This is a genomic window from Bradyrhizobium sp. BR 1432 (assembly GCF_051547705.1).
Classification (GTDB): Bacteria; Pseudomonadota; Alphaproteobacteria; order Rhizobiales; family Xanthobacteraceae; genus Bradyrhizobium; species Bradyrhizobium zhanjiangense.
Window position 1 is genome coordinate 3,562,971 of sequence record NZ_JBPUGF010000003.1, and the last position, 57,209, is coordinate 3,620,179.

Consider the following 57,209-nt stretch of genomic DNA (forward strand, 5'->3'; position numbering starts at 1 on the left):
GCCCGACAGAATACGCGGAAGAAATTTCTTCTTCTGGGCCTCATTACCGAACGTGTAGATGACAGGCCCAACCATTGTGACGCTGAATGCCAAGGGCGGCAGCGTGCCGGCGCGGCTGGTCTCCTGTTCGAAGATGAAGCGGCGCGTAATCGACCAGCCGGGCCCGCCGTACTCCTTGGGCCAGAGCGGCGCGATCCAGCCCTTCTTGTGCAGAATACGATGCCAAAGCAGCGATTGCTCCTTGGTCAGATCCGTCTCCGCATTCGGGACGCGCATTTCCGCAGGGTAGTTTTCCGCGATGAAGGCGCGCACTTCGTCGCGAAATGCAGCATCCTCCGGAGAAAGCGCCAGCTCCATACTATTTGCTCCTCACCACTTCTCGCCGAAGGGACGAATCTCCAGCTCGAACGTCCACGCGCTTTTCGGCTGCTGATAGAGTTGCCAATATGATGCAGCAACAGAGGAAGGCGGCATCAACGCATCCGGATCATCCAGCGCGTTTGGCCCGAGAGCCTCCAGCCGCCTCTGCCGAACCCATTCGGTGTCCACGCCGGAATCGATGATCAGATGCGCGACGTGGATATTCTTCGGGCCAAGCTCGCGGGCCATTGCTTGAGCGACCGCGCGAAGGCCGAATTTGGCGCTCGCAAAGGCGGCATAACCGCTGCCGCCGCGGAGCGAGGCGGTCGCCCCCGTAAAGAAGATGTTGCCGCCCCCGCGCGGCACCATCAGTCGGGCCGCCTCACGGCCGGCCAGAAAGCCGGAATAGCAGGCCATTTCCCAGACCTTGCGGAAAACCCGCTCAGTTGTTTCCAGAATCGGGAAGTTGACGTTCGCGCCGATGTTGAAGATGCAGACTTCCAGCGGCGCGTGCTTGTCTGCATCGTTCAGGAAGGAGACGATCTCGTCTTCCTTGCGTGCGTCGAGCGAACGGGCGTGGATCTCTCCGCCGGCTGCCTCGATGTCCTTGACGAGTGGAGCCAGCTTTTCGCCGTTACGACGGCCGGCGAAGACCGTGAAGCCTTCTGCGGCAAACTTCTTGGCGATCTCGCCGCCGATGAAATCGCCGGCGCCGATGACGGCCGCAGTTGCGTTTCTTTCTGCACGGGCGTGCTCCCTGTGAGGTTATACGTCGCTTGCGAACGATTTTACCGTGAACCCGCCGGACCACGTCCGTCGACGCACTCACGGCATCACGGAAAGTACATAGGTTCTTTTTTAGAACTCGTCAATTGATATTTGACGTTGGCGCTTCGAGCTCGGAAGGCGCATCACGCTCCAACCTCAAGCTGAACAGGATTTCGAGCCTGCCAGCCGGGCACGGCAGAAGCTGCGCCACCCCGAGCCAAAGACAGCTCATTCGAGGTCAGCTCGCTCAAGGCACAAGATTGAAGGACATCAGCGCTGTCCTGGGCCGCGATTGAGATCCAAAGGTATTGCGGGCGAGCGCCTTTGAAAGCCTCGCCCGCTAGATGCGAAACGATCATCGCCCAGCGAGCTGGGCCAACGACCAATCTCATTTCATGATCGCCGAACGTCCATGCAGATATCACCTGGCCTTGGACGCAGCCCCACCGGATTGTTCGACGATGGATTCCTCCACGTCCCGCAGTTGGTCCTTGCCGAAGAACATTTCCTTGCCCACGAAGAAAGTGGGCGAGCCGAACGCGCCCCGGTTCACAGCGTCGGTGGTCAGCTCGATGAGCCTCTTCTTCACGTCGTCTTCCTGCGCACGCTTCGCAATGCGATCGATATCGATGCTTGAAGAGACGAACGCGCTGCGGAACACCTCAGGATCGTCCATCTTCTTCGGCTCTTCCCACATGTGATGATAGGCCGCCCTGAAGTAGGGCTCGAACATTCCCTCGAACTGCGCCGCGACCGCGCAGCGCATCAACATGAGGGTGTTGACAGGGAAGAAGGGATTGGTGCGGAATTTCGTCACCTTATGGCGTCGAATGAACCGCTGCGTCTCGAGCGCCTGGTATTCTGGCTTGTTCTTGATTCCCCGCAGGGAATCGAAGGGCGACATGTTTCCGGTGGCCTTGTAGATGCCGCCAAGAAGGACCGGGACGTACTCGAATTTGACCCCGGTGCGTTGCTCGATGCCGGGGATCGCGACCTCGGCCAAATAAGCGTTCGGACTACCGAAATCGAACTGGAACTCTACTTTCGGGGTCATATCGGCGTCCTCCGGATAAATTCGATGATTGTGGTCTTGGTTTACAGTTCTATTTTTGAACTGTCAAACCGATACTCCGTCAATTTGGTCGATTTTTCCGCGGGGTATTGTTTGAGGATCAGTACCTATCTAGAATGGTATGACTTGTCGCTTCTCCGCAAATTCGTGGAAGAATGATTGGGGTTATTGGAGACCGCGGATGAAATGGAAAGAACTTGAGGAAGAGCCATGTTCGATGGCCAGGACCATCGCGGTCATCGGCGACCGATGGACGCTGCTTATCCTGCGCGAATGCTTTCTGCGCACTCGCCGCTTCGAGGGCTTCCAGTCCGCCTTGGGTATAACACGCCATCTCCTTGCCGAGCGTTTGAAGAAGCTTGTCCGGCAAGGCATTCTCCGCCGGGTCCCCTATCAAGAATCGCCCAAGCGCCACGAGTACATCCTGACGCAGAAGGGGCTCGACCTCTATCCGATCATGATGGCGATCGTGCATTGGGGCGACTCTCACATGGTCGACGAACGCGGTCGGCCGCTCCTGCATCAGCACCGCAATTGCGGTAAGGACTTCGACCCCGTCATGGTTTGCTCCGAGTGCGGAGAGCCGGTCTTGGCCAAAGAGGTCCATACGCATCCGGGCCCAGGTGCGCGGCCCCGCCTTGTGACAAGCGACGTGGAAGCGCCGGCCCCAAAACCCAAGGTGCGGCGCAAAGTTGCCTGATCATCCCAGCCCTGGGAAGCCAGCCAAACCGCTACGCGTGCAGTGACTGAGCAGCCGACCGTTTCATCGCGATCAGCCTCCATGTCGTCTACCACCTGGCGTTCGATGCGCAGAGTTCAAACTCGGATGACGCCCGGGGTCGGGGCGGAGCAGTAGAGGGATTCGACCTGGTCCGAACGGCACTTCAAGACGGCGCGTTGGTTGACATATGCCTTGTCGGTGATTTCTCCAGCGGCGATCGACGGCGGCTCCTTGAGCAGCACGAACGAATGAACATTTTCGCTGCTGCCAACGGTCCGGTTGTATTCTTGGAGCCGGTCCTTGAGGAACTGCACGACGACGGGATCGCTGGCCAGATCGGAAGACGGCTGCGAAGAGATCCGCGCCGCCTCCGTCGGGTTCAGCCAGCAAAGCAGACTGCAGTACTCTCGGTTCTCGCCCGCAATCACCACATCCGATAGCACGCCGCGGGTGGCTGCCAGGATTGCGGCGCGCATGTTCCCGATCGACACCCAGGTCCCGTTGGCGAGCTTGAAATTTTCAGAAATCCTACCCGTAAAGCGAAGTCCAGAATTCAGGCTTCTCGGGGTCCATGAAAGAGACGGTGTCGCCGATGCGATAGAAGCCTTCTTCATCGAAGGCTTGCGCGGTCAAATCCGGCCGACCGAGATAACCCGGCGTGACGTTCGAGACCTTGACCCGCACCTCGTATGTATCGGAAACAGGAAGCAGCTTAAGTTGCAAACCGGGCGCGGGAAGCCCGATTTCGCCCGGTCGATCGGTCGCCCAATGGGTCGTACTGATCGTAGGAGCGGTTTCCGTCGTGCCGTAGCCGGACATGACAGGAATACGCCGGTCGGTGATCGATGACGTCAACTTATAAAGACGCTCGAGCGTGTTCTGGGAGATGGCTGCGCCAGCATAACTGATCCTGTCCAGCCGCTTCAGTACGCGCGCGCCAAGCTCGGTATCCTTCTCGATGGCGTCGCAAAGGAAATTGTAACCGGCCGGCACGTTGAACATGGCGGTCGGCGAAACCTCCTGGAGATTGAGGAGCGTTTTGTGGAAGAGCTGCGGCAATGGCCGGCCATCGTCGATGTAGAGCGTCCCTCCATTCTTGAGTATGCCGTGCAGAATGACGTTGCTTCCCATGGTGTGGTGCCATGGCATCCACTCGACCTGAACAGGCGCTTCGGATGGAGCCACCAGCAAGCTACCCATTTGTAGAGAGCTCGCCATCATGCGGTGAGTATTCAGGACGCCCTTGGGAAGGCCCGTCGAGCCCGACGTGAAGAGGACTTTTGCGACGGAATCGCGAAGATCCGGAGCGGGACGCGCGTTCGAAGCCTTCATAGCCGCTCCTCTTCTTCGTCAGGTCGGAATAGCGCACCGTTTCGGGAGCACCGTCCACGCTAATCCAGCTTGCCGCCTTCAGTTCCGGAATGGAGCGGGCAGCGGAGAAATCGCGCCCACTTTGCACGAATACGAACCTCGGACGCAGCACCTCTGCGATATCCTTCAGTCGTGCCAAGCCGCCGGGCATCAACGTGTAATTCGGCGAGATCGGCGCAAAAACCACGCCGATGGACATTGCGGCGAAAGAAATCACCGCGTTCTCGATGGAATTCCCGGAGAGGATGGCGAGGCTATCCGAAGGCTTCGCATCCATTTCGATCAAGCTTTGACCAACCGCCTGAACCAAGGACCAGGCCTGGCTATACGTGATCTCGTCCCATCCGCCGTTTGAATTGCGTTGAGCCAGGAAAATGCGATCGGGAGCGGCTTTCGCCCATCTCGGCAGGAAGTCCGTGATCCGCCAGTCGCACTCGCCCAGTTCGATCGGCGAGTTCAAGATAAGCGTACCGTCGCTGCGACGCTGCAGGGAGACCTCTTTGGGCGCGAATACAGGTGCGTTCGTTGACATTGAAGATGATCCCATGACTGACGGACTCGCGCGGACGGCTTACTTCAGAAGGTCAACGGCGCGTTCGGTCGCGCGTCGTTTTCCAGTTTTCCACGGAGTTGACTACTCGGATTTCGCGTCAAGCACGTCGCCGAACAACTGGTAGGTCGTTCCGGTCCAGCGCTGCAGCCGCATTTGAGTCCACATCATGTTCGAGTTTTCGCTGGTGTTGACCTCGATTCCCGGCAGCGCAACGGGGACGATGACGTTCTTGAGGTTCTTTGCTTGCGCCAGGATATTCTTGCGAGAGAGGTCGTTGCCGCATTGCTTCAGGATCTGCTCGAGCAGAATCCCCTGCTGATATCCGACCGCATAACTTCCGTTGGTGATGTCGGCGCCGGACAGATACTTCTCGAAGAAGCTCTTATAGGCTTGCATGCCGGGATCGTTCTTCCACGTCTCGTCTGCGACGTCTTTGGTGATCGTGCCGCCGATCACGCCGACCGATTTGTCGAGACCGGCCGGCGCGAGCGTGCCACCGACAGATACAGACGGGAAGTTGATGATGACGGTCGCCTTCCATCCAATCACCGAGGCCTGCCTGATCGCCTGCGCTGCAAACTTCGGTGTCCCGGCAATCACGAGAGCCTCGGCGCCCGAACTCCTGAGATTCGTGATCTGTGAATCGATGGTCGGCTCGGTAACCTCGTAAGAGGCGGTCACGACCTTTCGATCGAAATCGCCGCCCAGATACGCCTTGAAAGCATTGACGTAGTCCTTACCAAGGTCGTCGTTCTGGTAGAGAATCGCGTATTTCGCGTTGGGAAGCGCCCTAGTCAGGTACTTGGCGTAGATCTTCCCTTCGGTATCGTAACTGACGAGACCGGTCGTCGTCAGCGGATAATTCGCGACGTCCGTGAACTTGGATGAGCCGCTGACGATTGCGATGCTGGGCACCCCTTTCGCCCTGAGGTACTTGGCCGTCGCCGAGATACCGGGCGTACCGAGCTGGCCGAACATGAAGGACACTTCGTCGCTCTCGACCAGCTTGCGCACGTGCTCCACCGCCTTGGGCGGACTGTATGAGTCATCGTAGGCGATGTAGTTGATCTTGCGGCCGTTTACGCCGCCTCGGTCGTTCAGCGATTGGATGTAGGCGATAAGACCCTTGCCCACGAGCCCAATCGATGACGCCGGTCCACTGAAGGGGAAGACCCCTCCAATCTTGATCTCAGTTTCGGAAATACCCGGCTCTTCTGCCGCGGACGCGGGACCGCTCAGAATCACAGCGAAAGCTATCGCGACTTTCCAATTCGCTATCATGGACCGTCCTCCCCACGCGCGCCTGTCAGGACACGCCAGTATGTTGGTTGACCTTCTGCTTTGCGCGCTCGCCCGCCGGTCGTCGGTTCGGCGCCGACCGGAGTGACAGGCTAGAGGTCTATCGGGACCATAGCGTTCTTTTTTAGAACTCGTCAAGCACCACCATGACTTAACAGTTGCGACACGATCACCTGAGATCGGTCCGTTCAGCCAATCTGATCGTGACAACCTCCACGCACCTGTTCGACCTGTTACTTCCGTAATGGAACTAACCTCATTGTGGCGCCGAGCGACCGCCTCACGAGGACTGGACGGCCGACACTCGAGCGCACGTCATCAGGTACTGCCAATGAAAAGCTCGATCAGCGCAATCACGGTATCGGGCGCGTCTTCCTGGCTAAAGTGTCCCGCGTTTGGAAGTTTTATAATCGGCCTACCCGGCCAAATCGCGCTGAAATCGGCGATCTGCGTGTCGGGCGCGATGGCGCGATCCTTCATGCCGACGGCGAGCATCGCCGGCTTGGACTTCAGATTGTCAATGAGCGGAAAGCCTTCCGCGAGGTAGGGCAAGATTTTGCCGAGCAGTGCATCGAGCGGAAACTCGATCGCTCCGAGACACTCTTCTTTCGTCGTAAAAGGCGCCCCGTAGGCTGCGAGCCAATCGGCGTTGACGACGGAAAGGTCCTCCAGGCCTTGAGTTTTCATGACGCTGAGGATGTTGACGTCCAGGTGCCCGAGCACTTCAGGGAGCGTTCCAGCCCTGTGATGATTTAGGACGAACTGGAACCACGGCGTCAGCCCCGGAGGAGCATTGCCGTAGCCAGTAAGTGTGTTGAGCAAAAACAGCCGCTTGATGCGGTCGGGATAGCGTAGCGCGAACGCCGAACCGATCAATCCGCCCCAGTCCTGGATAACGAGCGTTATGTTCGTGAGGTCGAGCGCTTCGACCAATTTGCTGAAGTTCTCGACGTGGTTTTTGAGCGAATATTCCCGATCTGGAGGCGTCTCGCTCTTGCCGAAACCCATATGGTCGGGAACGATCACCCGATGTGAAGCCGCGAGCGGCGGGATGAAGCGGCGATAAAGATAGCCCCACGTCGGCTCACCGTGCAGGCAGACGATAGGATCGCCGCTCCCCTCGTCGACGTAATGCATCCGGAAACCGTTTCCTTCGAAGAAGTGAGGCAGGAAGGACCAGGTTCCGCCGAAAGTCTCGCGAGCATCGATCATCGGTGCGGTGCAACTTGTTCTGAACGGCAGGTTTCGATATTTTCAAGCGTTGTGCCGCTCGGCCTATTTCCCGCGGAAGACGGCCGAACGACGTTCGACGAAGGATTGAATGCCCTCCTTCATGTCTTCGCTGCCGAGAACGCGATCCTTGATCTTGGGGATGTAGTCGATCGCGTCTCGTTCGGCCGCTTCGATAAACTTCAGCGCAGCTTGCTTTGTGACCTGTATTCCGAGCGGTGCATTCTTGACGATTGTCTGCGCCAGCTCCATCGCCCGATCGATCTGGCTTCCGGGCTTCACCACTTCCTGCACGAGGCCGATCGCGTGAGCTCGTTCGGCATTGAACTCGTCGCAAAGGAAAAGGTGATACATCGCGTCACCCCACCCTGCGCGCGTCAGGAACCGGAAGTGAGCGCCGCCAAGGGGGGCGATTCCCCGCTTTGCCTCCATCTGGCAGAACCTGCTATCCGAAGCTGCGACAACGATATCTCCGGCAAGCATCATTTCGATTCCGATCGTATAAACGATGCCCTGCACTGCCGTCACGATCGGCTTGCGGCATCGTCCCTTGAGCGCAAATGCATCGATGTTGCTCGGAGACGTCTCGATCTTCTCGGCCTTCGGGCCGAAGAATTTGGGCATGTCGAGACCTGACGTGAAGTCCGCTCCTTCGGCGCAAAGAACGCCTGCCCAATAATCGTCGTTGCGGTCCAGCAGCGTCATGGCATTCGACATCTCCACCATCATGGCGGGTGTGAACGAGTTCTTCTTCGCTGGATTGTCGATGATGATCTTGAGGATACGGCCGTGAACTTCTGTGCGGATCCGGCCAGCCGGGGCCTTCTGATCGCTCATTTGCATCCTCCAGACGCGTCAAAGAACATCGCGTCGCCAAAGCTCACGTTCCTAGGGACGAGTTGACAATGAGCCTCGGAAGCCGGCTACAACAATTTTGTGCCGACCCTATTCAAAGGTGAATGCCACCGCCGAGGCGGGCGCCAGCAACACTGAGAAGCGTCGGGAGCGCCGAGGCACCTGCATTGCAATTTGATCGTTGCATCATATGATGACTGTCAGCCAACATTGAACAGCGAGGAGCCCCGTCATGGCCGAAGCCGCCGATCCCGTCGTCATCGTCTCCGCCGCCCGTACCCCGCTCGGCCGCTTCATGGGCGAATTGTCGCCGCTTGCCGCGCACAAGCTCGGCTCGCACGTGATCGGCGCGGCGCTGGAACGCGCAAAGCTCGCGCCCGAGAAGGTCGACGAGGTCTTCATGGGCTGCGTGCTGCCGGCCGGCCAGGGCCAGGCACCCGCGCGGCAGGCAGCACGTAGCGCCGGCCTGCCCGATGCAATCGGCGCCACCACGGTCAACAAGGTCTGCGGCTCCGGCATGAAGGCGACCATGCTGGCGCACGACATCATCCGCGCCGGCTCGGCCGACATCGTCGTCTCCGGCGGCATGGAGAGCATGAGCAACGCGCCCTATCTGCTTGCCAAGGCCCGCGGCGGCTATCGCGCCGGCCACGATCGCATCATCGACCACATGATGATGGACGGCCTCGAAGACGCCTACGAGACCGGCCGTTCGATGGGCGATTTCGGCGAGGCCACGGCCGAAGCGTACCAGTTCACCCGCAAGGATCAGGACGCCTACGCGATGGAGACGCTGAGCCGCGCGCGCAAAGCGGTCGAGGGCGGCGCGTTCAAGGCCGAGATCGCGCCGATCACGCTGACCGAGAAGGCGGGTCCCCGCATCATCGCCAATGACGAGCACCCGCTGAAGGTCGATCCCGCCAAGATTCCCGGATTGAAGCCGGCGTTCCGCGCCAACGGCACCATCACGCCCGCTGCCTCCTCCGCCAACGCCGATGGTGCCGCCGCGCTGGTGGTGACCAGGCGCTCGCTCGCCGATCGGAACGGTTTGCCAGTCCTCGCCGAGATCAAGGGCCACGCCACCCACAGTCAGGAGCCGCAATGGTTCACCACGGCGCCGATCCCGGCGATCCGCAAGCTGCTCGACAAGGTCGGCTGGGCTGCCTCCGACGTCGATCTGTTCGAGATCAATGAAGCCTTCGCTGTGGTGGCGATGGCGGCGCAGCACGATCTCGGCATTCCCCGCGAGAAGCTTAACATCAATGGCGGTGCCTGCGCGCTTGGCCACCCCATCGGCGCGACTGGCGCACGGTTGATCGTGACGCTGCTGCATGCACTCGAGGCCAACAATCTCAAGCGTGGGATTGCGTCGCTCTGCATCGGCGGCGGCGAAGCCACCGCCATTGCCGTCGAGCGCCGTAGCAATTGACGCCTATACGTCAGTAGCCTGCCGGGAGCGCACGGTATTGATCACGCAGCGGCACTCCCCGCAGCCAATTCATCGAAGCGACGGCCCGCCAAGTGGCCGTCGTGGACCGAGATTTCTGGCAATCACCTTATCAAGCGAAATTGACGCTCTTGTTGAAAGGCAATTCGCGTACCCGCTTTCCGGTGAGAGCAAAGATCGCATTGGCGAGAGCCGGCGCCGCCGGCGGGACCGGAGGTTCACCAATTCCCCGCACTTCGCCACCAAGCTCCAATCCCTTGACGATGATTTCGGGTGCCTGATGGAATCTCATGGCCTCGAACAGATGAAAATTGGTCTGGACCGGCGCAAAGTTTTCGTAGGTCACCTCGCAGTTCATGGCATGGCCCAATGCCCAGATGATGCCACCGCGCACCTGCGCTTCGAAGTTGACCGGGTCCAGAATGCGCCCACATCGCAAACGGCGTACACCTTGTCGATCTTGATGCCCTGAGGCGTGTAGCTCACCTCGACGACTTGAGCCATTGGCACGCCGAAGGACAAAGTCAGCGCCACGCCGCGGGCTCGGCGATCGTCGATGCGCGAGCCTTTCCAGGCGGAAATATCACGCAAAGTATGCAGCACCTTCTTGGAGGGCTCATGATTGCAGAGACGAATGAGCTCTGCCATCGGATCCGCGCCCGCGGCATGGATCAGTTCGTCCAGGAAGGAAGCATGGTGGAAGCCATTGGCGGACGCTCCAACCGATCGCCACGGGCTGACTGGCACCATTTCCTTCGCCTTATAACCCGTCACACGAAAGTTCGGTATTGCGAAAGGTTGGTCCCAAATACCGTTGACGCTTGAAACATCGGGGCCGGGAGGGACGGGCGCCTGCAACCGAGTGAACCAGGAGGCGCCCATCGATTGTCCGGCCACATCGATGCTCATGCTCTCGACCATGCCATCGCGAACGGTTCCCTTGGCGCGCGAGAGCTGAATTGGGCGCGGATAGTCGTGCCCCATGTTTTCTTCACGGCTCCAGGTCATCTTGACCGGAACGCCTTCCATGGCCATCGCGAGTTCGATCGCCTGCAACGCATAGGTGTCGTCGAGTCGTGCCCCGAAGCTGCCGCCCATTGGCTGAGCGTGCACGTAGATCTTCTCTTCCGGCAGTTTCGTCAGCTTTGCCGCATGCCCACGGAGGAAGACCGGGATCTGCGTTCCCGTCCAGATGTCGAGCCGTTCCTTCGTGTAGAGTACGACTGCATTCATGGGCTCAAGCGGCGCGTGGGCCAGATACGGGGTCCGATACTCCGCCTCGATCGGCTTGGACGAGCCGGCCAACGCCTTTTCGACGTCTCCGTCATTGCGAAGCCGGCTGTCCTGCTGGTCTTTGGAGAATGAACTCTCCAGCACCTTCCACATTCCGGCCGAGTCGGCCGGATAGGGAGGATCGTTCCATTCGATCTTGATGGCGGCTGCGGCCTGAAAGGCTCTCCAGGTGTTATCGGCGATCACGCCAACACCGTCCTTGATCGGGACGATCTTTTTGACGCCTCTCATCTTCTCCGCGTTGGAGGCATCGTATCGTTTGATCGTGCCTCCCATGCCGGGGTTGGCGCGGACGGTCGCGTACACGACCCGGTCCGGACGAATATCAATCCCGTATTGTTGCGTACCGGTAGACTTGGCGACGATATCGATCCGGCGCATCTTCTTGCCGATGTAGCGCCATTCCTGTTCCGGCCGGAGGCTGACATCGGTCACCGGCGCAAGCTGCGCTGCCTCAGCGGCCAGCTCCGCGTAGGTGACGGACTTGCCATCGGGCAAGATGACCTGACCGTCCTTCGTCTTTAATTGCGATCGAGACACCCCCGATCTTCTCGCCGCCGCCTCCTTCAAAGTCTCGCGCGCGACGGCCCCCGCCATGCGAAGCTTTTGATAGCCGTCGGGTACGGTGGAGGAGCCTCCCGTGATCTGCATGCCGAGAACGCGGCTCAATACCTCGCCACCTGCTCGCGCCCCTCGGGCCATAAGCCCCTCGTCGATCGTCGCGAAAGGCAGGCTGTCGTCCATCACCCGGCTGTTGAAGTAGGCCGTATCTGGTGGACCAGGATCGATGCGAACCTTGTGCGGATCCACGTCAAGCTCTTCCGCAATCAGATGTGCCTGGATGGAATACGCGCCTTGGCCCTTGTCGGCGCGCGGAGTGATGAGCGTAACGCCCTCGGCGTCGACGCGGACGTAAGGCGTGATCGCGGCTTCCCCCGCCTTGAGGTCCTTGAGCAGCGGATTGGGAGGATCCTGGCGCAATCGGTAATAGCCGAAGGCGACGCCGCCGGCGATCGCAGCGGAGCCGATTAGGAACGTGCGTCTTGCAATTGTCTTGAGCCGAGCCACGCTATTTCCCCTTCATCATCTGGGCTGCAGTTTTGACGGCGCTGTGGATGCGCGTGTAAGTCCCGCATCGACAGAGATTGCCGTCCATCGCCTCGGCGATTTCGGCGTCCGAGGGATCGGGCGTTTTAGATAGCAGGGCCGCTGCAGTCATCATTTGGCCGGACTGACAATAACCGCACTGCGCAACTTGGTGCTCGATCCAAGCCTGCTGAACGACGTGCAGATTCGCGGGAGTCCCCAGGCCCTCGATTGTCGTGATGCCGCCGCGGACCTCGCCAGCGTTGATCGAGCAGGAGCGAACCGCCGTACCGTCGATATGAACGGTGCATGCACCGCAAAGCCCAGCCCCGCAACCGTACTTCGGTCCCAAGATGCCAAGCTCGTCTCGAAGCACCCAAAGGAGCGGCATTTCCGGTTCGACATCCAGATCGTAGCGCTTACTGTTGACGGTCAACTGCATTGCGAATGCTCCTGTAGTTGCGAACAACGACACCTGCCCGCCTCTCTAAGCGCCGCGGCCAGCCGGATCTGATGTGCCGAGCCAGGCATGTATTCTTGACGATTAGGTCGGTACAGGGGCCTCGGCCAATTCAGAATCGAATAACTTTGGTTTACCGCTGAATTGCTGCGAAGCGCGCATCAGAGCTACCTGCGTTTCCGCCGCCCCGGTCGCCCGGAAGCAGTGGCACGGGTCTGCTCCGATCCAATTTCGGGCAGCGGCGCATCGATGACACGCGTCATGAGTTCGCGGAGATGGCCGGCCTCGCGCGCCCCGAACGCCGATTCGAATCCGGCTCTCGCCTTTTGCCAGGCCGGATGCGCGGCGAACAGCATCTCCTGTCCGCGATCAGTGATGGCGACCTCCCGCACCCGCCGATCCTCATCGCTCACCCTGATCTTAAGGAAGCCATCCCGCTCCAGCGGCCGGAGATTGTGGCCCACCGTCGCTCGATCCATCGTCATGATGTTCGCCAGGCTGGCCATCGTCATCGGACCTTCCGCGGCGAGGAAGCCCAGCAGGCTGTACTGGGTCGACTTGAGCCCGGTACCGGCAAGATAGAGATCGTAATAGCGAGACACGCGCCGCGCCGCCCGCCTGAGCTGGCTGCAAGTGCAGTTCTGAGGAAAATCACTCGTCGGAAACGAACGTCGTGCCAAGTTCAGGGTTTCCTTGCCGGTCTGGATCGGTGCTCCAGACCCTTAGCATCAAATCGCCGGACGAACCTCAATGAAATCGCAGTTTGCCGGCCTGCCTAACGGATGATAGTCTCATATGCCCGTAATTGTGTCCGGCGCACTGTGCGCGGGCGCACGCGGCCTTCAGATGCAGCCTTCAGATCAAGGAGACCAGCATGGCCGGACTTAAGGACCACCCGATCGCCGAACGCATACGGCTCAACCCTCCGGCGCCGCCTGCCTCCCTAAGCCTCGACGCTTTGAAGGCGTTGGTCATGGAATGCGGTGCAGATGATTGCGGTATCGTCAGCCTCGACGACCCTCTCGTCAAAGACGAGGCCGTTCACGCGCGACGGGCATTCCCGGGGGCGCGATTGGCGGTGAGCATCGTGAGCAGGATGAATCGCGCTCCGATCCGTTCACCCGCGCGTTCGGCGTCCAATAACGAGTTCCACAAGATTTCTCACGACGTCGACGACATCGCGCGCGAGCTGGTTCGGCGGCTGGAAGATATGGGAATATCGGCGATGAATCCTCCGATGGCATTCCCCATGGAGTTCGACAAGTACCCGGAACGGGGATGGGTCGTCTCGCATAAGCTCATTGCCGAAGCTGCCGGCGTTGGGAAGCGCGGTATCCATCGCAGCGTCATCCATCCCAAATTCGGCAGCTTTATCCTTCTGGGCACCGTGCTGGTCGATCTCGACATAGAGGCCACGTCGAAGCCACTCGACTACAATCCCTGCTTCGAGTGCAGGCTCTGCGTCGTCGCTTGTCCGGTCGGCGCGATCAAGCCGGATGGATATTTCGACTTTTCTTCCTGCCTCAACCACAACTACCAGCAGTTCATGGGCGGATTCGCACAATGGATCGAGGACATCGCAGACGCGAAGTCCGCCAAGGACTACCGTGAACGCCAACCGCTGGCAGAAACAGTCAAACGCTGGCAGAGCCTCTCGTACGGCCCCAACTACAATGCTGCCTATTGCGTCGCGGTTTGTCCTGCCGGCGAAGACATCATGGCCGGCTACTTGTCAGACCGCAAAGCGCACGTGGACAAGATCGTCAAACCGTTGCAGGACAAAGTCGAGCCGCTCTATGTCGTCCGGGATTCCGATGCAGCAAGTCACGCCGCGAAGATGTTTCCACACAAGACGCTTCGTTTCGTGCGCTCGAGTGCGCGGGCCTCGAGTATCGGCGCATTTCTCTTCGGAATGGGGCTTACCTTCCAGCGCAACAGGGCCAAAGGCCTGAATGCCACCTACCACTTCGTCTTCACGGGCCAAGAGCCGAAGGAGGCCACGGTGGTTATCAAAAATCAGAAGCTGGCCGTCACCGACGGCCTCATTGGTACCCCGGACTTGCGCATTCAGGCGGACTCAGCAGCTTGGCTGAAGACTTTGAACGGTCAGCTCTCGGTCGTCCTGGCGCTCGCGCAGAGAAAGATACGATTGAAGGGTCCTCTTAAACTCCTGAAGGCCTTCGGCGCCTGCTTCCCGAAATGACAAAACACCGCCGCAAGCCGAGTGCTAAATGTCCGCGTCGGGCTCGGCTGCCTATTAGTTGGAAGCGACAGACGTTCGTTCCGTTTTCGAATTGACTAACTTGTCGTCTCGATGTCTTATCCCCGCACCTCCCGGTCCGATCCAGGAGACGGAGACATCTGGGCTCGGACTACTCAACCGGCCGCGAGAGCGGCCGGTCTTTTCAGCGCGTTATTCGGTGGGATGAAGGAGCCAGGCTCGTCTCGCAATCTGGAGCATCTCCGTTTCACGGAGCTTAAGCCGGTAAAGTCTCGCTTTCGACCTTGGATAATGCTGCGCCGGCGAGGCTCTCAAAATCGCCGGAAGGGCGCTGAAGCCGAGCATCATGCCATTAGGTGCGATTTCGGTCGGATCGAGACGGAAGGCCGGGGGCGAAGCAAGGCCGTCTCCCTCGTGATCACGGCTCCAGCCAAGGCGATCAAGCGCCGCGGCAGGCGAGTGTTCGCCGGACCTCCATTTCAACATTTCGATCGCGGATCGAAAAGCACGCGTCACGCAATCGACGTCGTCGACAGATCGGTCGCCGACCATCTGCGCGTGATGCATAACAGCCTGCAATACCTCTTCACGCGCGTGATCATGGCTGAGCGCGATAGCAGCCAAGCCAAAGAGGGCATCAAAAATCTGGAACGCGTGGCGCGCGGTGGCCAGCACCTGTAGATAACATTCGAAGACAGTCGGTCCGAACGCGGCCGCCGACTTCGCTCCTGCCGCCGCCAGCCATACCGTACGCGCTCTCGTGAACGCCAAGCTAGGCGTCCACCCGTTTAATGTCGATGATCTGGCCGCGTCGATCAGGGAATGTTCAGGAGCGTCGCTGCTCATCAGGGCGAAATGAGCCATGATGTGCGTCATTGCGCAGTAATTGCATTCATCAGCACGGAACGTGGTATTGGCTTCAGCCCTCACCCGCTCACGCAAGTCCTCCAGGGCGGCCAGATGACGAGTTGCCAGGGCATATGCGAGCCCTTCGATGAGAGGCGCCCACCTGAATACGGACTGGAACTCTGTTCTGGACGGAAAGCGGCCAGAAACCGTCATTGGGGCGAGCAAATCGAGAGCGACATCTCTGCTTCTCGCTCTCAGAGCATGCATCCGGCTCCCTGCGGATGTCACCAGCTCGTTGATCTCTTCACCCACCGGGACGCCGTGCTGACGAAACGGACGCAACCTCCCGGATGGGTCAATCTCAATCCCGGCAGGGACGTTCGGTATCTTCAGGACCACCGGCTGCGCAGACTCACCGGACGTCCGGATGCTTTGCCATGTTGTTGGCTCCATCTCTATGGCGAGGCCGATCGCTAATGTATCGGCCAGTCTCATCAGGTCGTTGGATCCATATGCAGCGACGATCGGACCGAAGTTATGAGACTTCTCGCTGGCCTCCTGGCTCTCTCGCTCCGGAGGCAAAGGTCGCTGCTCCAACTTCCACCTCTTTGGCTTTTCCTGGAAGCGTGAAGCCGATCGTCGCGCATGACGAACCGAGCGATTTCCCAGGATGAACTAGGCTGGGAAAGTAGGAGTGTTTCCTGCAACCCGGTCGAGCCGCGTATTTCGAGCACCTCCTAATCAGAAATGAATAAGCGGTCATTCACGACGTACAGTCGATTCTCCCTACGAACTGCCCCGCTCGCCGAAGTGCACTTGCATCACTCAATAAGTTCTTTTATGGAACTTGCGGAAAAGCTTCCGAAGAGAGCTGTGGAGAGATCGATGAGCACAGTCGTCAGCCTGAAATCGCACGACGCCGTAGGCATCGTCACCATCGATAGTCCTCCGGTCAATGCGCTCAGCGCAGCCGTACGCGGGGGCATCCTGGCGTGCGTCCAGCAAGCCATTGCCGACCCTTCCATTCAGGCCATCGTGTTGACCTGCGCAGGACGGACCTTCATTGCCGGAGCCGACATCACGGAGTTTGGCAAGCCTCCGAAGAAGCCGGCCCTCGATGAGGTCCTGACCGCGATTGAGAGCAGCCCGAAGCCCGTCATTGCGGCCATCCACGGGACCGCTCTTGGTGGGGGGCTCGAGGTCGCCCTGGCGTGTCATTTCCGGGTGGCGGATAAGAGCTCGAAGCTCGGCCTGCCCGAGGTCAAGCTCGGTCTGTTACCAGGCGCCGGCGGCACCCAGCGCCTTCCCCGCGCAGTGGGTCCGGAACTTGCCGCTAGAATGATCATCGGCGGCGACCCAATCGGCGCCAACGAAGCGCTTCAGAACGGATTGATCGAGGAGGTGGTCGAGGAAGCATCATCCGGCGGCGAAGCCTTCGCTCGAAAACTTCTTGCTGAAAGGCGTCCGCTTCGCAGGTTGCGCGACGATGACACCAAGCTCGCCGCGGCTCGATCGGACCGCTCGATCTTCACCGGTGCTGTGGCAGCGATGACGAAGAAAGTCAGGGGGTTGGAGGCGCCGTTCGTTGCGGCCGACGCAATCGGCCACGCGCTCGATCTCCCCTTTGATCAGGGACTGAAGAAAGAACGAGAGTTGTTCCTCCGGCTGATGAGCAGCGATCAATCGAAGGCTCTACGATACGCGTTCTTCGCCGAGCGAGAGGCAGCGAAGATCGCGGGTGTGGCGGCTGGGACCAAGCCCCGTCCGGTCGAACATGTCGCCATCATCGGCGCCGGCACCATGGGAGGCGGCATCGCGATGTCATTCGCGAACGCAGGCATTCCTGTCACTTTGGTGGAGATCGGCAAGGATCAGCTCGATCGCGGATTGGGTGTCATCCGCAAAAACTATGAAGCCACCGCAGCGCGAGGCGGCATTCCGGCCGATGCGCCTGCCAAACGCATGGCACTCATCAGCGGAGCCATCGGCCTCGAAAACGTCGGGCAAGCCGACCTCATCGTCGAGGCTGTATTCGAAACCATGGCGATCAAGAAGCAGGTTTTCGGGCAGCTCGACAAAATCGCGAAATCTGGCGCTATCCTGGCGACCAATACCTCCTTCCTGGACATCAATGAGATCGCCGAGGAAACCAAGCGTCCCCAGGATGTGGTCGGCATGCACTTCTTCAGCCCGGCCAATGTGATGAAGCTGTGTGAAATCGTCCGCACCAAGAGCACCGCACCCGACACACTGCTAACCGCAGCGTCACTGGCGCGGAAGATCGCAAAAGTGCCGGTGATCGTCGGCGTCTGCGACGGCTTCGTCGGCAACCGCATGCTCATGGCCCGGCAACGTCAGGCCAGTCAGCTGCTTTTCGACGGCGCACTTCCCCAGCAGGTTGATGCCGCCCTGACCAGATTTGGCATGCCGATGGGCCCGTTCGCGATGGGCGACCTGGCCGGGTTGGATATCGGCTGGCGGTCGCGACAGGATCGTGGCATCAAATCGGAGATCGAGGACGCCTTATGTGAGGCAGGCCGCTTCGGACAAAAGACCGGGAAGGGCTTCTTCCGCTACGAAAGCGGCTCGCGCGCTCCCCTTCCAGATCCGGAAGTCGAAACACTGATCGATCAGACGTTGAAGCGCCTCGGGCGCAAGCGGCGCACGATCACCGACGAGGAAATCCTGGAGCGGACCACATATGCGATGATCAACGAGGGAGCTCGGATCCTTGAAGAAGGCATTGCGGCTCGAGCAAGTGACATCGACGTGGTGTGGCTTTATGGGTACGGATGGCCTGTCTATCGTGGAGGCCCCATGTATTACGCCGATCATCTCGGGCTGAAAACAATCGCTGACAAGCTGTCGGACTATGCGAAGGAAGCAAGCGATCCGTCGCTCGAGCCTGCACCGTTGCTGAAGAAGTTGGCCGATCAGAACGCGAAATTCACCTGACCTGTCTGCCCCTGGAGTGAACCAAACCTGCTCGCCGAGTGGCCAACCTGCCCGTCGGCGAGTGGGCTCCCCGAACCGGCGAGGAGGGCCCTTGCCGAGGAGCGGCGCAGACCGACAGCTTGCAGCTTTGGAGATCTGAAGGACACTGGCGAAAGCTCTCCGCGAGAAGCTTCCTTTCCCGACCAAGAAATGAGTTGGCGCCAACATATTCCTCAATAGTTACTTGATATTTCGTAGCTGCTCTGGCAATTTGCGACGACGTAGCTATTTGCAGGGTAGAGCACGGCTCCCTATCACGGGCGAAGCCGTCCCCTCATCGCTGGAGAAGAAGTTCAGGAGCAACCGATACTGCTGACGCATGATCGGGATTGTCTCCCTAGCTCTGGCAATAGACCATCGTATCTCCAAGAAACTGGTCCTTACATGCGCCGAATAGTAGTCACAGGAATGGGGCTGGTCTCTCCGCTCGGCTCAGGCACGGAGGTGGCGTGGTCCCGGCTGCTTGCCGGCAAGTCCGGGCTGACCATGCTGCCTGAGTGGGCTTCCTCGCTGCCAGGGAGAGTTGCCGGGCTCGTGCCGGCTAAAGCCGATGACGCCGACGGTGCTTTCGATCCAGATCTGACCATCCCGCCCAAAGAACAGCGGAAAATGGATCGGTTCATACAGTTCGCGTTGGTGGCAGCTGCGGAGGCAGTCAAGCAGGCTGGTTCGGACCCCTACCGACGAACGCTCCCAGGAGCGGACAGCGACGATCATCGCTTCTGGAATCGGCGGATTTCCGGCCATCGTCGAAGCGGTACGGACGACCGACCAACGTGGCGTCCGCCGCCTGTCACCCTTTACCGTGCCGTCCTTCCTGGCAAATCTCGCCGCCGGACACGTTTCGATACAGTACGGCTTCAAAGGGCCGATCGGCGCTCCCGTCACGGCGTGCGCCGCCAGCGTACAGGCAATCGGCGATGCGGCTCGATTGATCCGCGCGGGTGAGGCCGACGTGGCGGTCTGCGGAGGTGCCGAAGCTTGCATCGACTTGGTCAGTCTTGGTGGGTTCGCTGCGGCTCGCGCAATCTCCACGCACTTCAACGACAGGCCCTCGCAGGCATCTCGCCCATTCGATCGGGACCGCGATGGATTTGTCATGGGCGAAGGCGCCGGAATTCTGGTGATCGAAGAGCTCGAGCACGCTCGCGCGCGCGGGGCCCTGCCGATCGCCGAACTCGTCGGCTATGGAACTTCCGCTGACGCGTATCATATCACGTCAGGCCCTGAAGATGGCTCAGGCGCACGGCGAGCCATGGAATTGGCCTTGCGGCAGGCTAACCTCGATCCGCGCAACGTACAGCATCTCAATGCGCACTCTACCTCGACGCCGGTCGGCGACAATTCCGAAGCTCGCCGCCATCAAATCCGTTTTCGGAACCCACGGCGGCATAGCCGTAAGCGCGACAAAGTCGGCGACCGGTCATTTGCTGGGCGCTGCAGGGGGCGCCGAAGCCATCTTCGCGATTCTCGCCGTCCGAGACCAGGTAGCCCCTCCCACTCTCAATCTGGAAAATCCCGACGAGGCAGCGGAAGGCGTGGATCTCGTTGGACCAAAGGCCCGGAATATGGCGATGGACCACGTGATCTCGAATGGCTTTGGGTTTGGCGGCGTGAACGCCAGCGTCATCTTCAAGCGCTGGTAGGGTGACGTGCGCGTACTTCTCTTTGCTTGGCTCTAGCCGGCCAGCTCCGCTCTAATGCGCCAATTCCCTCATCGCCCCTTCTAGGCCGTCGATGGTGATCGGGAACATGCGGCCCGCGAAAATGCGTTTGATGATGGTGGTGGATTCCGAATAATCCCAATGCTTCTGCGCGACCGGATTGAGCCACACCGTATGCGGATAGGTGCGGATGATGCGATCGAGCCAGACCGAGCCGGGCTCCTCGTTGACATGCTCGACCGAGCCGCCCGGCACCATGATCTCGTAAGGCGACATCGAGGCATCGCCGACGAACACGACCTTGTAGTCGTGCGGGTATTTGTGCAGCACGTCCCAGGTCGGCGTGCGATCGGTGAAGCGGCGCTTGTTCTGCTTCCACACGCCTTCATAGAGGCAATTGTGGAAGTAGAAATACTCCATGTGCTTGAACTCGCTTTTCGCCGCCGAGAACAGCTCCTCGACCTGCTCGATATGCGAGTTCATGGAGCCGCCGATGTCGAAGAACACCAGCAGCTTCACCGCATTGCGCCGCTCGGGGCGCATGTGAACGTCGAGATAGCCGTGATTGGCCGTCTCGCGGATGGTGGTGTCGAGATCGAGCTCGTCGGGCGCGCCGGTGCGCGCGAACTTGCGCAGGCGGCGCAGCGCCACCTTGATGTTGCGGATGCCGAGCTCGACATTGCCGTCCAGGTCCTTGAACTCGCGCTTGTCCCACACCTTCACGGCGCGGTTGTTGCGGTTCTTCTCCTGGCCGATGCGGACGCCTTCGGGGTTGTAGCCGTGCGCGCCGAACGGCGAGGTGCCCGCGGTGCCGATCCATTTCGAGCCGCCCTGATGACGGCCTTTTTGCTCCTCGAGGCGCTTCTTCAAGGTCTCCATGAGCTTGTCCCAGCCCATAGCCTCGATCTGCTTCTTCTCTTCCTCGCTGAGGTATTTTTCGGCGAGCTTCTTCAGCCATTCCTCTGGGATCTCGGCCTTCTCCATGGCGTCGAGCAGGCTTTCCAGCCCCTTGAACACCGTGCCGAAGGCGCGGTCGAACTTGTCGAGATTGCGCTCGTCCTTCACCAGCGAGGTGCGCGACAGATAGTAGAAATTCTCGACCGAGTAATCCGACAGATCAGCGTCGAGCGCCTCCATCAGCGTGAGGTATTCGCGCAGCGTGACGGGGACCTGCGCATCGCGCAGAGAGGTGAAGAATTGCAGGAACATGACAGATGGACCATCCGAGCATCCAGAGCAGGCTATCCCGGATCTTGGCGCGCCCGATCGACAAATGAGAATAAGCACGCCTCATCAATGAATAGCCTCGCGCATTGATTCTTGCTCTGCCGATGGTTGATCAATCGCTCTGAACGTTAGGCACAAAGCACTTGAATCATGCGACTTTGCGCTCGGGGACGATAGCCGCAACTGCTCGACACTGCATGCGATTCACTCCAGCCACACGCGCGGCTGTTGGAAGCGCCGGAGTAGCCGCGGGCTTGATCCGCTTGCAAAACTGTCGCTATTCGGATCATACCTTGCATAACATCCACTCGAACACTCTGATGGCCATGAAATTCACTGGGACAAAAAATTACGTCGCGACCGACGATCTCAAAATGGCCGTCAATGCTTCGATCGTGCTGGAGCGCCCGCTCCTCATCAAGGGCGAGCCCGGCACCGGCAAGACTGTGCTGGCGGAAGAAGTGGCGAAGGCGCTGAACGCGCCGCTTTTGACCTGGCACATCAAGTCCACCACCAAGGCGCAGCAGGGCCTCTACGAATACGATGCGGTGTCGCGCCTGCGCGACAGCCAACTCGGCGATGCGCGCGTGTCCGAGATCAAGAACTACATCAAGCGCGGCAAGCTGTGGGAGGCCTTCACCGCCGAACAGCGCCCGGTGCTCCTGATCGACGAGATCGACAAGGCCGACATCGAGTTTCCGAACGATCTGCTGCTCGAGCTCGACCGCATGGAATTCCATGTTTACGAGACCGGCGAGACCATCAAGGCCAAGCAGCGCCCGATCATGATGATAACCTCCAACAACGAGAAGGAGCTGCCGGACGCGTTCCTGCGCCGCTGCTTCTTCCACTACATCAAGTTCCCTGATGCCGACACGATGGGCCGCATCGTCGACGTCCATTTCCCCGGTATCAAGAAGCGCCTGGTCGAGGAAGCACTGCGCACCTTCTTCGAGGTGCGCGAGGTGCCCGGCCTGAAGAAGAAGCCGTCGACCTCGGAGCTGCTCGACTGGCTCAAGCTGCTGCTCAACGAGGACATGAGCGTTGAGCAACTGCGCGAGCGCGATCCGCGCAAACTGATCCCGCCGCTGCACGGCGCGCTGCTGAAGAACGAGCAGGACGTGCATCTGTTCGAGCGGCTGGCGTTCCTCGGCCGGCGAGAGGTCTAGCCGTTCAAGAATTCGATATTAGCCGTCAGCCGGAGTTCTTGATATTCAGGCCTCCGATTGTTCTGACCGGAGACGATGAGATGGGCCACTCCCAAGCGGACAAAGCGAAAAGTCGCGAGCGTATTCTGGATGCCGCCGCGATCCAGATCCGGGAGCTGGGATTGGACGGCCTCGGCATTGCCGAACTCATGAAATCGGCAAAGCTGACGCACGGCGGATTCTACGGGCATTTTGACTCGCGCGATGAGCTGATCTCCGATGCGCTGGCAAAAGCCCTCTCGAAAGGCGGTCCAGAATCGGCACGCCTGGGAGGCAAGAACGGACCGCGTTCTCTCAAAGCGCTGCTAAACACTTATCTCAGTAAGGCTCATCGAGACGATCGGAGTGCGGGATGTGCGGTGGCGGCGCTGGCCGGAGAGGTTGCGCGAAGCGATCGAAGAACGCGCGACGTCATGACGAGCTATCTCTCCCAGTACTTCGACAAGGTGGCTAACCTGGTGGAAGGCAATCAGCCCGACGAATCGGCCATTGCCATCGTCTGCACGATGGTTGGAGCGGTCGCCCTTTCGCGTGTCGCGAGAGATCGCCCGATGTCTGACAAGATATTGCGCGCGGCCCAACGGAGCATTCTCGATCTTGTAAAATGCCGCGAGGCAGCTGAAGAATAGCGGCCCGAAGGCAAGAAAGGACGATGATGAAGCTCTACGATTTCGGACCTGCGGCGAGCTCTCAACGCGTTCGTGTCTTCTTGGCTGAGAAAGGCCTCGAGCTGCCAACCGAGCAACTGAACGTCCGGGAGGGGGCGCAGTTCACCCCCGCCCTCACCGAGATGAATCCGTTTCACTGCGTCCCCTTCCTGGAATTGGAGGACGGCACGGTCATCGCGGAGTCCCTGTCGATTTGCCGCTACCTCGAAGAAATGTACCCGCAACCAGCTCTTTTTGGGCGCACAAGCACCGAGCGCGCCGTGGTCGACATGTGGTCGCGGCGGTTCGAACTGGATGGTCTTATTCCAATGCTGCACGCCGCGCGCAATTCTCTGCCTGTGTTCGCCAATAGAGTTGTGCCGGGCACGCGGAATGATCTGCCGCAATTGCCGGCACTGGTCGCTCGTGGACGCGAGATGATGGAAATCTTCCTCGGTCGCGTGGAGCCGTACTTGGCGAAGAACGCCTTCGTCGCCGGCCCCCAATTCAGCGTCGCAGATATCACCGGCTTCTTCGCCATACGCTCGGCCAACGCGCTGAACATGGATATTGGCGCGCGCTATCCTGCCGTCGCGGCCTGGTTTGCCAAAGTTTCGGCACGCCCGGCCTTTCAGCTCTGAGGAGGCCCATATGAAGGATCCAGTTTGCATCGTCACCGGAGTCGGTCCTGAGCACGGCACGGGCGCAGAGATCGCCAGGCGCTTCGGCGAGGGCGGCTATCGGGTCGCGATGATAGCCCGCAACGCGGAGAACCTCCACAACCTGGCATCGAAGTACGAGGGCGCGCGCGCTTATCCTTGCGATGTCGGTGATCTCCAGGACTTGGTCCGGACGCTCGCCCTCATCAGGACCGAGATGGGCGCTCCCCAGATCGTCATTCACAATGCACTACGTGCCACGCGGGGAAGCATCCTTGCCATGGACCCCGACGATTTGGAGAAGAACTTCCGGGTCAATACCACCGCGCTGCTCCATCTCTCCCGCGAGACCATTCCGCAGATGCTGGAGGCCGGGAAAGGTGCGATCCTGGTCACTGGCAACACGTCCGCCTTTCGCGGAAAGGCCAACTGGGGCTTCTTCGCGTCAACCAAAGCGGCCCAGCGCATTTTGGCCGAATCGATGGCCCGAGAGTTCGGGCCGAAGGGAATTCATGTCGCCTACTTCATGATCGACGCAGCGATCGACACGCCCCGCACCCGCCCGATCTTGGCGGCAGACAAGCCCGACGATTTCTTCGCAAAGCCTGCCGCCATAGCGGAGGAGATGTTTCGGGTCGCCCACCAGGACCGGTCGACATGGTCATTCCTTGTCGAACTACGCCCGTTCGGCGAGATCTGGTAAGGGGCAATCGAACTGCCGAGCGTGGCATATCAGACGGTCGAGCTTGCTCCGGCGTCCTTCCGCGCAGACGGCTGAGGTGCTGGGGCATTTTGAACAGGATCACGCAACCTGCTGCAGTCGCTTCTGAGCCGACCTCTGACCGACAAACCAGGACTTGGTGTTGGTCAGTTCCGCTTCCAGAAAGCGCCAGACCTGCTTGGTCATCTTCCTGAGATCACTTTCGCGGCGGCGTAGCAGCCATAAGTCCAGAATGGCCGTGTCGTCCGGAAGCACACGCACCAAGCCTTCGGCCAAGGCAAATGGCACCGGCAGAAACGCCAGGCCAAGTCCTTCCGCCGTCGCAGCGAAATGATTGACGACCGGCGTAAGCGATAGGGTACTGCGGGAGTTCGCAGCCGAATTGAAGGCCGTCAACAACGTGATGTGACTGGTGCGTTCGTTGTGGAGCCTGCCGTACTCGGCCATGCTTCCGATCAGTTCATGGTCGACCAGCTCGTTCAGAGAACTCGGCGCGCCACGCTCCGCCAAATAGCTGTCGGATGCAAACAGACCAAAGGCGATGGTTCCGACGCGGCGACCGACGAGCTCGCTGTCACCCGGATGTCCTATCCGAATGACCAGATCAAGATCACTGGTGGCAAGGTTCTGCTGCTCGACAGTGGAATTGATCTCAAGCCGGATCTGGGGATTCAGAGCGCGCAATTTTTTGACGCGAGGTAGCAGCCAATGCTTGGTCAAGCCTTCTGTGGCGGAGATCTTGACGGCGGTCGAACGATGGCCGACCCGCAAGGAGAGATCCCGGTGAAATTCTTCGAAAGATCGAACCATCTCTTCCGCCGATCGGAGAAGGTCCTGTCCCTCCTGGGTCAATTTCACTCCCGACGAGACGCGAAAGAACAGCGGCGCGCCGATATTCCGCTCCAGCTCCTTCAAGCGCCTGCTGAGAGTCGGCTGGCTCATGCCCAAATCCCGCGCGGCCCTGTTGACGCTTCCGGTTCGTGCCACCGAAAAGAAAAGCCTGAACAGATCCCAGTTGGTTTCAGTCAAGCGAGGTTTGTGCTGGGTAGTACCAGTCGCCACCATCCCCGTGTTGCCGGGCTCCGCTCCGGAGAAAGGTCCGCCGCGCGCAGCTTCGCCACCCACCACGTTGTCCATTTCCACCCCTTCGATACATGTCCGAGCGGATATAAAATGATGCTCGTCATCTTTATCTCAGGATGATGCTTGTCATGCAGAACGTCAAGCGGGGGATTGAACACAAGTCGGTGGGAAGCAACAACTGAACAAATGTTCACTGCATGTTTTCAGGGCTGTTAAGACTGCTAGTAGAGCACACCGGCTGGTTAGCTTGAGCTTCCTTTGCGCACGAGAGCCGAATTCGCCTCTCCTCAGTGAGTTGTTCTTGCCCGGCAAGCTTTGTAAGTCCCATGACACCTTCCAGCCATCTTGAGAAATCTCCGGCGGCACCCTTAGGTACGACTTCATGACACCGCACCGCGAACGCGGCGAGTTGAGTTGTAGACATACTGTCCGTCAGGCTGCCGCCACGGACAGTTCATCCATGTATGGCCCAAGGTCTGCAGCGAAATGCTCATGCTTCAACAACTGATCGAAGTGTCTCATCATGCGTGGATACTCGTTGCGGACACCACGATGGAGTATTCTGCTTAGGCCCAGCTCCTGCAGCTGACGCGCTCGACAATGTTCGTTCATGAAAAGCGCGAACTCTATGGCGAAACAGATATCGGCAAGGGAAATGCTGTCGCCGACCAGCACCCGGCGGGTGGGCCGGAGCGCTTGCTCAAGTCCGGAGGCGTAGATCGAGAAAGCTTCTTGAGTTCTCGCGTGGATTGCCGCATCCAGTATCCCGCCTGACAGCGCTAGAAGGTAGATCTGAGCGTCTCGCGCAAAAATCAGACTTACATCCAGGAAGCTGTCGATCCTGGAAGTCTCGTAAGCATCGTGCCCATAGAGGGGGAAATCGGTCTTGCTCAGGCGTGCCACCGCTCGCATGATGCTATTCGATTCGAAGATGCCGATTTTCCCGCCGGGAGCGAACGCGGCAGGAACGTTGCCGAACGGGTGGGCATCCATGAACGCTTCTGTCTTGAACAAGCGTTCTCCAGTCATCCCTACCCTGCCAGTCCGAGCGAGCGGCGAGTACGCATGCCATTCGTAGGAGGCTACGGGGGCTGCATTGTAATCCCAAAGCCAGCCCTTCAGCTCTTCCGCAGAGGCACCTTTAACTTCGATTTCAACTCCAGCAAATCTGCCCGCAATGGTCGCCTTCCAAACTCTCGGATTCGGCAAATATGAAAAGATACGAAGGTCAGCCATTGTAAGCCACTCAGAGATGCGGTCGTCGGACGTGTCAAAGGACTAGAGGCCTAGCGGAATTCCCAGCAATCAAAAATCTGCTATCGCCCTACTTACCAATGATAGGCTGGCGCGAACTGTCACTCGCAGGTCCGTCCAACTCGCCGTGGCGCGAAGTGGATTGGAGAGGTGAGGTAAACTTGGGCGGACCACATAACGACCTTGCGCAGTGACGGATCTCAACTGTGAAGGTTAGCTCGCCCTGACTTGGACGTTTCCCCATCCGACAGCGGCCGCGAGGACGCCGATACGCTCGGGAGCTGGTGGTTGCGGTAACGCTCACGAAGCTCTGACTTCCTGACCTTTCCTGTCGCGGTATGAGGAATCGTATCCATCACGACGTCGTCAGGCATCCACCACTTCGCGATCTTGCCCTCAAGATACGCAAGAATGGTGCTCTTGGATGCCTCCGCACCCGGCTTGGTCTGGACGACGAGAAGCGGCCTTTCGCCCCATTTCGGGTGTGGGACGGCAATCACCGCAACTTCCTGCACGGAAGGGTGCGCCGCAGCGACATTCTCGATCTCGATCGACGATATCCATTCGCCGCCTGACTTGATAACGTCCTTGGATCGATCGGTTATACGCATATACGCGTGCTCGTCGATCGTCGCGACGTCGCCCGTGTCGAAATAGCCCTCCTCGTCCAAGATTTGGTCATCCAAACCAAAGTACGCCTTGGCGACGCTTGGGCCACGTACCTTCAGTCTACCGAATGCTTTTCCGTCGCGGGGAAGTTTGGCGCCGAAGTCATCGGTGATCTTCATTTCGACGAGAAACGGTGCAAAGCCCTGGCTTGAAAGTTGGGCAAGCTTCTCAGCGCCAGTCAAGCCTTCGAATGGCGGCTTCAGGTGCCCGATCGATCCGACAGGCCCCATCTCGGTCATACCCCAGCCCTGCCGTGCAGCGATCCCCACTCGTTCAAAGCCCTCGATCATTGCGGGCGGAGGCGCTGCCCCGCCGATCGTCAGAGTTCTGAGCGACGGCAGTCGCAAGTTTTCCGATTCCATATGCTGTTGGAGCATGAGCCAGACCGTTGGCACGCCGGCCGTCGACGTGACGTTTTCGTCCCTGAGCAGTTCATATACGGACGGGCCATCGAGCTTCGCGCCCGGAAACACGATCTTGCTGCCCACCATTGGCGCCTGGAATACGTAAGCCCAGCTATTGGCGTGGAATAACGGCACAATTGGCAGGACGGTATCGTTACAGCTTAAACCCATCACGTCTGCTTGGGCGGTCATCAACGACTGAAGTACGTTTGACCGATGAGAATACAGCACGCCCTTCGGATTTCCCGTCGTGCCTGACGTATAGCACAGGCCGGCAGCCGTATTCTCGTCAAAGCACTTCCAGGCAAAGTCGCCGTCGACGTTATCGATCCAGTCCTCGTACGCTACGGCATTCCGCAAGGACGTGTTCGGCATATTCTTGCGATCCGTCAGTATGACGAACCGCTCGATCAATTCGAGCTGCGGCGATAGCTTCTCGAGAACCGGTATGAATGTGACGTCAGCACAGAGAATTCTGTCCTTTGCGTGATTGATGATCCATGCGATCTGTTCGGGAAACAGGCGGGGATTTCACGGTGTGGCAAATGGCGCCGATGCCCATGATTCCATACCAGAGCTCCATGTGTCGCCAAGTATTCCAGGCCAGTGTCGCGACCCGATCACCAAGCACAATGCCGTCGCGATCCAGCCGCTGGGCAACTCTTAGCGCACGTTTTCTGATTTCACCGTAATTGGTCCGATGGATCGGCCCCTCGATCGACCGCGTCACGACCTCGCGATTGGGATGACAAGCTGCGGCGTGATCAATGATCCGCTGACACAGCAATGGCCAGTCTTGCATCAAGCCCAACATGGATTCCTCCGATAGGTCCTCCCACATCCGTTCAATCGGACGCGTGTGTTGCTTCATTTGGAGCATGAGGCGGTCATGCAGCAAAACATAAACATGGGGGTTGGCGCGCAACGTCAACTTTTTGGCGCGCGCGGCCATAGAAGCCGCTTCGCTAGGGCGTGATATTTCCCAGCAAATCTCGAAAACAGCCCAACGGTAGGAAACGACATGCCAATCTACATCATCACAAGTCAACGCGGCACGATCAGCTCCGAGCAGAAGTATGAGCTCGCCGAGGCGCTGGTCGAAATGCACTTGCGCGTGGCGGGCGGAGCCAGATGGCTGGTCAACGTCGTCTTTCAGGAATCGGACAGCATCTTTGTGGGGGGAGCGCCCGCAAGGAGATTGCTGATAGGGACAACGATTCGCGAGGGGCGAAACGACGAGGCCAAAGCGTCACTCCTGGCCGAATACTCATCCCTTGTATCGCGCGTGCTGGATGTCCCAACCTCGGATATCATTGCTGGCCTTGAGGAAGTAAATCCGGACAACGTGATGGAGGCCGGATTCATTCTTCCCAAGGTCGGGGAAGAAGAGGCGTGGATGAAGAAAGTCCTGGCTTCTCAAAGACATTGATGCCGATCGGATCAAGCGAAACGCCTCGGTATGGTGATCGACGACAGCTTATGGGTGGCATAGTTGTCGATGCAGACGGATATCGAAGCGCCTTTTAGCTGGAATCGACCTTGTCAGGGAGGACGCAATGACCGCAAGGACGCTCGAACAGGCGGTGATGCAGAATCACGCCGCGCTGGACGCGATGGTGAAGGGTGACTGCTCCGGCTACGTCGCCCTGCTCTCTGATCGTGATGACGTGACCTGGGGCAACCCGTTCGGCCCCTTCGCGCGAGGCCGCGCAAACATCGAGGCCACTCTGGCCGGCGCGGCGGCGCGCATGCGGTGCGGCAGGGCGGCCGGTGCCGATCACGTCGCGACATACCTGGCCGACAAGCTCGCCGTGGTGGTCGAGGTGGAACACGCCGAAACCATGGCTGGCGGCGCGGACGCCCCCTCGCCGGCGGCGCTCCGGGTCACGAGCGTCTGGCGGCTGGAGGGCGATGCCTGGAAGCTTGTCCATCGGCACGCCGACCCAATCACGACGCCCCGCTAAGCCATTCCCGTGATCTCAGCCTTGCGCCTCGGGCTTGAAGAATTCGGACGAATGTATTGACTGGATATCGGCCGGTTACAAGACGCTTTAGTGGACGATGCGCCCCGTTGAAAGATTAGATCTTATCGCTCGGACCTACCACACGGAAACAGAAGCGCCGCAACCTGTTGCCGGCCCTTTGACTTTTTTCGACTGGCTTCCCGCAGCTTGCCTGACGCGCCAATCTGCTATCGACCTTTGCCAGGTGATCTTCAACTCGAGCGCAAGCAAAACAAAGCCTCGCCCCGAATGGCAACAGCAAGGGGGCGCCGGTCACATCCGGCCACCAAAGTGAGGCTTTCAAAAAACATCGCCGGCTCAATAAAAGGGCATGGCGATCTTTGACAGGAAATTGATATGATGGAGCACCACATGGAGAACCATCCCCTTGACAGCTCTCACAGTGGCCTCATGCTGGTTTAACGCCATTCTCGACGGCCTTGAACGGGAGGGGCTGGAGAGAACGCAGCTGACGCTGGGGGTTCGTGGCATCGTCGGCGGCAGATTTCCGGACGCGAGCCGCATTGAGCTTTCTCCAACGAGAACCGTCTGGCGCCGCGCCCGGCTCCTTTCGGGGGACCCCTTACTTGGAGTTAAAGTCGGAAGCAGCTTACCCATTCACGCTACCAATGTGATCGCGGTCATCACTGCGCATAGCCCAACATTTGGCGAAGCAATTCAACACCTGTTGCGCTACCAGGCTTTGCTGAGCGAGGGCGGCCAGTTCACGACGCAACAGGTGGGAGCCGTAGTGCGGATGCTCTACAAGCCCACTCAGGACCCAATATCGATGGATTCGCTCCACACCGATGCTATCATCGCCTGTTTCTTAGCCAGCAGCCCCAAGCCCGCACTTGTCCACCTTGTAGGCCGGCCAGAGGCTGATCAGCGTTCGTTCGCCCAAATCCTGAATTGCGACGTTTGCTTTGGCGCTCCATACGCGGCTATCGACTACGACGCCCAGGCACTAAACGCGAACAAGTCCGGGGCGGATAGAGCCTTGTGCGATATCAATATCGCCTATGCTGAGACGTTGCTGAACGCTCTGCGTAGAATGGATGCCCTCTGCCAAAGGGTCCAGGCGGCGATCGGGAAGCTCGGCGCAAGTGCAGCCAATATCGAGTCCGTTGCCTGCGAGGTCGGCTGTTCACCGCGCACGCTCCAACGGCGTTTGAATTCAGCTGGCACCAGCTTCTCCGAACTGTTCGAGGCTTATCGGATGGGGGAGGCCATCATCATGCTCTCCGAGACAGATTTTGGTGTTTCTCGTATCGGTCACCTGCTTGGCTTCTCAGAAGCGAGCACATTCTCCCGCGCCGTTTCGCAGTGGTACGGACTATCGCCCCGCCAGATAAGGAAACAGCGGAACGGTGATATAGTTCGAATTCGCGATACGCAGCAAACGCTTTCCCGCACAGCGAGCAACGCCGTTGGAACGTCTGGGACGAGGGGCGTCAAACGGCCGAGCTCCGTGCTTACCGTGTGATATGCTCGCTCCATCACACCTGCATCAAAACAACCGCTCCCTCGATTTCTGCCAACGCGGCGCCGCGTAAAACGTTGCCTCACGTCGACAATCAAGTGGATTGTTCGATCAACGGGGCATCGGATTGGCCGTTGCCCCGCCACGATGGAGGAAGGGACGTCGACGCAGCTATGCCGCGGCCGCTTTTTTCCGCGTGAAGCGACCGTAGAATGTGTCGCCTTTAGCGGCCATTTCGATCAGGAGCTTTGGCGGAGTAAAGCGCGAACCATACTTCTTCTCGAGCTTCAAACACAGCTCAACGAACTTTTTCGTACCCATGAAGTCGATGTAGGACAGCGTGCCCCCAGTGAACGGCGGGAATCCGAATCCGAGAATCGAGCCGACATCGGCCTCTCGCGGATCGGTGATGACACCATCCTCCACGGTGCGCGCCGCTTCCACCGCCTGCACCACGAGAAACCGCTGCTTCAACTCCTCGACGTCGAGAGTATCCGGATCGAGCACCTTAGGCTGCAGCACGGTCAACTCCGGCCATAGCTTCTTTTGTCCCTTGCCCTTCTCTGGATAATCATAAAAGCCCTTGCCATTCTTTCGGCCGAGGCGTCCGCGCTTTTCCACCATCTCGACCAGCAACTTCTTGTGATCCTTGTTGATCGCCTGCGTGCCGATATCGGCTTCGGTGGCCCTCAATATCTTAAGCCCAAGGTCGAGAGCAGTCTCATCACTGAGCGAGAGCGGACCGACCGGCATGCCGGCCATCTTGGCGACGTTCTCGATCATGGCAGGCGGCACGCCTTCCAGCAGCATCTGGTACCCTTCGAAGATGAAGAGCATCACGCAACGGTTGGCGTAGAAGCCGCGCGAGTCATTGACGACGATCGGCGTCTTCTTGATTTGTCGCACGTAGTCGAGGGCGGTGGCCAGCGCAACGTCGCCAGTGTTCTCTCCAACGATGATCTCCGACAACATCATCTTCTCGACTGGAGAGAAAAAGTGGATTCCGATGAACCTCGACGGATCCTTGAACTCCTCGGCCAGCGAATTGATCGGCAGCGTGGAGGTATTCGACGCAAAGATCGCGCCTTTCTTCAAAAGCGGCTGCGCTTTGGCGTAGGTCTCTGCCTTGACTCTCCGATCCTCGAACACCGCCTCGATCACCAGGTCGCAATCGCTTATCGCATTGTAATCTGCGGTGGCGGTTATACGCGACAGGATCGCGTCGCCGTCGGCCTGTGTCATGCGGCCCTTCGCGATCACCGCATCGACGTTAGCCTGGGCGTGCCCCTTGCCCTTGTCCGCAGAGGCCTGGTCGCGATCAATCAAAACCACGTCAATACCGGCCTGGGCGGAAATATAGCCGACGCCGACGCCCATGAAACCTGCACCGATGACTGCGAGCTTCTTTACTTTCGTCGGCGGCACGTTCTGCGGACGGCGCGCGCCTTTATTCAGATCCTGCATCGATATGAAGAGCGAACGGATCATCGCCGCCGCTTCCTTCGAACGCAGAATCTTGGCGAAGTGCCGCGATTCGACGCGCAGCGCTGCATCCATCGGCAACTGCAGGCCTTCGTAGACGCACTGGAGTATTGCCCGTGCGCCCGGATAGTTATCGTAAGTCTCCTTGCGCAGGATCGCGGTCGCCGGCTGGAAGAACTGCAATCCCGTTTTCGAGTAGACCGCACCACCAGGCAACTTGAAATCCTTCTGATCCCAAGGTGCCACCGCCTTGCCGCCGGCCTTGATCCAGTCCTTGGCCTTCTGAATCAGATCCCCGGCAGGCACCACTTCTCCGATGATACCACGGGCTTGCGCCTTCTTGACATCGATCGCGTCGCCCTTGAACAGCATCTGCACGGCATCCATGGTCGGCATCAGGCGCGGCAGCCGCTGCGTGCCGCCGGCGCCTGGAAAAATTCCGATCTTGACCTCAGGCAGCCCGACACGGGTTTTCGGATTGTCGGACGCGACGCGGTGGTGACAGGCCAGCGCCAGTTCGAAGCCTCCGCCGAGCGCCGTTCCATTGATCGCGGCAACCCAGGGCTTGCCGCCAACCTCGATATTCCGGAACGATTGCGACAATTTGCGCGCCTCGCCGAACATGTATTTGTTCGCCGCTTCCTCGCCTTGCGACTTCAACATCTCCGCGTGAGTGCGGTTCATCGCTTCGAGCATCGTCAAATCCGCGCCGGCGCAGAACGCATTTTTGCCGGATGTGATGACGACGCCCTTCACCGCAACGTCCGACGTCAGTTGCTCGATGATTGCGCTGAGCTCGGCTCCCGACGTCTCATCGATGACGTTCATCGATCTTCCGGGAATATCCCAAGTCACCAGCGCAATGCCGTCGACGTCGGTCTCGATCCTGAAATTCTTGTAGGCCATGTGATCGTTCCAATTCCTTGTCGTCGTCCGGAGGTAACCTGCTGCTCGCGAGGCTCCTCCCTAACGGGGACGATGAAGTTCAAACTCGTTCGATGATGGTTGCAGTGCCCATGCCGCCGCCGATGCACAGCGTCACGAGCGCGGTGGATTTGTTGGTACGCTCAAGTTCGTCGAGGACCGTGCCAAGAATCATCGCACCGGTCGCGCCGAGCGGGTGGCCCATAGCAATCGCGCCGCCGTTGACGTTGATCTTGTCCCTATCGATTTCGAACGCCTGCATCAATCGCAGGACCACCGAGGCAAATGCCTCGTTCAGTTCGACCAGGTCGATGTCCGACAGTTTCATGCCGGAACGATCGAGCACTTTCCTGGTCACATCGACCGGACCGGTCAGCATCATCGCAGGTTCGGAGCCGACATTCACGAACGCGCGAATCTTTGCACGCGGCTTGAGGTTGTGCTTTTTTCCAGCATTCCCGCTACCGAGAAGAACGGCTCCCGCGCCGTCGACGATACCCGACGAGTTGCCTGCATGGTGCACGTAATTGATAGCTTCGACTTCCGGATGCGCCTGAACTGCGACAGCGTCGAAGCCGCCCATTGCACCCATAGTCGCAAATGATGGCTGCAGCTGGCCGAGCGATTGCATCGTCGTGCCTGGACGAATGTGCTCGTCCTTCGCGAGAATCGTGATGCCGTTGACGTCCTTCACCGGCACGACCGATTTCTGGAACCGACCTTCGTCCCAGGCCCGGGCGGCGCGCTGCTGGCTCTGAACGGCATAGCTATCGACATCGTCGCGCGAGAAGCCGTATTTGGTAGCGATCAAATCTGCGGCGACGCCCTGAGGCATGAAATAGCTCGGCACCGCCATCGAAGGGTCCGTCGGCCACGCCGAACCGGAGGACATGATCCCGACGCGAACTCGATGGACTCCGCGCCGCCACCGATGGTCAATTCGTGCTGCCCCGACATGATCTGCGCCGCGGCAATATTCACGGCGTCGAGGCCCGACGCGCAGAAGCGGTTGACCTGAATGCCGGGCACTGACTTGTCGAAGCCAGCCTTCAGCGCAGCAAATCGCGCGATGTCGCCCCCTGCCTCGCCAATCGGATCAACAACCCCGAGCACGACGTCATCAACGCTGTCAGGCGCCAGATTATTGCGTTCCTTCAGGGCGTGTAGCGGAACGGCCGCCAGCGCGAGGGCGGTCACTTCGTGGAGCGAGCCGTCCGACTTTCCCTTGCCGCGCGGCGTGCGAACGTGGTCGTAGATATATGCCTCAGGCATCTCTGGCCTCTCCTGCCTTGTTCACCTCCCTGGTTCGGGAGGAATTTGTTCGATCGCACATCGAGCACTCTCGCGTTCCTTGCGAGAGCGCGGCCGAACAGACCTTCTCGCTCAGCCAATGTGGACGCTCTAAGCTACATCGGTTGTTTTTGTTTATCGACTTGTTTTTTACAAGTCTTGGGCGGAATTTCCGTCCAACTGCACGTCTGGCGCTTGATGCGGTCGGTTACATGTGCGTCGTTATTAGGGGTACGCTACGGCTCTTCCGCCGGCGCATCACAGCTCTGCCAGGACTCGCCATTGTGTGGACGGCGGAGCCCGGACTCCCGTCCTGCTCACTCAGAGGAAGCGTCAAGCACTTCGCCGAAAAGCTCCCAGGCAGTGCCACTCCAGCGTTGTAGCCTCATCTGGGTGTAATTCATGTTGATCTTGTCGCTCGTGTTGACGCTGATGCCGGGCAACAATGTGGGTAGCATGACATTCTTCAGGCTCTTCGCCTGCTTGACGATGTTCTCGCGAGAGAGATCGCTCCCGCACTGCTTGATCAAATGTTCGAGCAGAACTGCTTGCGCATACCCGTACTGGATGTTGGTGTCAGCGATATCTGCGCCCGGCATGTACTTTTCGATGAAAGCTCGATAGTTCTTCATCCCAGCGTCGTTGGCCCACTGAGTGTCGACCGGATCCATCATGTTCTGCCCGACGATCACGCCGATTGCCCTTTCAAGACCTGCCGGCTTCAGAGTTCGCGCTCACCGAACTCGAGGGGTAGTTCAGCACAATCGTGGGTTTCCAGCCGATCTCGGCAGCCCTCCGAATGGCTTGCGCCGCGAACTTTGGCGTCCCTGCTACCAGCAACGCGTCGGCCCCTGAACTCTTTAAGTTCAGAATTTGAGAATTTACCGTTGGATCGCTAACCTCATATGATACAGCGACAACTTTCGCTTCGAAGGCGTCTTTCAGGATCACCTTGAAGGCGTTGACGTAATCTTTGCCGAGATCGTCGTTCTGATAGAGGATGCCGTACTTGGCGTTCGGCATCGTCTTGGTCAAGAACTTCGCGTAGATTTTCCCCTCTGTATCGTAGCTGACGATACTCGTCGTGGTCAGCGGATAATCCGCAACATTCGTGAACTTGTTCGACCCGGTAATGATACCGACGCTGGGTATACGTTTCGCCATCAAATACTTGGCCACCGCGGTGTTCCCCGGGGTACCGAGCTGACCAAACATGAAGGCGACCTCGTCGCCTTCGACGAGCTTGCGGACCTGCTCCACCGCTTTGGGCGGGCTATACGCATCGTCGTAGGCAATGTAGTTTATCTTCCGGCCGTTAATGCCGCCGCGGTCATTGACCGACTGGACATAGGCAAGAATGGCTTGGCCAATGACTCCGTACGGCGAGGCAGGTCCGCTGAAGGGAAAGACGCCGCCAATCTTGACCTCAGTGGGCGTCACACCCGGTCCATCGGCAGCATACGCGACGGACCCGAACGACATCAGCATCAGGGCAATAGCTGGCCTAAAGATTCTAAACATGACCCTACTCCATCAATGCGAAATGATGTGTCTTCTCAACCTCAAGCTGCCTCACAAAAGATCCGCTTCCCAAACTAGGACGCGCGGCGTCTAGGCGTTGACGAGGGGAGCCGCTCCCGGACCATCTCCCGAACCAGGTCCTTGCGTACCTTGCCGAAGCTGTTGCGCGGCAACGCGTCAAGGCAGACCACTTCACGCGGCCGCTTGTAGCTCGCGAGGGACGCGCAGCTCCTTACGATGTCGTCCAGATCTACGGCTGCATCCGTCGCCTTGACGATAGCAGCGACAACGATTTCGCCCCACTTTTCGTCAGGAACTCCGATCACCGCGACTTCCCGGATCGATGGATGATCGATCAACGCCAATTCGACTTCGGCGCAGTAGACATTCTCTCCACCGGAGATGATCATGTCCTTCTTGCGATCCTTGATGGCGAGGTACCCGTCCTCGTCGAGGACACCGACATCGCCGCTGCGATACCACTCCAGCCCATTCAGATTGATGATCGCTTCCCGCGTCGCTTGTTCGTTGTCGAGATAGCGCGAAAACGCCGTCGGACCGCTGATGAGAATTTCTCCGACTTCACCATGTGGAAGAATCCCGCGTTTCTCATCATGAATGACTATCTGCGTACCGGGTGCCGGCAGCCCGGCGGTTCCGAGCTTCTTGGTCAGCATCGCTGGCGGGCATTTTGAAACGAACAACATCTCCGTAATGCCGTAGGCGTTTGTCACCCCGTTTGGCAGCCTGAAGCGTTCCTGGATGCGTTCCGCAAGCAGCGGCGGCAGAGGTGCCGAAGCAGAGATCCAGTGCGTGAGATGCGGTAAGCTCTTGTTCCCAACGAATGGCTCATGGACAAGCTGCCAGGCCATCGTAGGGACGATGAAAGCGAGCTGGATCCTGTACTTCTCCAAATTCTCCAGGGTTTGAGCCGCGTCGAACTTCTTGAACAGAAAATTTGTTCCACCGCACATGACGACCGGCAGCGCAAAATTCTCCATCGCTCCGCGATGAAAGAGAGGAGCTACGCCTAACGACCGCACTTCGTCAGGGAAGCCTAACGCGATGGCGCTGAGCGTAGCGGCGGCAACTGCCGATCGATGTTTAACCACCGCTCCCTTCGGCCGGCCTGCTCGTTCCCGATGTGAACCAGATGCCGCTATCGGCATCTGAGCTCACGATCGGGAAAGAGGGAATGTCTTCGGTGCTGCCGCCGAGCAGATCGTCGAAGCGAAGCTGATCGGGCCGCTCGCCGTTGCCGCACACGATCAGTTGAATCTGGGGGCCAGAGTTGGCGATGGCCTGCGATGCCAGTCCCGCGAGCTCTTCGTCAACGATCAGCGCTTTACACTGGGCTGCCGAGAGCTGATACGCGAGTTCTTCGGCCGTCAGCCGAAAATTCAGAGAAACAGTAAGCGCTCCGAGCCGCGCGATCGAAAAGTAGGAGAGAAGCAGCTCACGCTGATTCCACAGCAAATACGCGACCCTGTCGCCTGATCCGACGCCGAGCCGCTGAAGTCCCGCAGCAAGGCGGTCGACGGTCTCATCGAATTCGCGGTAGGTCAGCGACCCCGCCTCATCGACGACAGCGTCCTTTTGCGGCGTCGCGCAAGCTGTTGCCCGAAGAATATCCGAAACCGAAATGGCTCGATCCAGCACCATGACCTCCCCTTGTTTCGTTCTGGCAGCTTGTGCTGCTCTTAGAGTTCTGCGACCTCGCCTAACGTGGTGGCTCTGGCTGCCACTTCACCCAGTGGAAGAACGACTTGCATTGCCGACACCGAAACAGGACCTCGGAGACGCTTCCACCGAAGGGCGATTCGATGTCGACGACATCGCTTTCACAGTGCGGACAGACGACCTTGCTGGCATCCACCGGCAAGTCGAATGTTGGCTCGTCGCGATTCACGGCATCGCCAATTCGCGATTCTTGAAACGGATCTTCTCGAACAGGTTCTCCGGGATCCCCGCAACGCCATTGCGGCGAATAGACCGCTGCCAGGACCTTGCAGGGCCCGCAATTCCAGCCGGGACATCGAAGGTTTCGCCAACCACTTTGAGAAAGCGTTCGCGAAGATCCGAATCCGACGCATCCCGATAGCCGCTCGAGAAAACGATATCCGGCTGGTCCGGCTCGCCCCACCAATCCAACGCTTCGACGAAGCGGCGACGGGCGTCTTCATCCACATTGGACGCCGGATCCTTGCGTAGCGCTTTGATCCAGCCCACGGAATAGCTTAGATGAAAACGCGATTCCTTCAGTATCTTGTCAGCGAGACGTGCCAGAGTTCTGTCGGCCAAGCTCGTTCTGTAAGCGCTCAATTGCGTAGAGATGGCCTGCTCGGCCACGAATATCGTCGCGATAAAGTCGGACCACGATTGCGGCGGCCGATCGAGCAGCTTCGGCGAGCGGATGTCCTTCGCACCACGCGTCCACTCCACCTCATCGAGCGTGACGCCGAAACGCCCCAGATGCTGATAAAGCGCGCGGGCATGCCCATATTGTCCCTGCATCATCGCGCAGATCGACGTGAAGTCCGCGATGGAGCGCCCGTTCTGCAACACCATCATGTACCAGCCGGCGAGCACCAGCTTGGCGTCCGCGATGCAATACAATTCGTCCCGCAGGACTTTGTCCGCTTCTGAAAGGTCTTCGATTGAATTGATGACAGCCATCACACCACCTTCACCTTCGATTTGCTGCCGCGTTCGGTAATCGTGACGATTGCCGACAGCGGTACGATGCACATCTCCCGCCAAATATGCTGGTCGTAAACAAACCAGGCGCGCGCCTCCGCCAGTTCCGCATTGGGGGCCTCGACCGAACCGATGTGGGTGAGCGGTTCTGCAGAATCTCGGCGCGCAAATACCTCGTAGAATTCCGGCTTGTCGCCCCCCAACTCCAATTGTCTGTCGATAACCTTTTTCATCATCGTACCCCTAGACCTGTATTCCGAAGCGACGCATCAGTTGTCGTGCATTGGGCTCAATGGATTGCGTGGTCCAATCGTGATGCCAGCCTTCGAGGACGTTGACCTCGCTGACCCCCTCCAGGCCGCCCACAGCGTCCTTGACCGATTGCTTCAACATCGAGACGCCGGGACAGGCCAGGCACGGAATCGCGAGTTCGACATTAACCACGCCGGTGTCCGATATCGTGACGGCCCGCAACATTCCCATGCTCTCGATGCTGACCGGTATATGCGGGTCATTCACCGCGAGGAGCGCTTCCCGGACCGCCTGCTCCGTCACCACAGGTCCTGCCCCCAAAGCTCGACCTGCATTCGGGTCAGGCCCGGCAGCTTCAATGGGCCACCTTTCTTCCACTGCGCCAGCTTCTCGGGCCACGTGACCGTACGAAAATCCCACTTCAGGGTTTCCAGGTTCAGCAGGATCGGCATTTGGTAATCGAGGACGTAAATGCGCTTTTCGCTGTCGAAGTGAGCCGGGACCTTCAAACCAACCTGCTCGCAGAAGGGCACGAGGCGCTGCAGCCAGATCTGCCTCAGCTGATCGTTGCTGCTTCCGCGTATCTTGTAATGGAGCTGGTCGGTCCTCGACTTGACATCGTCCGTCGCGCCGAACCACTCGGCCCCCAGCGGAAACCAGAAATCCATACGCTCCTGGACCCGCTTCCGCATCTCGGGGCCCTGCTGCATGTAGTGGCGAATCATCGTACTCGCCGCGCTTGACGTGGAAGTTCTCTTCGAAGTTCACCTTCCGCAGCGATCGGCTATACGGTCCGAATGAACAATTCTCCTCGAGATCGCGCGTCGTGATATATCCCGCCTGATCGCCGACAAGGTGGCCCAGCCCCACATCGATCGGACTCAAATTCCCAAACTCGAGCAGAAAGAACGTCTTGAAGTTCTTGGGATCACGCTCGAACACCTGGTGATAGGAGTTGAAGCCGAAATCCTCGAGCATGCGGAACATGACTTGGGCATGTCCCATCTCGTCTTGCAGCGCAGACGCGACGGCAATGCGATCGTTGATGCTGGGTGCAAACGCTATGGCGTCGTAGTCGAGAGGCAACGTCATGATTTCCAGATCGGCGGCGATCGCCATGGTGGCGACGAGCACGTCACGATAGCGGGGCGTCATCTCGTTGATATCTTCCAGCGTTGCACCAGCCTTAATTCGGGTCTGCAGGGCGACCTCGGTTGCCTCTTCGGTGTTTTCACGCGCAAGTGCCGCTTGAGCCATGGTCGAACCTTCCGTCGTTGCAATTCGCTGATGGTTGTTCTCAGTCCTGAAGATTGCCGCGCAAGACGTCGATGACGGAGGGCCCGTCATCGGCTTCGATGTCTGTCGGTGTCTCCGACGCGATTTGAAGACCGGTAAGTACGACAGCCTTCAACGTGCGAACCAGACGGTGAACATCGATGCGGAGATTTTGACGGAGGCACTCGAGCATGATGCCATCGCCTGTCGAGATCAGGAGCCGAGCCATATCGTTACTGCTCAGGTCGGAGCGAAACGCTCCGGAAGCCTGTCCCAACTCCAGGACGTTTCGCACTTCTCGTGCGATCCGATTGTAGCCGGCCTTTACCCTGCGTGCTGCCTCGGACTCGGCGCCCGCCATTTCGATCGAAACAACGATCGGCAGCAACATCGAACCCGGATGCTCAAGGGCGATCCTGCCGGCCCTCTCCAGGTATTTCGTCATGCGCTCGACGGGCGAGAGGCGTTGGTCTTGCAGGATCTGAAGGTACGGCTCCATGACGTTGGCTTGCACGCGTTTCAGCAGTTCAAGGAGCACACCTTCCTTGGTGCCGTAATAGAAGTAGACGCTACCCTTGGTCAGGTCTGCGAGCTGCCCGATCTGTTCCGTCGTCGTAGCGTTGTAGCCCTGGGTCACGAAAAGAAACTCGGCGGCAGCCAATACTGCCGACATGCTCAACTCGCGATGTTCGGAATTTGTCAGTCGTTTCTTGCGCTTTTTCATGCGCTCGAACGTATTATCACTGGACTCGCAAGGTAAAGCCTCGTGCAAGCCTAATGCACCGATAGCCGAACAATGGCTCAGTTCACCAAAGCCCTGGCTTGCATCGAACCGTCCCGACATTGCGGCGGAATACTCATGCTCATGGCCCGGCGAAGTTTTCTTCGAAGCGGCTGGCAGTTGACATTGACTGTCATTTACATTTAACTTACTGACCAGTCAATAACTTTCTTTGACCGCTGGAGAAATCGAATTTTCGTCTTGGAAACCAGTGAGATACACGAAAGAAGCGGCTCGGCTCGGGAGCTATTGGCCACGAGATTGAGCCAACCAGATCGACCGACCAGGGAGAAGGGACGAGGGATGACCAAGCAGATTGAATTCTATTTCGACTTCGGTAGCCCCTACAGCTACCTCGCACAGAGCCAGCTCAAGAAGCTGGCGGCAGACACGCAGGCCACCATCGTCTACATGCCAATCAACGTGCTGGATTTGATGAAGGCGACCGGCAACACCCCGACGACGATCGAGTGCAAGGCAAAGAGGAAATACGCGAAGAGCGATCTGCAACGCTGGGTCAAAAAGTACGGCGTCGGCTGGGAGCCCAACCAGAACTTCCGGCACATCGACCTCAACTTCCTGCTTCGCGGGGCAATCGCTGCGATCAAGCTCGGGGTGGGTGCCGAGTTCGTCTCGAAGGTATTCACCGGTCTCTACGCTCAGGTGCTTGACCTGGGCAACGTCGACATCCTCAAGGACTTCCTGAAGAAGAACGAGCTTCCTGCCGATCGCATCCTCGAGCTGATGGCACAGGAGGAGATTTCCGAGGAACTGAAGGCCCGCAACAAGGCAGCCGAAGAAGTCGGCCTATTTGGTACGCCGACGTTTCGGATCGGAGACGAAATCTACTTCGGAAACGATCGGCTTCCATTCGTTGAAGCAGCAGCAAAAGCGCAGGCATGATCATGACAAAGCCAGTTTGTGTTATTACCGGCGTTGGTCCCGGCACAGGCAGCGCACTCGCGCGACGCTTCTCCCGCGGCGACTATCACGTCGCTCTCATTGCGCGCTCCGAAAAGCGCATTCCGAAGCTGCAAGCTGAGCTGCCGGACGCCTCCGCCCACATCTGCGATGTCACGCAAGAGGACCAAGTCAGCGAAACCGTCGCAAGGATCACACGTGACCACGGCGCACCCGCGATCGCAATCCACAATGCCGTGGGCGGAACGTTCGGAAATTTCCTGGAAGTGGATCCCGCGGCACTCGAGACGAACATCAAGGTCAACACCATGGGACTGCTTTATCTCGCCAGAGCGGTCGCTCCAGCGATGATCAAAGCGCAAAGCGGCGCCATCATTGCGACCGGCAATACATCGGCCTATCGCGGAGTCGAGAGCTACGCCGCATTCGCTCCGTCCAAAGCAGCAGAACGTATCCTTGCCGAATCGATGGCGCGGCATCTGGGCCCGAAGGGCGTCCATGTCGCCTTTCTGATGATCGACGCAATCATCAACGTGCCATGGGCTCGCAAGATGTTCCACGACAAGCCGGAAGAGTTTTTCGCTCAGCCGACAACGATCGCTGATGAGATCTGGCACATATGCCATCAGCCTCGTTCGGCATGGTCGTTCAATTACGAACTTCGGCCCTATGGCGAGAAGTGGTGACCTGCTTCGGTCATTTTCATCTCGCAATCGATCGAAATGCCGATCTGAAAAATGCCGGACCGGTCGACCGGTCCGGCCTTTAGAGCGTCCATAGCCACTTTCTCCAAACCGCCGAGAACAACGGCGCGTTAAGCCTCGCGCACAGTGATCGAAGCGGCGTCTGGCCCTTGCGCAAGGGCTGATGCTCGAACTGAAAGCCCAAACCAATGCACCGCCTGCCTATCCTGGTGGGCGATCTTGATCCTCCAATAAGTTTGGTTTGCATCCTAGCGGAGCTAATCTTGCTGAACACAATGCATCCTAAGGGGCGGCGAGCATCGCTGTGGATGATCAACTATTCGACGATCACCTCGTGGATTGGCCGAACCGCCGTTCTCGCGCCTGGCTTTATTGCGGCCTTTCTGATTGCAGTCTTGGCTGGTTGTCTGCGGTCGCTGCCTTACCTGTCCGTCATCAGCTCGATGATGCTGGCGATGCTGATCGGAATGACCCTCAACAATGTCGCTGGCCAGCCGGCCTGGCTCAGAGACGGCGTTATGTTCAGCCAGCGGCGATTACTCCGGATCGCCATCGTACTGCTCGGCCTTCAGGTCACTTTCGCCGACATATCGAGATTGCGTACGATGGGTGTAGTTATTCTGATTGCCGCGCTGGCGGCGACCTTCGCCTTTACGACCTACGCTGCACGATTGTTGGGTATCGAACAAAAACTCGCTAAGCTCATTGCCGCTGGGACCTGTGTGTGCGGCGCGTCGGCGGTGGTCGCCGCGAACGCCGTTTTGGGCGGAAAAGAAGAGGATGTGACCTATGCTGTTGCATGCGTCACCATCTTCGGGACCGTCGCCATGTTCCTTTTTCCGTTACTGCCGGAGCTTCTCCATCTGGATGCCCCAGAATTCGGACTATGGATCGGGTCTTCCATTCACGAGGTTGCGCAGGTGGTTGCAGCTTCGTTTCAACACGGGCAGATCGCCGGCGAAATGGGCACGATCGCAAAACTGTCCCGCGTCATGATGCTCGCCCCGCTGGTGCTTGCGATGGGTCTGCTTTCGCGTGGTAACGACCAAGAAGAGGCAGAAGCGTCAAGACGCAAGTCCACGGTACCCTGGTTTGTCTTGGGCTTCATAGCCGCCACCTGCATCAACAGCATCGTTGCTATCCCCGTGGGGCTGAAATCGAGTTCTCGTTTGGTTGACGACCTTTCTGCTGACCGTCGCGCTTGCCGCAATGGGAATGCATACCGACTTGTCAAAACTGCGGAGCCGTGGCTTTCGTCCTGCCTTCCTGGGCGCACTTGCCTCCGTTTTTATCGGCCTCTTTAGCCTAGCCGGCATCAAGCTGCTCTATTGAACGACATGCGGCGACTTCAGGAAGGCTGGCGCCGCATCGCTAACTGCTTCAAACGAAATTTCGATCTACCGTTCTGATACGGCCTCGCGCGGCAAGAGGTCGGCACAAAAAAGGCCCGAGATCGGAGATCCCGGACCAGTCTGGGAGGCTCGCACGCGCAGCGTCAGAGCGCGATCCAAAGAACAAGCTGCACGATGGCTGCGAAGGGCAACCCGAACGTCAGCGCGAGGAGCTGACCTTCCCTGATTTCATCGACGCTCAGATCAGGAAAGAATTCGATCGCGAATAGGCCACATTCCATAAGTCGCCCCGATTTTTCTCGACAACGGTTTGCCTACGTTCGTCCTTTTCAGCCCTCCACCTTGAAGGTGAGTCCGGCGTTCCGAACCAGCCGCGATATCAGCTTCTCGCCCATCGCCGCGCCGGGAGTCCAAATGCCCGCAGCAACGTCACTCGCGTCCTGCAGGAGGCAGATCGCGCATTCCGTGATCATTTTTGACGTCGATCCGTAGCCGGGGTCCCTGTCACCTCTGACCGCGACAAAGATCTTGCCGCGATCCTTGTTGCTGCCGATGAACAGTATGTCGTAACTACCGGCTTCACGATCCGCCTTGGATGGGCCCTCACCCGGCTTCGGACTGCCTTCGCCGCCGAACGATCTGTTGTCCTCCACAATCTTGGCGGCCGCAGCCTCTCCCTGTTTGCCCGCGCCCGCCACGATCATCTCGTCGTAAACAAAGCCCGTCCCGTAGGGATGCCCCATGAGCGCGTTGGATCGATGGACGTTGCGCGTGTTGATGGGCGACATGATGAATGGGGCCACCCAGGCGCCCATGTCCTCGTCAAACTCGATCTTCATTCCGTGCGGCTGCTTTGGACCGCTGAAGCCGGGCGTTAGAAGGAACGGATCCTTGAGCTGATCGAGCACCTTCGGATCACTCATCGCCGCGGCCATCGTCGCGCGTGAGCTGGCTGCAGTTCCGCCCGAGAATGTGCCCTTCATCACCCGGACCCGGCCTTTCACGTGCGCCGCCGGCTCTCCCCACGCCTTCTTGGCGGCGCCCTGCAGGAAGAACACGCCGAGCTCGAACGGCACGGAATCGAAGCCGCACGAGAAAATGATGCGTGCCCCACTCGATCGGGCCTCGTTCTCATGAGCGTCGATCATGCTCCTCATCCAGACGGTCTCGCCGCTCAAGTCGAGATAGTCCGTGCCCGCGCGGGCGCATGCCGCCACCAATTTGGATCCGAAAAGCTGGAAGGGGCCGACCGTCGAGATCACGGCGCGGGTCGATCGAGCCAGCGCATGTAGCGATTCTTCGTCGTCCGAGTCAGCCTTGATCAGCAATGTATCTCCGGGCGCGCCGATCTCGGCGCGAACAGCGGCGAGTTTCTCAAGGTCGCGGCCCGCCATTCCCCATTTGATTTTGTCTCCGTATTTCCCAGCGATGTATTCGGCCACGAGCCGACCGGTGAAGCCGCTGGCGCCAAAGACAATCAGATCGCAGGCGCTATCCCGTCCCATGTTCTCGCTCCATCAGCGCCCAAGGGGCTGCCTCACCTACCGCCGTGACCTCGCGTCTCACGACATGACTCGTGCTGCCGGTGCGGCTGAGCCGCTGTTTTTCATCAATTTTCACGACGCCGAGAAACATTCTGACTATACAGTAAGTTTCTTCGATGTAAACTATGACGCGTCTCGGCTGTCCTCCTGCGGTTGCGACGCCGCCCCTCCAACAGAACATCGGGTCCTCAAAATGGTCAGTTTGAAAAGCTTGTTCAATCTCTCCGGAAAGAAAGCGCTCGTGACCGGAGGCTCCCGGGGGCTTGGGCTTCAAATCGCCGAAGCGCTGGGCGAACAGGGAGCGGAGCTCGTATTGTCGTCGCGGAAGGCTTCGGATCTCGAAAAGGCGCAGGCGCATCTCGCCGGCCGCGGAATCTCCGCACAATGGATCGCAGCGGACAACTCCAAGGACGATGACATCTCACGTCTCGTCGACGATGCCCTTGGCAAGCTCGGGCGAATTGACATCCTCGTCAACAACGCGGGAGCGACATGGGGGGCTCCGACCGAAGATCACCCGATCGAGGCGTGGGACAAGGTCATGAACCTCAACATTCGCTCCCTCTTCCTCCTCAGTCAGCAGGTCGGAAAACGCTCGATGATTCCGAACCGATATGGCCGGATCATCAATCTGGCATCGATCGCCGGCCTCTTCGGCAGCACGAGCACGACTCAAACGATCGCCTACAACACGAGCAAGGGTGCCGTGGTCAACTTCACCAGAGCCCTCGCCGGCGGCTGGGGCCGCTACGGCATAACGGTGAACGCGTTGGCGCCGGGCATGTTTCCGTCGAAAATGACCAAGGGGACGATCGAACATGTCGGCATGGAGAAGCTGACGGCAGGCGTACCTCTTCAGCGCATCGGTGACGAAGACGACCTGAAGGGCGCCGCCTTATTGTTCGCCAGCGACGCCGGCAAACATATCACCGGTCAGATCCTGAGTGTCGACGGCGGTCTAACGGCTGTATTGTCCTCATCCTAACGCGGAGAACTCCCAACACGCGTGCGAGGAGATGACATGACTGAGTCCACCCAATCCAAAGTCCAGGATGTTGCCCTCATTGTCGGTGGCGGCCCCGGCATCAGCTCAAGTTGCGCGAGGCTGTTTGCGAGAGACGGGATGCGCGTAGCCGTGGCGGCCAGGAATCCCGACAAGGCGGTCCTCGCGGCACTCGAAAACATGCATGGCGTGAGGCGATACGCTTGCGACGCCAGCGAACCCGCGGCAGTGGAGCACCTGTTCGGGACTCTCGTGCAGGACGTCGGGGCGCCGAGGCTCGTCGTTCACAACATCGATGGACGGGTTCCGGGCATTTTTCGCAAGAGCATCATCGAAGCGGACCCGACCATGGCGCTTGAAACGCTTCGCAACGCGGCATTCAGCGCGTTCCTGGTTGGCCAACAGGCAGCCAAGCTCATGCTTGAAAACAAGCCAGATGCCAACGGGAAGAAGGGGACGATCATCTTCACGAACGCCAGCGCCGCGCTCAAAGGCTATCCATCAAGCGGCGCCTTTGCGATGGCATGTCATGCCAAATCGGGGCTCGCGCAAAGCATGGCGAGAGAACTGATGCCGCAGGGTATCCACGTCGCCAATGTGCCTATCGACGCCGCGATCGGCTGGACCCAGAACGACGGGACGCGTGCCCACCGCCTGGCCGGAACGACGGTCGATGACAATATGGCCGACCCCGATCGCATCGCCGAAACCTATCTGCATCTGCATCGCCAACATCGCTCGACCTGGGCCTTCGAAGTCGTTCTCAGACCCTGGGTCGAGAAGTGGTGACATCGCTCATCTGTGCACTTGCGCCGGACCATAGCCATTCTCCGTTGAATAACTCCTAGCTGATTTTGGCCGCAGCGCGTCGTGACAAGCTACCCCTATTCTGCTGCCGGACTTCTTGGAGCCGCGGGACTTTCTGATCTGTAATGACGGGACCAGCAGGCGACGAGACCTGCTGCCGAGCGCATCAAGGCCAGAGGGACGCGATGACGAGCCAATCCATCGACAGAGGGGATCGCCTTGAGCCTTGAAGATCATCCTACGGTGAAGAGCATCCGCTCCCGCAGCCGTCAGCAAGTTACCGACATCCCCGTCTCTGCGGATCTGATCAAGCAGATCGCGCGCGACTGCGGCGCCGATGATGCAGGCATCATCGAGATCAATCGCGCCGCGATCGCACCTCAGCTGAGAGTCATCCGGAAGGTCTACGGCCGCACGCGATCCTTGCTCGCGATCGCTTGCAGCATGAATCGTGAGCCCGTCCGTTCCCCTGCCCGTTCGGTCGCCAACGAGGAATTCCACGGCACCTACGATCATGCGAACGAAACCGCGCGTGCGATCGTCCGGGCGCTCGAAGAGCACGGCATCCCGGCCTGCAATTCGGTGTCCGCCTTTCCGATGGAGATGGATCTGCCACGGGTCATGATGGTCCAGCATAAGCCGATCGCCGTGGAGGCCGGACTCGGTCGCATGGGAATCCATCGCAGCATCATCCATCCGAAGTTTGGAAGCTTCATGGTGCTCGGCACGATTCTGCTTGGACGGGAAGTCGACGCCTATGATCAGCCGATCGACTACAATCCCTGCCTGGAATGCAAATTGTGCGTCGCCGCCTGCCCGGTCGGAGCCATCAAACCGGACGGCGCCTTCGATTTCCTGTCCTGCCAGACCCACAATTATCACGACTTTCTCGGCAACTTCGCGCAGTGGGTCGAGACCGTCGCCGATTCGAAAGATGCCAAGGACTATCGCTCACGCGTGCCCCGCACCGAGACACTGAACATCTGGCAGTCGCTCTCGTTTAAGCCGGGCTACAAGGCCGCCTATTGCATCGCGGCCTGTCCGGCCGGCGAAGATGTCATAGGCCCCTTCCTGGAGAACCGCGACGCCCACTTCCCGGAGGTGGTCAAGCCGCTGATCGATAAAGACGAGTTCGTCTACGTGATCCGGGACACCGATGCCGAGGACACGGTCACACGGCGCTTCCCTCACAAGAAGGTCCAGTATGTCACCTCGGGCCGCCATAGCGTCAACATTCAAGGCTACCTCTTCTCCCTGTCGCTCGGCTTCCAGCGCGGCAGGGCCAAAGGGTTAGACCTCGTGACACACCTGAGCTTCACGGGAACGACGACGCTCGACGCGACGATCGTCATCAAGGACAGGAAGCTGGAGGTCGTTCCCGACCGCCATATCGGTCAAGCGGGATTGAAGGTCGCGGCGGACTCCAACGGTTGGTTGAGCGTTGTCAACCGTGACCTCGATATGGCCGAAGCGATCGCCACCAAGCTGGTGAGCCTGAGCGATGAAAAACTGTTTGCAGCCTTCATGCGCTGCTTCCCGATGTGAGCCCGTACTCGGCAAGAACGCGAGACTTGAATCGATTGTCTCTGTGCAGGATTGAACATGATTTCTCGTCGGAATGTGCTTTTTGGCATCGGCGGCGCGGCGGTGGGAGGGGCGCTCACCAGTTCGCTGGGTGGCGCCAAATTTTTCGACTATGGCGACGTTCCGGTAAACGTCTTTGACTATCGCGAGTTGGCGAAGACACGTTTGCCGAAGATCGTTTTTGACTACCTCGAGGGTGGTGCAGGAGGCGAATGGTCCCTGTCGCACAACAGGGACATATTCGAGCGCCTTGTTTTCCGTCCCAAACGGCTGCTCGACATCAGCAAGCGGGACATATCGACTGTCTTGTTTGGGCAGAAGTATGCTGCACCGATCGTGATTGCCCCGACCGGTTTGAACGGCGCATTCTGGCCCAATGGGGACATCGCGTTGGCGCGAGCCGCAGAGAAGGCCAATATTCCCTTTGCTTTGTCGACCGCTTCAACAGCGTCCATTGAGGATGTCGCGCAAAATGCAGGCGGGGACAAGTGGTTTCAGCTCTATGTGTTGAACAAGGCGTTGTCGCAACAATTGGTCGAGCGGGCCAAGGCAGCAGGCTACTCCAAGCTCATTCTCACGACCGACCTTGGAGTCGACGGGCTCAGAGAGCGCGACAATCGCAATGGCTTCAAATTGCCGCTGAACTACTCGTCGAGCTTGCTCGTCGATGGCCTGACGCATCCAGGCTGGGCGCTCGACTTTGCGAAGCACGGCATGCCGAAGGTAGCGAACTTCACCGGACGAGATGCGTCGGACACGGCGAGTCAGGCCGGGCAGATGAGACGCGGCCTCGACACGACTTTCAGCTGGAACGATCTGAAATGGCTGCGCTCCATCTGGCCTCATCAATTATTGGTAAAGGGAGTGTTGCGGCCGGACGATGCCGTTCGATGCATCGCTGAGGGCGCAGACGGCGTCATCCTGTCCAATCACGGAGGCCGGCAGCTTGGGGACGCGATCTCTCCGCTTCAGGTCCTGGCTGAAACACGAAGCAAGATCACGCAACCGATCCTCATCGACAGCGGTTTCCGCCGCGGCGCGGACATCGTCAAGGCGATCGCTCTTGGAGCAAACGCGGTTCAACTTGGTCGCGCGACACTCTACGGGTTGGCAGCTCGGGGCGAAACTGGCGTCACGGACGTGCTGAATATGACGTTCGCAGAGATCGACAACACCATGGCACAAATTGGTTGTTCCTCGATTGCGGACCTCAGCCCGGATTGCATCACTGAAGATCGATCGCCTCTGGCCGCTCGCTCCTGATGGACGATCCCGGCGGATGTTCTGCCGTCATGTCCATCCGCAGCATAACGTTCGGCGGGCGTATGGCGTTTCGAGCGGAACCATTCTCCAATGAATAACGCCTAGCCGATTTAGCCGGCGCGCACACCATACGTCCGGCCTATTGTTCACGCGACAAAAACTGTGCGCCACGACGAAAAACAACTTCAGTCGCCTTACCAACAATAGACCAGGGAGATGTATCATGCACTCACGTCGGAAGCTGATGAAGGCCGGCCTTGCCGCGGCCGCCCTTGCCACCACCAAGGTCAGTGCACAGGCCGCGGGGGACACGACGTCGCGGAGCAACCGGAGCGACGAGCTGCCTCGCAAGCTGACCGTCTTGTCGATCCGCCAGGAGGACGGGCGCGAAACCATGGGGGTGAAGACCGCCGCCGGCGTACTCGACGTGGCCGCCGCGACCAAGCTCCTCGGATTGTCGGCACCGCTCACGTTGGAGGCGCTCCTCGTCAACGGCGGCAATGCGGAGCTGAACACGCTCATCGAGGCTGCTCTCAAGGCGCCTAACGCGAAAGCTGCGTTCCTTGACAAATCCAAGATCAAGTTCGGACGTCTATTCACCAAGCCCGGAAAGATCGTCTGTCTCGGCCTTAATTACCGGGAGCACGTCGAGGAAACGGGCCAGAAACTGCCTCCTCTCCCCATCCTCTTTAACAAGTACAACAACTCGCTTGCACCACACATGGCGGCGGTTCGGCTTCCGCCCCGCGACGTCTGCTACAAGTTCGACTATGAGACCGAACTGGTCGTCGTGATGGGCCGCAAGGCGAGCAATGTCCGCGCTGAGGATGCTCTGTCATACGTTGCCGGATACGCCGTCGGCAACGATTTTACGTCCCGAGATCTGCAGCTCGAGGTCCCCGGCGGCCAGTGGATGGTCGGCAAGACGCTCGATGATTTCGCCCCCATCGGTCCATATTTCGTTTCCGCTGATCAGATCGATCCCAACAATCTGGACCTCGAGACTCGCGTGAACGGAGAAGTGCGACAATCGTCCAACACGACGAAACTCATCTTCAATCCGCAGAAGATCATCGCCTACGCCTCTCGGCTCTTCGCGCTCGAACCAGGGGACATCATCTTCACTGGAACGCCTTCCGGCGTGATCGTCGGATATCCGAAGGAAAAGCAAATTTGGTTGAAAGCCGGCGACAAGATCGAAAGCACGATCCAGGGACTTGGGACGCTATCGTTCATACTCGCCTGACTACGCTCGTCGATCATGAGATGAGTGTCCATTGAGCGATTGAGGCAGACACCAATATCGGTCCGTGCAGCCAGGTTCGTCAGAGCTCTTGGCCACTCATCCCATTTCCAGCACATACCCTCGCTTCTCCGGGAGAGATCAAGATGTTTCGTTTCGACAGAGTGGCGGTCTCGCTTTTGGTCGTCCTGCTTTGGCTGTCGCCCTTGCACGCGCAACAGACCGGAGGCGCGCCGTCCACGTCAGCACAAACTGATCAGACGGCTCGTATGGCCGAAATTCCATACAGCCCTCAGACGAAGATCACGGTCGAACGCCAGGGACAGGTCGTGTTGATCGGCATCAACCGGCCCTACATCGACAACCGCATCGACCCGGAGGCGCTGGAAGGACTAGCGAGAGCATACTACGACTATGACCAGGACCCCTCGCTACGTGCCGCCGTACTGTTCGGTCATGGCGATCGCTTCTCCAAAGGCATCGATGTCGATGCCACCAAATCGTTCACCCAGTCGGGTCGGAAGCTTCTGGATGGACCTGGCTTCATCGACCCGACGGGTCGGGGCAAGCCAAGGCTTACGAAGCCACTGGTGATTGCCGTCCATGGCGACACCTGGAACTTGGCCCATGAGCTCTTCCTTGCTGCCGACATACGCGTCGCTTCAGAAGACACCGAGTTCGGCCAAGATGAAAATACGCATGGTCGATTTCCTGGAGGCGGCGCCACGATCCGCTTTCCCAGAGAAGCCGGCTGGGGAAACGCCATGCGATACATTCTGACGGGCGACCATTGGAGCGCGAAAGAAGCCTTCCGGATGGGAACCGTTCAAGTCTTGGCCCCGAACCGGGAGGCGGCTCTCACGAAGGCGATCGAAATTGCAAACAAGATCGCCGCGTCCTCTCCGCTCGGCACCAAAGCCTCTCTAGCCAGCTCCCGCATGGCGCTCGAAGAGTTGGAAAGTGCGGCCATGGCAAAGCTCGGCGAACAATATCTAGCACTGCTCAAGACCCGAGATTTCCAGGAAGGCCGGGATGCCGAAGCTGAAAAGCGTCGACCAGTTTACGAAGGACGCTGATTGAGCGACTCCCGCTCAATCCGGGCACGCGGCCGTTGTTCACGCCCCCCGTACCCCCGACGGCGTAGAAGATTTGTTGCAGCGGTTCACCCCGTGTGCATCAAGAACTCGATCTCAACCGTATGCTAATCGGAGCCTGATTGTACGGGCGTTGTATGAAGATTGAGAACGAACGGCAAAACTCGCTCGCTAAAAGGACACAACGTCTTGTTCTAGATGAAAAATTGATTTGGAGCGGGTGAAGGGAATCGAACCCTCGTATTCAGCTTGGAAGGCTATTCCCATCGAATCCGGGGTCAGCGCCTCGACGCTGAACAGATATCGCAGGGCATATCACACACAACGAAGTCGATGGTCTCTGGTGTCTCGACAACGAAGCCGTTAGTCACCAATGGACGCGATCGCAGGCTTGTCTGAGGCATGGATATCTCTTGAACACAAAGGCTCAAAAAACGAGCGGCATTCGGTGACGGCGAAATGCGGCCTGCCACCATGTGAGCCACGGGAGAATTCGAGATTTCAGCACGTAGTCGCCCCGGCGGCCGTTTCACCGGCCTCGAGGGCTATGTGAAGGAATCACTCGGTCAGAGTTGGTGATGCTATCTTCGAACCCTCGCATGATCGCGATCAGTTTGACGAACGCGCACCCAAGGATTCGAATACCGGTGGAAAAGTCGAGCGATGCAAGGATTCGTACGATGGCTCCGCAATTGCGAGACCCAGGTGTGACCCAAGCGGGCACGGACGCCTCTGCCCGCTCATCGCCGTCTCTAAGTCTATGATTTTGCGGAGTTATTGGTGGGCGCACCAGGGCTCGAACCTGGGACCCGCTGATTAAGAGTTCAGCGGCTCGAGAACCAACGCTGACCACGTTTCGTTGAGCGCGAATTGGTCGCGATCTGATCACGCTCCTAGCGAGCGGCAGATAGCGCCAGAAATTGACGCCCATTAACCATCTCATTGCGGTGAGACTAGAAATCTCGGCACATACATCCGCATATTTGGGGAGCTTCGCAAAACGCGAAGCGGCTGCCGCCCGGTGCTGTAACACCGAACGACAGCCTGACCACAACCGATTCTAAGGAAATCGATCATGGCTAACTTTGACTATAGCGCCGATTTCGGCGCCTCTGCCCTCTCCCTCTCTGGTGTTTCAGGCCCGGTCCAATTTGACCGAGTTCGGCTGTGCGCTCACCGCCAATGCGATGTCCATGGCGACCGACACGACCGCCCTCATCACCCAGCTGTCCGACGGCTAGCCGAGATCGCAAGGCCCGACGTCGTGTGACGCAGATGCGCCACATGGACCGTTCGATTTTCTTCTCCGGCCGAGCTTGCAGATGGAGTGCATCTGCTCTCACCGCGGCTGAAAGGCGCAAATCGAAGAGCCGATGATGCCAAACACCCTTCATTGCGATGATTCGCTGCGAAGGCGTGACGCTCCAAAGGTCCTTTCTGGTCTAACGACGTTGACCTCGTGATCTCTCAACCCAGAGAGAGATACAATGTCCCTGTTCTTCAACGACACGACCGTGCAGCCTGCCTGCACCAGCAACGTACACCGCCCGATGGGCGGCATCGCGGGCCTTCGGGAGGTCCACGACGACGTCGGCCGCCTCACCGTCTCGGCCTTCCCGTTCTCGATGGTGAAAGATATCCCATCCACGCTCGGCGCTGTCCCGGCCTGCTATATCCTCGCGGATCATGCAACCGCCTACATCGGCGAGACTCGTAATGTTGGCCGCAGGCTTTCTGAGCATGCCGCCCACCCCTCGAAAGCCTTCGCCCGTGAAGTCTACGTCATCTCGGGATACCTGAGCGCCTGGTTCGACAAGACCGCCGCCATCTACCTCCAGCACCGCCTGACGAAAATCGCGGAGCAGGCCGGGCTGGTGGACATCATGAAGGGAACGAACCCGCAGGTGCTGGAACTCCCCAGTCATAAGCGTGCCTCGCTCGATCACTTCGTCGAGCACGGTGAGCGTCTCCTGTTCGACGCCGGTTGTCGGGTGCTCCGCAGCAACTTCGCGAGCCAGCGCCGCAAACAGGAAACGACCGAAACCGACATGGCGATCGGGCCGGATGACACCCGACCAATGCAGATCGATGTGACGGACTTGCCCCCGGTGGGTAACGAGCTTGAGCTCGATTATTGCGACCTCTGGGCCAGGGGCTACCCAGTGCGCGATGGCTTCGTGGTGACGGCCGGCTCGGAGGTGCGCAGCCTCGTGAACCAGAGCGTCAACCCGATCCTGCACACCCGCCGCGCCGAGCTCGCTGCGGCCGACGCACTCTCGCGTATCCCCGGCATCCAGGACCGGGGGCGCCTCCGCGTAGCCGTCTGCTTCCCCTCGGCCGCAATCGCAGGGAAGGTCGTGACCGGGGCCCACGTCAACAGCGGTGTGTGGGTCAATCGCCGTTATCCGAAGCCGATCTTGATCGCCGACTGAGGAGCCGATCATGCTGAAAAAGATGGAAATGCCGGGGCGCGAGCCCCGGCATCAGGATCTGGCCGTCCTGACTGGCGACGCTGCTGATTTGGCCCGGAAGAGCATCTGGCCGTCCACCTCTGGGTGGCCTTCCAATGCCCAGGATATCTCGCCGCTGGCGTGGTGGCGGACCCTGCCCTCAGATCTCCTGCGCGACGCCGAGCACCTGCTGGTGATCGACACGCTCGGCAGGATCTGCATGTTCGATCGGGATGGCAAGCTTCCTGCGGCGGTGCGTGGTGACACCGCCGCCGCAATCGGGGCAGCGCTCTCGCTGCTGCCCATCGATGAGGTGACGCTTACAGTCGACATCACCATGACGGCGCTGCTGCGATGCGCCCTTAGAGGCGACGCGACGTCAACTGTGGTCCTCGCGAATATCCTTCGTCGCGTTGGAATCAACTATCCCCTCGCAGCCGAGTTGTCGGTCTCCTGGTACACGCGTCTTGCCCGGGGTTCTTCCCGCCGGGGATTCTGCGCACTCGGACGCTCCGGTTTCCGCGACAGGAACGACCACGCGGAGGACCGAGCATGAGCACCACGAGCGATAATGGCGACGACTTCGATCTGCCAGCGCCGGAGGATGCGGTCTCGACCGGCGCCGCTGCCGATTCGGCTGATTGGAACGAACGGCTCAAAGGTCTGCCCCGGCTCCTGCGCTACGCAATGCTTGTTGTCGATGGGGCCGATCATGTTGAGGAGCGGCTCATCGCTGAGGTTGAAGAACTCTGCCCCGGTTACCCTATAACCTTGCATGGGCCGCAGGCAGATCGCTTGAGGCCGCATTGGCACTCGCAGCTGAACTGGATCGGCTCGCTGCTGCGCAGAATGAGCCAGAGCTTAGGAGTCTTGCCGATAGCATCCGGCTCGTGACCTTGCCGACGCCGCGGAATGACGAATACTTCGAGCTGCACCGCAGGGTCGGCAAAGCCCTCGTCCAGGCGCTTCACGTCGGTGTCAGGCGCGCCGACGAGGAGCTCTGCAGCGACCTCGAAGGGTTCACCTACGGTTGGGCCGCGCTGCCGGCTTGCACCCACGTTCTGCCGAAGAAGGTCTCAGCGGCCATGAACGCCGCCCTGCTTGGGCACCGTATGGCAGAGCGTCGCATCTCCGCAACCAAGGCTGCGGTACAGCGCAAGATCAAGGAAGCAGAAGACCGCAGAAGGGAGCAGGAGACCCAGGATCGGGCCGAAGCTGTCCAGCAACAGCCTACCGCGATTGCGAAGTCCATTCCCGACCATCATCTCGTGGTCGCACGCCTGTCCGATTCGGAAATGAAGAGCCCGAAGCTCAAGGACATCATCGGCCCACTCAAGAACGTCATCAACACCGCGTTGCCGCTCGTGCAGACGCCGTCCCTGCACGAGGCGCGCAACGCTCTGCTGTTCGAGTTCCCATAT

51 protein-coding genes and 6 pseudogenes (2 of these 57 cut by a window edge) are annotated in these 57,209 nt (G+C 59.1%); 25 read left to right on the forward strand and 32 right to left on the reverse strand.

Features of this window, described 5'->3' with window-relative positions; genetic code table 11:
- The 3 genes from ACSKB8_RS17075 to ACSKB8_RS17085 form a co-directional block, all read right to left on the reverse strand.
- Positions 1–357, reverse strand: the start of a protein-coding gene (locus ACSKB8_RS17075) for an acyl-CoA dehydrogenase family protein (protein WP_438105368.1). 825 nt of this gene lie to the left of the window's left edge; 357 of the gene's 1,182 nt are visible here — the first part of the coding sequence; its start codon is at positions 355–357; the stop codon falls past the left edge of the window.
- 12 nt (positions 358–369) lie between these two features.
- A complete protein-coding gene (locus tag ACSKB8_RS17080) occupies positions 370–1,077 on the reverse strand; it encodes an SDR family oxidoreductase (protein ID WP_438110561.1) in 708 nt (235 codons plus the stop codon).
- A gap of 472 nt (positions 1,078–1,549) precedes the next feature.
- Positions 1,550–2,182 (reverse strand): 2-hydroxychromene-2-carboxylate isomerase, encoded by a 633-nt coding sequence (locus ACSKB8_RS17085; RefSeq protein ID WP_438105369.1) that lies wholly within the window; start codon positions 2,180–2,182, stop codon positions 1,550–1,552.
- Positions 2,183–2,381: 199 nt separating this feature from the next.
- On the opposite strand from ACSKB8_RS17085, the gene ACSKB8_RS17090 reads away from it, so the two are divergent.
- A complete protein-coding gene (locus ACSKB8_RS17090; RefSeq protein ID WP_438105370.1) occupies positions 2,382–2,900 on the forward strand; it encodes a winged helix-turn-helix transcriptional regulator in 519 nt (172 codons plus the stop codon).
- Positions 2,901–3,016: 116 nt separating this feature from the next.
- Here ACSKB8_RS17090 and ACSKB8_RS17095 read toward each other — a convergent pair whose 3' ends face one another.
- From ACSKB8_RS17095 to ACSKB8_RS17120, 6 genes and pseudogenes are all read right to left on the reverse strand, one after another.
- Positions 3,017–3,397 carry a hypothetical protein gene (locus ACSKB8_RS17095; protein WP_438105371.1) on the reverse strand — a complete coding sequence of 127 codons (381 nt, stop codon included), beginning with the start codon at positions 3,395–3,397 and terminating at the stop codon, positions 3,017–3,019.
- Positions 3,398–3,449: 52 nt separating this feature from the next.
- Positions 3,450–4,253 (reverse strand): AMP-binding protein, encoded by an 804-nt coding sequence (locus ACSKB8_RS17100; protein WP_438105372.1) that lies wholly within the window; start codon positions 4,251–4,253, stop codon positions 3,450–3,452.
- Between the two features lie 136 nt (positions 4,254–4,389).
- Positions 4,390–4,839 (reverse strand): annotated as a pseudogene (locus ACSKB8_RS17105) (AMP-binding protein); the annotation flags it as partial.
- 87 nt (positions 4,840–4,926) lie between these two features.
- Positions 4,927–6,126 (reverse strand): ABC transporter substrate-binding protein, encoded by a 1,200-nt coding sequence (locus ACSKB8_RS17110; protein ID WP_438110563.1) that lies wholly within the window; start codon positions 6,124–6,126, stop codon positions 4,927–4,929.
- 336 nt (positions 6,127–6,462) lie between these two features.
- Entirely contained in the window at positions 6,463–7,356 is an 894-nt protein-coding gene (locus tag ACSKB8_RS17115) for an alpha/beta fold hydrolase (protein ID WP_438105373.1), read from the reverse strand.
- A gap of 63 nt (positions 7,357–7,419) precedes the next feature.
- Positions 7,420–8,211, reverse strand: a complete 792-nt coding sequence (locus tag ACSKB8_RS17120; protein WP_438105374.1) for a crotonase/enoyl-CoA hydratase family protein — start codon at positions 8,209–8,211, stop codon at positions 7,420–7,422.
- Positions 8,212–8,461: 250 nt separating this feature from the next.
- Here ACSKB8_RS17120 and ACSKB8_RS17125 point away from each other — a divergent pair, with 250 nt between their 5' ends.
- The gene (locus ACSKB8_RS17125) at positions 8,462–9,658 is read left to right on the forward strand and encodes an acetyl-CoA C-acyltransferase (RefSeq protein ID WP_438105375.1); all 1,197 of its coding nucleotides are present in this window, start codon (positions 8,462–8,464) and stop codon (positions 9,656–9,658) included.
- Positions 9,659–9,788: 130 nt separating this feature from the next.
- Here ACSKB8_RS17125 and ACSKB8_RS17130 read toward each other — a convergent pair whose 3' ends face one another.
- The 4 genes from ACSKB8_RS17130 to ACSKB8_RS17145 form a co-directional block, all read right to left on the reverse strand.
- A complete protein-coding gene (locus ACSKB8_RS17130; protein ID WP_438105376.1) occupies positions 9,789–10,022 on the reverse strand; it encodes a hypothetical protein in 234 nt (77 codons plus the stop codon).
- A gap of 8 nt (positions 10,023–10,030) precedes the next feature.
- Positions 10,031–12,037, reverse strand: a complete 2,007-nt coding sequence (locus ACSKB8_RS17135) for a molybdopterin cofactor-binding domain-containing protein (RefSeq protein WP_438105377.1) — start codon at positions 12,035–12,037, stop codon at positions 10,031–10,033.
- Between the two features lies 1 nt (position 12,038).
- Positions 12,039–12,497, reverse strand: coding sequence for a (2Fe-2S)-binding protein (locus ACSKB8_RS17140; RefSeq protein ID WP_438105378.1), 459 nt, complete (start codon positions 12,495–12,497; stop codon positions 12,039–12,041).
- A 185-nt stretch (positions 12,498–12,682) separates the two neighbouring features.
- Positions 12,683–13,117, reverse strand: coding sequence for a MarR family winged helix-turn-helix transcriptional regulator (locus ACSKB8_RS17145; RefSeq protein ID WP_438105379.1), 435 nt, complete (start codon positions 13,115–13,117; stop codon positions 12,683–12,685).
- A gap of 272 nt (positions 13,118–13,389) precedes the next feature.
- Between ACSKB8_RS17145 and ACSKB8_RS17150 the strand changes: the two genes are divergently transcribed.
- Positions 13,390–14,718, forward strand: a complete 1,329-nt coding sequence (locus ACSKB8_RS17150; protein ID WP_438105380.1) for an SCP2 sterol-binding domain-containing protein — start codon at positions 13,390–13,392, stop codon at positions 14,716–14,718.
- 210 nt (positions 14,719–14,928) lie between these two features.
- On the opposite strand, the gene ACSKB8_RS17155 is transcribed toward ACSKB8_RS17150, so the two are convergent.
- Positions 14,929–16,080: a hypothetical protein gene (locus ACSKB8_RS17155; RefSeq protein WP_438105381.1), complete on the reverse strand. Its 1,152-nt coding sequence runs from the start codon at positions 16,078–16,080 to the stop codon at positions 14,929–14,931.
- A gap of 390 nt (positions 16,081–16,470) precedes the next feature.
- Here ACSKB8_RS17155 and ACSKB8_RS17160 point away from each other — a divergent pair, with 390 nt between their 5' ends.
- The gene (locus tag ACSKB8_RS17160; RefSeq protein ID WP_438105382.1) at positions 16,471–18,540 is read left to right on the forward strand and encodes a 3-hydroxyacyl-CoA dehydrogenase NAD-binding domain-containing protein; all 2,070 of its coding nucleotides are present in this window, start codon (positions 16,471–16,473) and stop codon (positions 18,538–18,540) included.
- A 423-nt stretch (positions 18,541–18,963) separates the two neighbouring features.
- A pseudogene (gene fabF / locus ACSKB8_RS17165) lies at positions 18,964–20,225 on the forward strand (beta-ketoacyl-ACP synthase II).
- Between the two features lie 51 nt (positions 20,226–20,276).
- Here the strand turns inward: fabF and ACSKB8_RS17170 are convergent.
- Positions 20,277–21,452, reverse strand: coding sequence for a vWA domain-containing protein (locus ACSKB8_RS17170; protein WP_438105383.1), 1,176 nt, complete (start codon positions 21,450–21,452; stop codon positions 20,277–20,279).
- Between the two features lie 344 nt (positions 21,453–21,796).
- Here ACSKB8_RS17170 and ACSKB8_RS17175 point away from each other — a divergent pair, with 344 nt between their 5' ends.
- The 4 genes from ACSKB8_RS17175 (at position 21,797) to ACSKB8_RS17190 (ending at position 24,687) form a co-directional block, all read left to right on the forward strand.
- The gene (locus ACSKB8_RS17175; protein WP_438110565.1) at positions 21,797–22,639 is read left to right on the forward strand and encodes an AAA family ATPase; all 843 of its coding nucleotides are present in this window, start codon (positions 21,797–21,799) and stop codon (positions 22,637–22,639) included.
- 80 nt (positions 22,640–22,719) lie between these two features.
- Positions 22,720–23,307 (forward strand): TetR/AcrR family transcriptional regulator, encoded by a 588-nt coding sequence (locus ACSKB8_RS17180; RefSeq protein ID WP_438105384.1) that lies wholly within the window; start codon positions 22,720–22,722, stop codon positions 23,305–23,307.
- A 23-nt stretch (positions 23,308–23,330) separates the two neighbouring features.
- On the forward strand, positions 23,331–23,966 hold the full coding sequence (locus ACSKB8_RS17185; protein WP_438105385.1) for a glutathione S-transferase family protein: 636 nt from the start codon (positions 23,331–23,333) through the stop codon (positions 23,964–23,966).
- Complete coding sequence (locus ACSKB8_RS17190) at positions 23,896–24,687, forward strand: SDR family NAD(P)-dependent oxidoreductase (protein WP_438105386.1); 792 nt, start codon at positions 23,896–23,898, stop codon at positions 24,685–24,687. The genes ACSKB8_RS17185 and ACSKB8_RS17190 overlap by 71 nt, the downstream gene beginning before the upstream one ends.
- Positions 24,688–24,786: 99 nt before the next feature.
- Here ACSKB8_RS17190 and ACSKB8_RS17195 read toward each other — a convergent pair whose 3' ends face one another.
- The 4 genes and pseudogenes from ACSKB8_RS17195 to ACSKB8_RS17210 all read right to left on the reverse strand — a co-directional run.
- Complete coding sequence (locus tag ACSKB8_RS17195; protein ID WP_438105387.1) at positions 24,787–25,842, reverse strand: LysR family transcriptional regulator; 1,056 nt, start codon at positions 25,840–25,842, stop codon at positions 24,787–24,789.
- A gap of 378 nt (positions 25,843–26,220) precedes the next feature.
- Complete coding sequence (locus ACSKB8_RS17200; RefSeq protein WP_438105388.1) at positions 26,221–27,024, reverse strand: glutathione S-transferase; 804 nt, start codon at positions 27,022–27,024, stop codon at positions 26,221–26,223.
- Between the two features lie 218 nt (positions 27,025–27,242).
- Positions 27,243–27,653, reverse strand: coding sequence for an AMP-binding enzyme (locus tag ACSKB8_RS17205; RefSeq protein ID WP_438110567.1), 411 nt, complete (start codon positions 27,651–27,653; stop codon positions 27,243–27,245).
- Between the two features lie 138 nt (positions 27,654–27,791).
- Positions 27,792–29,067 (reverse strand): annotated as a pseudogene (locus ACSKB8_RS17210) (AMP-binding protein); the annotation flags it as partial.
- 69 nt (positions 29,068–29,136) lie between these two features.
- On the opposite strand from ACSKB8_RS17210, the gene ACSKB8_RS17215 reads away from it, so the two are divergent.
- The 3 genes from ACSKB8_RS17215 (at position 29,137) to ACSKB8_RS17225 (ending at position 31,604) form a co-directional block, all read left to right on the forward strand.
- The gene (locus ACSKB8_RS17215) at positions 29,137–29,544 is read left to right on the forward strand and encodes a tautomerase family protein (protein ID WP_438105389.1); all 408 of its coding nucleotides are present in this window, start codon (positions 29,137–29,139) and stop codon (positions 29,542–29,544) included.
- Positions 29,545–29,671: 127 nt separating this feature from the next.
- Positions 29,672–30,079, forward strand: a complete 408-nt coding sequence (locus ACSKB8_RS17220) for a YybH family protein (RefSeq protein WP_438105390.1) — start codon at positions 29,672–29,674, stop codon at positions 30,077–30,079.
- Positions 30,080–30,506: 427 nt separating this feature from the next.
- Positions 30,507–31,604 (forward strand): AraC family transcriptional regulator ligand-binding domain-containing protein, encoded by a 1,098-nt coding sequence (locus ACSKB8_RS17225; RefSeq protein ID WP_438105391.1) that lies wholly within the window; start codon positions 30,507–30,509, stop codon positions 31,602–31,604.
- Positions 31,605–31,772: 168 nt separating this feature from the next.
- Here the strand turns inward: ACSKB8_RS17225 and ACSKB8_RS17230 are convergent, their stop codons facing one another.
- The 12 genes and pseudogenes from ACSKB8_RS17230 to ACSKB8_RS17285 form a co-directional block, all read right to left on the reverse strand.
- On the reverse strand, positions 31,773–33,989 hold the full coding sequence (locus tag ACSKB8_RS17230) for a 3-hydroxyacyl-CoA dehydrogenase NAD-binding domain-containing protein (RefSeq protein ID WP_438105392.1): 2,217 nt from the start codon (positions 33,987–33,989) through the stop codon (positions 31,773–31,775).
- 79 nt (positions 33,990–34,068) lie between these two features.
- Positions 34,069–35,279 (reverse strand): annotated as a pseudogene (locus ACSKB8_RS17235) (acetyl-CoA C-acetyltransferase).
- 335 nt (positions 35,280–35,614) lie between these two features.
- Positions 35,615–36,818, reverse strand: a pseudogene (locus ACSKB8_RS17240) (ABC transporter substrate-binding protein).
- Between the two features lie 74 nt (positions 36,819–36,892).
- The gene (locus ACSKB8_RS17245) at positions 36,893–37,987 is read right to left on the reverse strand and encodes a class I adenylate-forming enzyme family protein (RefSeq protein WP_438105393.1); all 1,095 of its coding nucleotides are present in this window, start codon (positions 37,985–37,987) and stop codon (positions 36,893–36,895) included.
- Complete coding sequence (locus tag ACSKB8_RS17250) at positions 37,923–38,480, reverse strand: AMP-binding protein (protein WP_438105394.1); 558 nt, start codon at positions 38,478–38,480, stop codon at positions 37,923–37,925. Before ACSKB8_RS17250 ends, ACSKB8_RS17245 begins: the two co-directional genes overlap by 65 nt.
- A gap of 58 nt (positions 38,481–38,538) precedes the next feature.
- Positions 38,539–38,727, reverse strand: coding sequence for a PaaD-like zinc ribbon domain-containing protein (locus tag ACSKB8_RS17255; RefSeq protein ID WP_430516831.1), 189 nt, complete (start codon positions 38,725–38,727; stop codon positions 38,539–38,541).
- The gene (locus ACSKB8_RS17260) at positions 38,724–39,494 is read right to left on the reverse strand and encodes a Phenylacetic acid catabolic protein (RefSeq protein ID WP_438105395.1); all 771 of its coding nucleotides are present in this window, start codon (positions 39,492–39,494) and stop codon (positions 38,724–38,726) included. Before ACSKB8_RS17260 ends, ACSKB8_RS17255 begins: the two co-directional genes overlap by 4 nt.
- Complete coding sequence (locus ACSKB8_RS17265) at positions 39,494–39,751, reverse strand: phenylacetic acid degradation b (protein ID WP_438105396.1); 258 nt, start codon at positions 39,749–39,751, stop codon at positions 39,494–39,496. Before ACSKB8_RS17265 ends, ACSKB8_RS17260 begins: the two co-directional genes overlap by 1 nt.
- 7 nt (positions 39,752–39,758) lie before the next feature.
- Entirely contained in the window at positions 39,759–40,166 is a 408-nt protein-coding gene (locus tag ACSKB8_RS17270) for a metal-sulfur cluster assembly factor (protein ID WP_438110568.1), read from the reverse strand.
- On the reverse strand, positions 40,067–40,492 hold the full coding sequence (locus ACSKB8_RS17275; protein WP_438110570.1) for a Phenylacetic acid catabolic protein: 426 nt from the start codon (positions 40,490–40,492) through the stop codon (positions 40,067–40,069). The genes ACSKB8_RS17270 and ACSKB8_RS17275 overlap by 100 nt, the downstream gene beginning before the upstream one ends.
- 64 nt (positions 40,493–40,556) lie before the next feature.
- Positions 40,557–41,114: pseudogene (locus ACSKB8_RS17280) on the reverse strand (Phenylacetic acid catabolic protein); the annotation flags it as partial.
- Positions 41,065–41,886, reverse strand: a complete 822-nt coding sequence (locus ACSKB8_RS17285) for a TetR/AcrR family transcriptional regulator (protein ID WP_438105397.1) — start codon at positions 41,884–41,886, stop codon at positions 41,065–41,067. The pseudogene ACSKB8_RS17280 and the gene ACSKB8_RS17285, both read right to left, overlap by 50 nt.
- A 138-nt stretch (positions 41,887–42,024) precedes the next feature.
- Here ACSKB8_RS17285 and ACSKB8_RS17290 point away from each other — a divergent pair, with 138 nt between their 5' ends.
- The 3 genes from ACSKB8_RS17290 to ACSKB8_RS17300 all read left to right on the forward strand — a co-directional run bounded on the left by ACSKB8_RS17290 (position 42,025) and on the right by ACSKB8_RS17300 (position 44,752).
- Entirely contained in the window at positions 42,025–42,726 is a 702-nt protein-coding gene (locus tag ACSKB8_RS17290) for a 2-hydroxychromene-2-carboxylate isomerase (protein ID WP_438105398.1), read from the forward strand.
- Between the two features lie 2 nt (positions 42,727–42,728).
- The gene (locus ACSKB8_RS17295) at positions 42,729–43,430 is read left to right on the forward strand and encodes an SDR family NAD(P)-dependent oxidoreductase (RefSeq protein WP_438105399.1); all 702 of its coding nucleotides are present in this window, start codon (positions 42,729–42,731) and stop codon (positions 43,428–43,430) included.
- Between the two features lie 281 nt (positions 43,431–43,711).
- A complete protein-coding gene (locus tag ACSKB8_RS17300) occupies positions 43,712–44,752 on the forward strand; it encodes a YeiH family protein (protein ID WP_438105400.1) in 1,041 nt (346 codons plus the stop codon).
- Positions 44,753–45,129: 377 nt separating this feature from the next.
- Here the strand turns inward: ACSKB8_RS17300 and ACSKB8_RS17305 are convergent, their stop codons facing one another.
- Positions 45,130–46,305, reverse strand: coding sequence for a saccharopine dehydrogenase family protein (locus tag ACSKB8_RS17305; RefSeq protein ID WP_438105401.1), 1,176 nt, complete (start codon positions 46,303–46,305; stop codon positions 45,130–45,132).
- Between the two features lie 64 nt (positions 46,306–46,369).
- Between ACSKB8_RS17305 and ACSKB8_RS17310 the strand changes: the two genes are divergently transcribed.
- From ACSKB8_RS17310 to ACSKB8_RS17355, 10 genes are all read left to right on the forward strand, one after another.
- Positions 46,370–47,329 (forward strand): SDR family oxidoreductase, encoded by a 960-nt coding sequence (locus ACSKB8_RS17310; protein WP_438105402.1) that lies wholly within the window; start codon positions 46,370–46,372, stop codon positions 47,327–47,329.
- A 36-nt stretch (positions 47,330–47,365) separates the two neighbouring features.
- Positions 47,366–48,136 (forward strand): SDR family oxidoreductase, encoded by a 771-nt coding sequence (locus ACSKB8_RS17315; RefSeq protein ID WP_438110572.1) that lies wholly within the window; start codon positions 47,366–47,368, stop codon positions 48,134–48,136.
- A gap of 237 nt (positions 48,137–48,373) precedes the next feature.
- Positions 48,374–49,699 carry a 4Fe-4S binding protein gene (locus ACSKB8_RS17320; protein WP_438105403.1) on the forward strand — a complete coding sequence of 442 codons (1,326 nt, stop codon included), beginning with the start codon at positions 48,374–48,376 and terminating at the stop codon, positions 49,697–49,699.
- Positions 49,700–49,756: 57 nt separating this feature from the next.
- Positions 49,757–51,001 (forward strand): alpha-hydroxy-acid oxidizing protein, encoded by a 1,245-nt coding sequence (locus tag ACSKB8_RS17325; RefSeq protein ID WP_438105404.1) that lies wholly within the window; start codon positions 49,757–49,759, stop codon positions 50,999–51,001.
- 244 nt (positions 51,002–51,245) lie between these two features.
- On the forward strand, positions 51,246–52,247 hold the full coding sequence (locus ACSKB8_RS17330) for a fumarylacetoacetate hydrolase family protein (protein WP_438105405.1): 1,002 nt from the start codon (positions 51,246–51,248) through the stop codon (positions 52,245–52,247).
- A gap of 143 nt (positions 52,248–52,390) precedes the next feature.
- On the forward strand, positions 52,391–53,320 hold the full coding sequence (locus ACSKB8_RS17335; RefSeq protein WP_438105406.1) for a crotonase/enoyl-CoA hydratase family protein: 930 nt from the start codon (positions 52,391–52,393) through the stop codon (positions 53,318–53,320).
- A 1,505-nt stretch (positions 53,321–54,825) separates the two neighbouring features.
- Positions 54,826–55,770 carry a hypothetical protein gene (locus ACSKB8_RS17340; protein WP_438105407.1) on the forward strand — a complete coding sequence of 315 codons (945 nt, stop codon included), beginning with the start codon at positions 54,826–54,828 and terminating at the stop codon, positions 55,768–55,770.
- A 10-nt stretch (positions 55,771–55,780) separates the two neighbouring features.
- Entirely contained in the window at positions 55,781–56,344 is a 564-nt protein-coding gene (locus ACSKB8_RS17345; RefSeq protein ID WP_438105408.1) for a hypothetical protein, read from the forward strand.
- Positions 56,341–56,682, forward strand: a complete 342-nt coding sequence (locus ACSKB8_RS17350; RefSeq protein WP_438105409.1) for a hypothetical protein — start codon at positions 56,341–56,343, stop codon at positions 56,680–56,682. Before ACSKB8_RS17345 ends, ACSKB8_RS17350 begins: the two co-directional genes overlap by 4 nt.
- 191 nt (positions 56,683–56,873) lie before the next feature.
- Positions 56,874–57,209 carry the beginning of an AAA family ATPase gene (locus ACSKB8_RS17355; protein ID WP_438105410.1) on the forward strand. It continues 702 nt past the right edge of the window, so the window shows 336 of its 1,038 coding nt (coding positions 1–336); it begins with the start codon at positions 56,874–56,876; its stop codon lies beyond the right edge, outside the window.

Excerpts from the sequence above, each read along its gene's own strand:
- ACSKB8_RS17085 (WP_438105369.1), bottom strand. The coding sequence starts at position 2,182 with ATGACCCCGAAAGTAGAGTTCCAGTTCGATTTCGGTAGTCCGAACGCT.
- ACSKB8_RS17090 (WP_438105370.1), top strand. The coding sequence starts at position 2,382 with ATGAAATGGAAAGAACTTGAGGAAGAGCCATGTTCGATGGCCAGGACC.
- ACSKB8_RS17095 (WP_438105371.1), bottom strand. The coding sequence starts at position 3,397 with ATGCGCGCCGCAATCCTGGCAGCCACCCGCGGCGTGCTATCGGATGTG.
- ACSKB8_RS17100 (WP_438105372.1), bottom strand. The coding sequence starts at position 4,253 with ATGAAGGCTTCGAACGCGCGTCCCGCTCCGGATCTTCGCGATTCCGTC.
- ACSKB8_RS17110 (WP_438110563.1), bottom strand. The coding sequence starts at position 6,126 with ATGATAGCGAATTGGAAAGTCGCGATAGCTTTCGCTGTGATTCTGAGC.
- ACSKB8_RS17115 (WP_438105373.1), bottom strand. The coding sequence starts at position 7,356 with ATGATCGATGCTCGCGAGACTTTCGGCGGAACCTGGTCCTTCCTGCCT.
- ACSKB8_RS17120 (WP_438105374.1), bottom strand. The coding sequence starts at position 8,211 with ATGAGCGATCAGAAGGCCCCGGCTGGCCGGATCCGCACAGAAGTTCAC.
- ACSKB8_RS17125 (WP_438105375.1), top strand. The coding sequence starts at position 8,462 with ATGGCCGAAGCCGCCGATCCCGTCGTCATCGTCTCCGCCGCCCGTACC.
- ACSKB8_RS17140 (WP_438105378.1), bottom strand. The coding sequence starts at position 12,497 with ATGCAGTTGACCGTCAACAGTAAGCGCTACGATCTGGATGTCGAACCG.
- ACSKB8_RS17150 (WP_438105380.1), top strand. The coding sequence starts at position 13,390 with ATGGCCGGACTTAAGGACCACCCGATCGCCGAACGCATACGGCTCAAC.
- ACSKB8_RS17155 (WP_438105381.1), bottom strand. The coding sequence starts at position 16,080 with ATGAGACTGGCCGATACATTAGCGATCGGCCTCGCCATAGAGATGGAG.
- ACSKB8_RS17160 (WP_438105382.1), top strand. The coding sequence starts at position 16,471 with ATGAGCACAGTCGTCAGCCTGAAATCGCACGACGCCGTAGGCATCGTC.
- ACSKB8_RS17170 (WP_438105383.1), bottom strand. The coding sequence starts at position 21,452 with ATGTTCCTGCAATTCTTCACCTCTCTGCGCGATGCGCAGGTCCCCGTC.
- ACSKB8_RS17175 (WP_438110565.1), top strand. The coding sequence starts at position 21,797 with ATGAAATTCACTGGGACAAAAAATTACGTCGCGACCGACGATCTCAAA.
- ACSKB8_RS17180 (WP_438105384.1), top strand. The coding sequence starts at position 22,720 with ATGGGCCACTCCCAAGCGGACAAAGCGAAAAGTCGCGAGCGTATTCTG.
- ACSKB8_RS17185 (WP_438105385.1), top strand. The coding sequence starts at position 23,331 with ATGATGAAGCTCTACGATTTCGGACCTGCGGCGAGCTCTCAACGCGTT.
- ACSKB8_RS17195 (WP_438105387.1), bottom strand. The coding sequence starts at position 25,842 with ATGGACAACGTGGTGGGTGGCGAAGCTGCGCGCGGCGGACCTTTCTCC.
- ACSKB8_RS17200 (WP_438105388.1), bottom strand. The coding sequence starts at position 27,024 with ATGGCTGACCTTCGTATCTTTTCATATTTGCCGAATCCGAGAGTTTGG.
- ACSKB8_RS17205 (WP_438110567.1), bottom strand. The coding sequence starts at position 27,653 with ATGCGTATAACCGATCGATCCAAGGACGTTATCAAGTCAGGCGGCGAA.
- ACSKB8_RS17215 (WP_438105389.1), top strand. The coding sequence starts at position 29,137 with ATGCCAATCTACATCATCACAAGTCAACGCGGCACGATCAGCTCCGAG.
- ACSKB8_RS17220 (WP_438105390.1), top strand. The coding sequence starts at position 29,672 with ATGACCGCAAGGACGCTCGAACAGGCGGTGATGCAGAATCACGCCGCG.
- ACSKB8_RS17230 (WP_438105392.1), bottom strand. The coding sequence starts at position 33,989 with ATGGCCTACAAGAATTTCAGGATCGAGACCGACGTCGACGGCATTGCG.
- ACSKB8_RS17245 (WP_438105393.1), bottom strand. The coding sequence starts at position 37,987 with ATGCCGATAGCGGCATCTGGTTCACATCGGGAACGAGCAGGCCGGCCG.
- ACSKB8_RS17250 (WP_438105394.1), bottom strand. The coding sequence starts at position 38,480 with ATGGTGCTGGATCGAGCCATTTCGGTTTCGGATATTCTTCGGGCAACA.
- ACSKB8_RS17260 (WP_438105395.1), bottom strand. The coding sequence starts at position 39,494 with ATGGCTGTCATCAATTCAATCGAAGACCTTTCAGAAGCGGACAAAGTC.
- ACSKB8_RS17265 (WP_438105396.1), bottom strand. The coding sequence starts at position 39,751 with ATGATGAAAAAGGTTATCGACAGACAATTGGAGTTGGGGGGCGACAAG.
- ACSKB8_RS17275 (WP_438110570.1), bottom strand. The coding sequence starts at position 40,492 with ATGATTCGCCACTACATGCAGCAGGGCCCCGAGATGCGGAAGCGGGTC.
- ACSKB8_RS17285 (WP_438105397.1), bottom strand. The coding sequence starts at position 41,886 with ATGTCGGGACGGTTCGATGCAAGCCAGGGCTTTGGTGAACTGAGCCAT.
- ACSKB8_RS17295 (WP_438105399.1), top strand. The coding sequence starts at position 42,729 with ATGACAAAGCCAGTTTGTGTTATTACCGGCGTTGGTCCCGGCACAGGC.
- ACSKB8_RS17305 (WP_438105401.1), bottom strand. The coding sequence starts at position 46,305 with ATGGGACGGGATAGCGCCTGCGATCTGATTGTCTTTGGCGCCAGCGGC.
- ACSKB8_RS17310 (WP_438105402.1), top strand. The coding sequence starts at position 46,370 with ATGACTCGTGCTGCCGGTGCGGCTGAGCCGCTGTTTTTCATCAATTTT.
- ACSKB8_RS17315 (WP_438110572.1), top strand. The coding sequence starts at position 47,366 with ATGACTGAGTCCACCCAATCCAAAGTCCAGGATGTTGCCCTCATTGTC.
- ACSKB8_RS17325 (WP_438105404.1), top strand. The coding sequence starts at position 49,757 with ATGATTTCTCGTCGGAATGTGCTTTTTGGCATCGGCGGCGCGGCGGTG.
- ACSKB8_RS17330 (WP_438105405.1), top strand. The coding sequence starts at position 51,246 with ATGAAGGCCGGCCTTGCCGCGGCCGCCCTTGCCACCACCAAGGTCAGT.
- ACSKB8_RS17335 (WP_438105406.1), top strand. The coding sequence starts at position 52,391 with ATGTTTCGTTTCGACAGAGTGGCGGTCTCGCTTTTGGTCGTCCTGCTT.
- ACSKB8_RS17340 (WP_438105407.1), top strand. The coding sequence starts at position 54,826 with ATGTCCCTGTTCTTCAACGACACGACCGTGCAGCCTGCCTGCACCAGC.
- ACSKB8_RS17345 (WP_438105408.1), top strand. The coding sequence starts at position 55,781 with ATGCTGAAAAAGATGGAAATGCCGGGGCGCGAGCCCCGGCATCAGGAT.
- ACSKB8_RS17350 (WP_438105409.1), top strand. The coding sequence starts at position 56,341 with ATGAGCACCACGAGCGATAATGGCGACGACTTCGATCTGCCAGCGCCG.